Below are 46860 nucleotides of genomic sequence, written 5' to 3'. Positions count from 1 at the left end.
TCGTCTTCTTCTCCACCGGGATCACTGGTGGTCTTCCCATGTCGAACTCTCCGCTCAGGACTCAATCAATGGTCCTGCCACAAAGTCTGACGCGCGACATCACCAACCTCGCTGCATAGAACATCTAGTGGAATGTACAACGACGCGAAACGGGTAGGCCGTGTTGCGCGACGAGTCGGCCGCAGCCACAGCACAATCCTCTCGATCAAGATGTCGGCGGGACCGCCGACCGGTGGGATGTCATCTGTAATGGCGGCGCGGAGGTTCTTGGTTGACGACGTCCGCCATCGTTCGACCGTCGTCCTATCAGAGAGGACCTCGAGGATGGCGACGGTCACGGGGTACAGCAATGCGCGGCCAAGGATCTCGCGGTCGTCGGCGCTCATGCCGCGCGTCAGTGGCGAGCCGTGCGGCCTGGTCAGGACTGCATTGTCGCGCACCATTTCCCACACTCGCGCGTGAAGTTGTGCAGAGACGCGGCCGACGGTAACCAACCGCCGGAACCTATGTTCCGCGTGTGCTTGAGCGGGATCGAGCGGAAGGACCGGCTGCGACGCGGGCGGGGTGCCTGGACCGGCCCACACCATCTGACCAGGATGCCGAAGGCACCAGTTCTCGCGATCATGTGGGATTTGCTCCACGCGTTCTCCTGCGCCGCAAAGCCGGCAGAGGAATCGCTCAGGATAAGTTCCCTCGGGGTCCGGCTGCGCGTGCCCCTTCAATCTTGCGTAGTGACCAGGGGGCCGCCCCGCGCCAGCTTCAACGATTGCCGCGGCTGCGCCATCGACGGCCCAGACACGGTTCAGGTAGGGCTGCGCCCGGGTGGTCAGTCCCCGCTCGGCGATCTCCAGCGGTACCCCCGCGGCTTCGCACTGGCGCCGCAGGTACGAGCGCGGCGACTCCAGCCTGTGCCACTTGGGGCGGACTGCCCAGGCGAGCTCACCGGTCACGCGGCCTCGTCAAGGTTTTCCTCGTGGAGGTCATCGAGAGTGATCTTGTGCCGGACCGGCGTCGTGTACCGCAAGTCATCCAGCACTGCGTACAGCCGCTGGCGTGTGACCCGTTCGTTCCTGCGGGCGGTATCGTCCAGGGTCGCGGCGACCAGCCGCTCGACGATCATTGCAAGAACGGAGAGCTGGCCGGCCGCAGCCTTATGGAGGACCGCCGCGTTGCGGGTTAGGAGCCCCGGAACGTGACCGCACAACGGGAGATTGCGGTCGAAGACAGCCACCCACCGATGCCAGAGCACTCGACCCTCGTCCGCTTTGAAATCGGTCTTGCGTAGCGTCACCATGTCGCACCGCATGCGGACTTGAAGCCCTTCTCTGCTTCCGAACGCCTTTCCCCCTCCCAGGTCGATGCCGACAAGGAGGACGGTGGCGGACGACTCGTTCTGCAGCGCTTTGATGACGCTGGAGGGTTCGCTACCGCCCAGTCGGTGGGCCTCGTCGATCACCAGCAGTTTGGTGCGATGAGTCTGCAGCATGTCGACCGCCATTTTGCGGAGTCTGTCGGTGTTCGCGTGAAGCGGCACCGAGACGGTGGGTGCGAGGAACTCGATGATCTGTGCGAGCAGTGCCTTGCCGGTGGAGTGGTCGGTCATCTCCGTCCACACCACCGGGACCTCCCCGCGGTCGACGTAGTCAGGATGGCGGGCGGCGTGCGACTGCTCAGTAGAGCGGGCGAGAAGTAGCGCCAACTCGGTCTTGCCGTAGAACATGGGCGCGGAGATCATCAGACCGCGGCGTGAGTTCTTTCGGCGCGGATTTGAGGCGATGAGCTTGGCCAGGATCCGGGCGCCGATGTCCTGCTCGGGTGTTGGCACACGCAGCGTGAGATGGAGGAAGTCGTCCCGGGCCTGATCGTACGCAGCTCGCTCGCTAGTCGGCAGGGTGGAGTACTCGGCGAACGACAGCGGGGGAGGTGAGGGCGGGAGAGCGGTGAACGCCTCACGCAGTCCGAGCAGGGTGGTCTTGCGCGCGTGGTGTAGCACCAAAGGTTCGACGATCACCTTCAGAACTCCTTCACCGTGACGATGTCGTACTCGGGCGAGTCCCAGTCGATGTCATCGACATCGGCGGGGTCGGTCCATCTGTCCAGGTCGATCGGCTCCGGTTCTGTCGCGCCGGCATCGGACATGTAGGGCGCGGTTGCGGCGGCGGCCTTGTCGCGGAGGTGGCGATTGCGGGCGCGCTTGTCACTGCGCTCCCGCCTCTCCATGACATCCAGGAGCTCCGTCCTCTTCGGGGTCTCGCCCGGTTCACCGGAGCCGAACCGTTCGACTAGCTTCACTGCGGCCTCGGCGGCCATCCACGCCGCCTTGTCGTCGAGCGCGGTGTCCCAGCACTCGATCCACTCGTCGGTTTCTGGGTGGCGCACCCAGACGGCGTTCGAGTTGTAGGGGTCGTAGCTGATGGCAAACTTTCGGGCGCGAGTCGAGCCTGCCGCCGCCCCGGTGAGTGAGCGGCCACGAAGGTCGGCCAATAGCGGTGAATCGTACGTGCGGTTGTTGAACTCGATGCCCTCGTTGCTGATGACGCGCGGTTTCGAGGGGAGCAGCGCGAAAAAGTCCTCCGCACGGAATGGCAACTGAACGCCAGGCCCGACTTCGAATAGCGCGGCGTACATCTGGTTCGGCGTCCACTCCCGCCCTGGGAATAGCGGTGACTTCAAGCCGCCGTGTTGTGTGTTCAGGTAGACGGTCGTGATCCATGTCTCGAATGCGAGTCGCACCGAGTCGAGCGTGAGTGTCGGAGCATCTCGCTTTCCGCGATTTGCGACTGAGTTGCCGGTAGCACCGGCGAGCCAAGTCGCGAATCCAGACGAGGTTGTGCCGAAGTTCCGTTCAACGTGGGGCTTCACGGTTGGGCTGTTGGGCGGAGCGAGCACCAAAGTGATCCCGAACGCGCGGCATGCAGCCTCGAACGTGGCTGAACGGTAGTCGGCGCCTCCGTCGATCGTGATCGCGTGGGGGAAAATCCAGGGAACGGCTAGCGAGTCGTCGTCGAGGTAGGGATTCACTCTCTTCATCAACTCGACGGGGAGAGTCGTCGAGCCGGATAGCAGTGCTGCTGCCGAGCCCGGAATCGCACGGCGCCCAACGATGGCGCGGGCTAGCAACAGCGCGTGATCGAAACCGCTCGGAGAATCCGCGTGGATCGCCCACGCCAACGGCACCCTGCTCGCGACGCAGAACAGCACCGTCGCGGTGGGGCGGAATACGTTGCCCTTGTCATCCCAGACCTGCACATCAAGCTTGGTCGAGTCGATCTCGCAGACCACGCCGAGCCCGAAAGCGTTGCCGGAGAAGTACTGACGGTTGGGGCTGTTGGAAGCCGTTCGTCGAGTGGTCGCCTTGTCAAAGCTGTATCGGCCAGCGTCGCGTTCGTTGATGTATCCCTGCAGGGAGTTGTCCTTGACAGCACAGATGGAGTCGCCGGGATACATCGCCTCAAGCATTCGACGGACGAGCACCGCACAGTGCCGCCTCGTCGTGGTCGGCATGTCCCTTCGATCGTCGAGCGCGCGGTCAATGACGGCAACCAAGCGCGGATCGGCCTTCGATATCGCCAGCCGTTTCTTGCTCTTGCGGTGCATCCGAGCGTCCAGGCCCGCCGCACCGTGAGCCTGGTACGCGCCCCAAAGGCTGTAGAGCGTACGTCGCGACCGCGCGAGCGACGTGCCCGCCATCTCGGCGACCTTCGAAGCAATCCGTTGCTCCTGGCTTGTTGCTCCCGGATCGTACGGCGGGCGCGGGCTCGCGGCGGTCGCGTCCATCGGAATTCCCCGGAACGCCTCAAGCAGATGTTTCTCCATGTCGCGCACGTCGGTAGGCCAGTCGCCGTCGCTCGGCCGCAGCGGAAAGTCGCCGTCGCGTCGCGCGCTTCCGGCGTACGAGAGCAGCTCAGGGACCGACAGGACCAGCCAGTCGTCGGCGGTGCCATCGCGCCGCAGCTTCGCTTCGGTGCCGCGACGGACTCCTTCCCATACCCAGGTCTCGCCATCGATCTGGACGGCATCGCCAAGTCGAAGTTTGTGGTCGTCATGCATCAGCCAACGTTCCTTCCAGGACGCGCTCCGAGGACGTGTAGACGGTTTCGCTACTGAAGGTCGCGGCGAGATCGAGCTCCAGAAGGCCGCGCCACGCGAGGTTGTCAACCCACGCGCAGGCCAGAGGAGGACAGTCTGGCGACACGATCCGGCAAAGCTCGCCGCGGGTTCGGCCGCCGCGGGCGGCATCCAGTATCAGTGCCTCGACCCTCGCGGCCGGTCTGCAGCGGTCGTGACGAGACACGGAGATGCAGTCGAGGTTCCGTGTCGCTTGTGGATCGTGCCCGGTTAGCACGCGGTATTGCCATCCGAGCGCGCTGCAGACCTTCGCCGTCTCGTCGAACTGGACACGGGCCTGGTCGTCGACGAGTCGGATAGGACGGACGTCGAACAACCCGTAGCTACCATCGGTGAACTGCGCCAGTAGATCGGGTACGTGCCAATGTCCGGACAGCCGCGATCCATGTCCGAACGCGATCGCCATCGGCTGTGCCCACAGTCGATCCACCTGACCGCCATAGTCCAGCCACAGCACCTCCCAGCGCTCCTCCTGCGACTCGCACCACACGTGGCTGCGCGAACGCTGCCAGTAGTAGAGAGCGCCGGTGAAGTAGTGCCGAACGCCCTTTGACGTGCGCACCAGCATTGGATCAATCGCGGACCAGTCTCGGTCGCCGAGGTCCCGACTGACGGGCGCAAACTCCTGGTGGATTGTGGAGTCGTGTTCGCTGATGCGCGACACCCAGTGTGCCTCGGTGCCAGCCGAACGGCGTCGGGTCGTGATCCGCTTCGCGATGTCGACCGGTCGCACCTGGATGCCTCCCACCGGGCCCGCAACGCTGCGCGCCTCTTGCTGATGCTCCCGCTGAGGAAGCTCAGCGGTCGGAGCCGCTTCGGCGTTTCGCTGCATTCAGTGCAACGGGAACAGGAGCCAGTGCAACGAAAGGGCCCCAAGTGCAACGAGAACGCGTTCCCGACAACGAGGGTATTGACGCCCGGTATCCACTGCCCTAACGTACAACCAAATGGTTGCACAAACTGAGTTGAGCGACGATGACACCGACCGGCTGTTCCACGCTCTCGCGGCGGCGACGAGGCGCGACATCCTGCGGCGCACCATCGTCGACGAGCAGTCGGTGTCGGCACTCGCCGCGGACTACGACATGTCGTTCGCCGCGGTGCAGAAGCACGTGGCCGTGCTGGAAGTGGCCGGCCTCGTCATCAAGCGCGCCGAGGGACGCGAGCGTCTCGTGCGCGCCGATCCCCGCATGATCGCCCGGGCCCGAGCGCTGCTCGCCCGTTACGAAGACCTCTGGCGTTCGCGGATCGACCGCCTCGACGCCCTGCTCGCTGAACCCCACGATCCCCGTCCCACGCAAGGAGACTGACATGCCCGTCCGCGACATCACGACCGACCCCGAGAACCTCACGATGACCCTCGTCGCGGATGCCGCGGCGCCCGTGTCCCGCCTCTGGGAGGCGTTCACGAACCCGCGCCAGCTGGAGCGGTTCTGGGGTCCTCCCGGGTGGCCCGCCACCTTCACCGCGTTCGATCTGCGCCCCGGCGGTCGCGTCGACTACCGGATGACGAGCCCGCAGGGCCAGCGCTCCGCCGGATCGTGGGAGGTGCTGAACGTCGACCCCGGACGCAGCTTCGAAGTCCTCGACTCCTTCGTCGGCGACGACGGCGAGAAGCTCGACGGCTTCCCCTCGATGCGCATGGTCTTCTCGTTCGAGGCGACCGCCGACGGCTCGCGACTCACCAACACCACCTACTTCACGTCGCTCGAGGCGCTCGAGCAGGTCGTCGCGATGGGGGCGATCGAGGGTTCGCGTCTGGCGATGAGCCAGCTCGACGCCGTGCTGCAGGACCTGCGGGCGTACGCGCAGGGCAAGGGCACTCGCACCGAACTCCTCACCGACCAGCACGTGCGCATCACCCGGCTCATCGAGGGTTCGCGCGAGCTCGTCTGGCGCGCTCACCACGAGCCGGAGCTGCTGCGTCGGTGGCTGCTCGGCCCCGACGGCTGGCAGATGGTCGAGTGCGAGGTCGGCGAGACCACCCGCTTCGTCTGGCAGCAGGGCGACGACGAGTCGACCCGGTTCGGGTTCGAGAGCGAGACCGTGCTCAGTGAGCCGATCTGGCGCGAGGTCTCCACCGAGCGGATGATCGGGATGCCGGGACCGGCGACGGTCAATGACCTGCAGCTCTACGAGGAGGACGGCGCGACCCTGCTGACGTTGCTGATCGAGTATCTCGACAAGGAGACGCGCGACATGGTCCTCGCCACCGGCATGACCGACGGCATGGAGACCTCGTACGCACGCCTGGAGGCGGTCGTCGCCGCCTGAGGGGTCGGGGCGTTTCGACTCGGCCGTCCTCGAGCGATCCGCGACGCAACTGCAAGGGATGCTGCCCGACACGCCGCGGCATCCCTTGTCCCTCCCCGCGTGTCGCGGCTACGGCCTTGCAGTTCGGATGGGGGCGGGGCGGGGCGACTCGACCGCGGTCAGTCGCCGAGCACGAGTCGGTAGCCCATGCCCTGCTCGGTGAGCAGATGCTGGGGATGCGCCGGATCGCGCTCGAGCTTCTTGCGGAGCTGAGACATGTAGAGGCGCAGATAACCCGAGTCGGCCACCTGGTCGGTTCCCCAGATGTCTCTCAGCAAGTTCTGCCGGGTCACGAGCGTGCCGGGATTGCGGGCCAGGAACTCGAGCATCCGCCACTCCGTCGGCGTCAGGTGCACGACCTCGTCGCCGCGGACGACCCGGGTGGCGGCGAGGTCGACCTCCACATCGCCGAAGCGCACGACAGGCGTGTCCACGGATGCCGCGGATGCCACGCCCCGCCGACGTGCGAGGGCGCGCAGGCGTGCGAGCAGCTCGTCGATCTGGAACGGCTTCGTGACGTAGTCGTCGGCGCCGGCATCCAGAGCCTCGACCTTGTCGGCCGAGCCCGTGCGTCCGGACACGACGAGGATCGGCAGGTCGGTCCACCCGCGCAGCGCGTGGATCACCTCGATGCCGTCCAGGCGCGGCATGCCGAGATCGAGCATGACGACGTCGGGGCGCGCCTGGGCCGCCGTGGCGATCGCGGCGGCGCCGTCGGGCGCGGCGATGACGTCGTAGCCGTGCGCGGCGAGGGTGATCCGCAGCGCCCGCACGAGCTGCGGATCGTCGTCGGCGACCAGGATCTTCACGATCTCATCCTCCCGCTTCGGCGACCGAGGGCGCGGCGAGAGTGGATGCCGCGGCATCCACCGGCAGCGAGACCACCATCGTCAGCCCCCCGCCGGGCGTGGTCTCGGGCGTCAGCGTGCCGCCCATGCCCTCGGTGAAGCCCTTCGACAGGGCGAGCCCGAGCCCGAGCCCCGTGGTGTTGTCGGTGTCGCCGAGCCGCTGGAAGGGAGCGAAGATGTCGTCCTGGCGGTCGGCGCTGACGCCCGGGCCGTGGTCGACGATCCGCAGCTCGACGGTCGAGCCGAGCCGGCTGGATGCGATGCGCACGCGCGTGCCGGGCGGCGCGTAGCGGCGCGCATTGGCGAGGACGTTGACGATGACCCGCTGCAGCAGCACGGGGTCGGCGCGCACCGCAGGAACGGTCTGATCGAGCGCGAGTTCGACGACGTCGGGTCCGATGCCCAGCTCATCGAGGGCCTCGAGCACTGCTCCCGCAAGGTCGACAGGGGAAAGCGAGACGGCGAGCACGCCCGCCTGCACACGGCTGACGTCGAGCAGATCGGTGACCAGCGCCGCGAGCGCGGCGAGCGACTCGTCCGCGGTCGCGACGAGCTCGTCGTGATCGGCGGCGCTCAGCGACGGCCCCGCCGCACGCAGGCCGCCGACGGCCGCGATGGCCGCGGCGAGCGGGCGGCGCAGGTCGTGACTGACCGCCGACAGCAGCGCCGTGCGCACCTGGTCGGTGGCGGCCAGGGCGTCGGCGGTGCGGGCCGTCTGCGTGAGCTCGCTGTGTTCCAGAGCTGCGGCGAGCTGGGCGGTGATGACATCGAGGAGGCGTCTTTCCGGGGCGCCGACATCGCCGCCGTGCAGCTCGAGCGTGGCGCGAGGGCCCCCCGCGGCATCCGTGCCGACGGGCACCACGATCGCCCGGCCGTCGCGCACCGGCTCGCCGTCGGTCGCCAGCACCTGCTGGGTGGATCCGTCTCCGGCCAGCAGGCGCGCCCCGCTCACGCCGAACGCCTCGCGGGTGCGGCTGACCAGGGCCGGGACGGCGCTCTCGCCGCGCAGCACGCTGCCCGACACCGTCGCCAGCAGCTCCGACTCGGCGGCCGCGCGCCGAGCACGGCGCGTGCGACGTGCGGCTTGATCGACGATCCAGCTCACCAGGATCGCGATGACGACGTAGAGCACGAGCGCCAGCGCATGCAGCGGGTTGTCGATCGTCACCGTGAAACGCGGATGGATGAAGAGGAAATCGAGCGTCAACCCCGACAGCACCGCCGCGAACAGCGCCGGCCAGATGCCGCCGATCAATGCCACGACGACCACGAGCAGCTGGTACGAGAGCACGTCGGAGGTGATCGTCTCCTCGTTGGAGGTCGCGAACAGCAGCCACGACAGCAGCGGCCCGCCGGTGAGCGCGACGACCAGCCCCAGGATGCGCCGGCGCCAGCCGAGCGCCCCGCCCGTCACGCGCGGCAGATGCAGCGTTCCGCCCGCGGCGGCGTGGGTGACGATGTGCACGTCGATGTCGCCCGACTCGCGGATGACCGTGGCCCCGATGCCCGGGCCTGTGAACGCCGCGCCGAGGCGGCTACGGCGGCTGGCGCCCAGCACGAGCTGCGTCGCGTTGACCGACCGCGCGAACTCGACGAGGGTCCGCGGCACGTCCTCGCCGATCACCTGGTGGTAGCTGCCGCCGAGCGACTCGACGAGTGCGCGCTGGGCAGCGAGGGCTCCGGGAGCGGCGGCACGCAGCCCCTCCTGCGTCGTCACGTGCACGGCGAGCAGCTCGCCGCCGGCAGCACGCGCGGCGATGCGCGCCCCGCGCTGCAGCAGCGTGTCGCCCTCCGGGCCGCCGGTGAGGGCGACGACGACGCGCTCGCGCGCCTGCCACGCCCCGCGGATGCCGTGCTCCTCGCGGTAACTCTGCAGCGCGCTGTCGACCTCGTCGGCGAGCCACAGCAGCGCGAGTTCGCGCAGGGCCGTGAGGTTTCCGAGGCGGAAGTAGTTCGACAGGGCGGCATCGATCCGCTCCGCGGGATACACCGCGCCGGCGGCGAGGCGATCTCGCAGCGACTGGGGTGCGAGGTCGACGACCTCGATCTGGTCGGCGGCGCGCACCACGGCATCCGGTACCGTCTCGCGCTGCGTGACCCCGGTGATCTGCGCGACCACTCCGCCGAGCGAGGCGATGTGCTGGACGTTGACGGTCGTGATGACGTCGATACCGGCGGCCAGCAGCTCTTCGACGTCCTGCCACCGCTTCTCGTTGCGGGAGCCGGGTGCGTTGGTGTGGGCGAGCTCGTCGACGAGCGCGATCTCCGGATGCCGATCGAGCAGGCCGTCGAGGTCGAGTTCGTCGAGCTCGACCTCGCGGTGGCGCAGACGCCGGCGTCCGAGCGTGGGCAGGCCTTCCGCGCGCGCCGAGGTCGCCGCACGGCCGTGGGTCTCGACGATGCCCACGACGACGTCACGACCGTCGGCGAGCAGGCGATGGCCCTCGGACAGCATCTCGTACGTCTTGCCGACGCCGGGCGCGGCTCCGAGCAGCACCCGCAGACTGCCGCGCTTCATGCGTTCACCCTAGTTCTCCTGCCGCCCGCCCGAACGGCAAGGGATGCCCGGCGACGCGCCGTGGCATCCCTTCCGGGGGCGGCGTGTCGGCGCGTAGACCTTGCAGTTGGGGTGCGGTCCGCGGCCCGGACGGGGCTCCCGCCGTAGGCCCGACCCGACCTGCCCGACCTGCCCGACCTGCCCGAACCGGCCAGACCGACCCGACGAGACCGACCCGACCCGGCCACCGCCACCTGCCCGAGCTGAACCAACCGCAACCGACCCGAACTGCAAGGGATGCCGGGGGGCACGCCGTGGCATCCGTCGCACCGGCGGCGTGTCCCGGCGTCGACCTTGCAGTCCGGTTGCTCCCGCGAGTTCCGACTCGGCCCCGCTCGTTGAGCGACGCAGCGCGTCGAAGCGCCGCTTGCCGCCGTCCCGCACGCGTCAGCGTCCGAGGGCGTCGAGGGCGATGTTCAGCTCGAGCACGTCGACGCGGGGCTCGCCCAGGAAGCCGAGGTCCCGCGCCGTGGTGTGCTGATCGACGAGCGCCGTCACCACGGCCGGGTCGAGGCCGCGCGCCGCCGCTACGCGGGCCACCTGCAGCTTCGCGTACGCCGGCGAGATGTGCGGGTCGAGCCCGGAACCGGATGCCGTGACGGCATCGGCGGGGATGTCGCCCACCGGCACGCCGTCCGCCGAGGCGATCGCGGCCTGGCGCTCGCCGATCGCGGTCACGAGGTCGCGGTTCTCGGGCCCGAGGTTCGAACCGCTCGAGGCCGTGCCGTCATAGCCGCTGCCCGCGGCCGATGGCCGCGACTGGAAGTACTGCGGGAGGGCTGCGCCGTCGGCATCCGTGAAGGACTGGCCGATCAGCGCACTGCCGACGACCTGACCGCCGGCGTCGCGCACGAGCGAGCCGTTCGCCTGCGCGGGAAGGGCCAGCTGGCCGATGCCCGTGATCACGGCCGTGTACGCGATGCCGAGCACGGCCGTGGCGACGAGCATCGCACGGGCGGCGACGCCGAGGTGGCGGGCATATGTACGGGTGGAGGTACGGGTGGACATGACGATGCCTTTCGAGAACCCGGCTCAGAAGCCCGGGAGAAGGCTCACGACGAGGTCGATGAGCTTGATGCCGACGAAGGGGGCGATGACGCCGCCCAGGCCGTAGATGAGGAGGTTGCGCCCGAGGATCTGCGAGGCGCTCGCCGGCCGGTACGCGACGCCCTTCAGCGCCAGCGGGATCAGGACGACGATGATGATCGCGTTGAAGATGATGGCGCTGGTGACCGCCGACGCGGGCGAGTGCAGCTGCATGAGGTTCAGCGCCGCGAGTCCGGGGAAGACGCCCATGAACATCGCCGGGATGATCGCGAAGTACTTCGCGATGTCGTTGGCGAGAGAGAACGTCGTCAGCGCTCCACGGGTGATGAGCAGCTGCTTGCCGATCCGGACGATGTCGATGAGCTTCGTCGGGTCGGAATCGAGGTCGACCATGTTGCCGGCCTCCTTCGCGGCGGAGGTGCCCGTGTTCATCGCGACGCCGACGTCGGCCTGCGCGAGCGCGGGGGCGTCGTTGGTGCCGTCACCGGTCATCGCGACGAGCGCGCCGCCGGCCTGCTCGCGCTGGATGAGCGCCAGCTTGTCTTCGGGGGTCGCCTCGGCGAGGAAGTCGTCGACGCCCGCCTCCGCGGCGATCGCCCGCGCGGTGAGCGGGTTGTCGCCCGTGATCATCACGGTGCGGATGCCCATCGCGCGCAACTGCGTGAACCGCTCGGCGAGGCCCTCCTTGACGACGTCCTTCAGGTGCACGGCGCCGAGCGGAACTCCTCCAGTTCGGGGGTCGAGCGTGGCGACCACCAGCGGGGTTCCGCCGGACTGGGCGATGGCGTCGGTGAATTGGAGGAGTTCGGCGCGCTGCTGCGGCGCCACGGGCTGCCCCTCCGCCTCGAGCCAGGCGAGCACGGCGGATGCCGCACCCTTGCGCACCTGCGTGCCGTCGGCCAGGTCCAGACCGCTCATGCGCGTCTGTGCGGTGAACGGCACGGGAGTCGATCCCTCGGGTGCGGCGGGGGCGACCCCCTGAGTCGCGGCGAGTTCGACGATCGACACACCCTCGGGAGTCGGGTCGGCGAGCGACGACAGCACGGCCGCGCGGGCCAGCTCGTCGCCGTCGACACCGGTGAGCGCGGCGAAGGCGCTCGCGCGGCGGTTGCCGTAGGTGATCGTTCCGGTCTTGTCGAGCAGCAACGTGGTCACGTCGCCGGCGGCCTCGACGGCGCGGCCCGACATGGCGAGCACGTTGTGCTGCACGAGGCGGTCCATGCCGGCGATGCCGATCGCCGACAGCAGCGCGCCGATCGTCGTCGGGATCAGGCACACCAGCAGCGCGACGAGCACAGGGATGCTGACGGGGCTCGCCGCGTACGAGGCGATCGGGTTGAGCGTCAGCACGACGATCACGAACACGATCGACAGGCTGGCCAGCAGGATGCCGAGGGCGATCTCGTTGGGGGTGCGCTGACGGTTCGCGCCTTCGACGAGCGCGATCATGCGGTCGACGAAGGTCTGGCCCGGCTGGGAGGTGATGCGCACGACGATGCGGTCGCTGAGCACGCGGGTGCCGCCGGTGACGGCGCTACGGTCGCCGCCGGACTCCCGGACGACGGGCGCCGATTCGCCGGTGATCGCGGACTCGTCGACCGTGGCGATGCCCCAGATCACGTCGCCGTCGCCGGGGATGAGCTCGCCGGCCGACACGACCACGACGTCGTCGAGGGCGAGCTCCGAGGAGGCCACGTCGTCGGTGGCGGCAGCTGTGCCCGCGGCATCCGTGGCGGCGTCGTAGGCGCGCACCCGGTGCGCGACCGTCGCGGTGCGGGTCGTGCGCAGGGCCTGCGCCTGCGCCTTGCCGCGGCTCTCGGCCACCGACTCGGCGAGGTTGGCGAACAGCACGGTCAGCCAGAGCCAGACGGCGATGCCCCAGGTGAAACCGGCCGGCACGGGCGTGCCGCCCGAGTTCTGTGGGCCGCCGAGGAAGGGTTCGGCGATGGCGATGGCGGTGGTGAGGGCCGCGCCGACCCACACGAGGAACATGACGGGGCTGCGCCACAGCTCGGCGGGGTTGAGTTTGCGCAGGGCCCCGGGAAGGGCGCCGACCAGCTGCGTCCAGCCGAACGCGCGGCGGGTGGGAGCGGGCGACGACGCGGCGTCGTCACCGGCGGGTTGCGGACGGTCGAGGACCGGAGCGGACGTGTTCATGTCAGGAGAGACCTTCTGCCAGGGGACCCAGCGCGAGAACGGGGAAGTAGGTGAGAGCGGTGATGACGACCGTCACGACCGCGAGCAGGCCGACGAACTGCGGGCGATGCGTCGGGAGGGTGCCGGCGGTGGCGGGCACGCGCTCCTGCGCGGCGAGCGAGCCGGCCAGGGCGAGCACGAGCACGATCGGTACGAACCGCCCGAGCAGCATCACCACCCCGAGCGCCGTGTTGAACCAGGGCGTGTTGGCGGTGAGCCCGGCGAAGGCCGAGCCGTTGTTGTTCGCGGCCGACGTGAACGCGTAGAGGACCTCGGTCATGCCGTGGATGCCGGGATTGAGGATCGACGTCGCCTCGACATCGGCCCGCACGGCGGGGATGCCGAAGCTCAGTGCCGTCCCCGCCAGCACCAGGGTCGGAGTCACCAGGATGTAGAGGCTCGCGAGCTTGATCTGGGTGGGGCCGATCTTCTTGCCGAGGTACTCGGGGGTGCGACCCACGAGCAGTCCGCCGACGAACACGGCGATGATCGCGAGCACGAGCATGCCGTACAGGCCCGACCCGACACCGCCGGGGGCGACCTCGCCGAGCATCATGTTCAGCAGCGGAATCATGCCGCCGGTGGCGGTGTACGAGTCGTGCATCGAGTTCACGGCGCCGGTCGAGGTGAGGGTCGTCACGGCTGCGTACAGCGCCGAGCCGACGATGCCGAAGCGTTGCTCCTTGCCTTCCATCGCGCCGCCCGCGAGCTGCGGGGCGGTGCCGTGTCCGGCGACCTCGAGCGCGCTCACCGCGGCGATCGACGCGATCGCCAGCGTCGACATGACCGCGAGGATCGCGTAGCCCTGACGGTTGTCGCCGACCATGCGGCCGAACGTGCGGGGGAGCGAGATCGGGATCACGAGGATCAGCAGCAGCTGGAACAGGTTCGTCCACGGCGTCGGGTTCTCGAAGGGGTGCGCGGAGTTCGCGTTGAAGAACCCGCCGCCGTTGGTGCCGAGCATCTTGATCGCCTCCTGCGAGGCGACCGGTCCGCCCGGGATCGACTGCGTCGCTCCGGTGAGCGTGTGCGCGTCGACGAAACCGTTCAGGTTCTGGATCACGCCGCCGGCCAGCAGCACGACGGCGGCGATCACCGCCATCGGCAGCAGCAGTCGGCCGAGGCCACGCGTGAGATCGACCCAGAAGTTGCCGATCGTGCTCTGCCCGCGCCGCGCGAAGGCGCGCACGAGCGCGATCGCGACGGCGATGCCGACGGCGGCCGAGACGAAGTTCTGCACCGTGAGGCCGGCGAGCTGCACGAGGTAGCCCATCGTTGCCTCGGGGGAGTACGACTGCCAGTTCGTGTTGGTGACGAAGGATGCCGCGGTGTTGAACGCCAGGCCCTCGGGCACGGCCGGCAGCCCGAGCGAGGCCGGCAGCAACGCCTGCAGGCGCTGGAGCGCGTAGACGAAGAGCACGCCCATGAGTGAGAAGGCGAGGACGCCCCGGGTATAGGCCTGCCAGGTCTGTTCGCTGCGCGGATCGACCCCGATGAGGCGGTAGACGACCCGCTCTGCGACGGCATCCTTCTCACCCGTGAAGATCCGGAACATGAGATCGCCGACCGGGCGGTACAGCAGCGCGAGCAGCAGGACGAGGGTGGCGATCTGGAGCACGCCGAACCAGATGTCGGCCGAATCGACGCCCATCAGAAGCGTTCCGGTTTCACGAGGGCGACGACGAGGTAGACGACGCTGGCGATGCCCAGCGCGGCGCCGATGATCGAGAAGACGTCCATCAGAGTCGCTCCGCCCCCTTCACGACGAGGGCGACGATCGCGAACACCGCGACCGTCACGACGACGTAGATCACATCGAGCACAGCAACTCCCGGACACTGACCGCGCTCCGACGTCGGCGCGGGCGCCCACCATGGGCACGGCATCCGATCCAACTCCTGCGCGGCGGCCGCTTCCGGCGTCCTTACGGTTTCCCTACGGCCCGGCGGGCGGTCCTCACGGCACGCTCACGTCGCCGACGGCGGTGGGGCGTTTCGACTCGCTGCGGTCACGGGGGCCGGCGTGGTCGGCTGGCTCGCGGTGATCGGCATCTTGCTGCTGTTCACGGCGGCGCTGACGTGGGTGGCGGTGATCGCGGGGTTGACGGCGAAGACCGTGGATGGCGCGAGCGCCTTCAGCTATCCGCTGATCTTCCTGCCGTTAATCAGCTCCGCCTTCATGCCGACCGACTCCATGCCCGCTCCGGTCGCCTGGTTCGCACAGAACCAACCGGTGACCCCGATCGTCGAGACGATCCGTGCTCTGTTCGCGGGCACGCCGGTTTCGGGTCAGATCTGGGTGGCCCTCGCGTGGTTGCTCGGCATCCTCGTCGCCGGTGAGGTCAGGCGAGGGGCGAATCAGTCGCCATCGACTCCGGCGCTCACGCCGGCGTCGGCATCCGCGGCCGCGCGCTGCTCGGGCGTGAGCCGCCGGCGCTGCGCCTTCGACGGTCGGATCGCCGGCACGTCGCCGACGATCGGCACCGGCGTCCGGTACAGGTGCACGCCGTAGCGCGCGACCAGACCGATGAGCACCATCAGCTTGTTGCGCGGACCGAGCAGGCTCGTGATGTGGACGAAGAGCCACGTCAGCCAGCCGAACGAGCCGGTGAGGGCGACCGTCTTGCGCAGGAGCGGAATCTTCGAGAGGAAGCGCAGACGGTGCAGCCCGGGAAGGTTGGCGATGCCGGGCAGCTCGCCGATGGCGGCGCGACGGCCGATGATCGCCAGCTGTCCCTTGTCGTAGTACGAGAACGGCTGCGTCGGCTGTCCCGCGATCAGGCGGACGATCTGGCGGGCGACGTGCTCACCGCCCTGGATCGCCGGCTGTGCCAGCTGAGGCAGGTCCTGCGGCGCGATCGCGACGTCGCCGGCGGCGAAGACTCCCGGCAACCCCACGACCTGCAGATCCTCGCCGACGCGGATGCGGTCGCCCTTGTCCAGCGGCAGGCTCCAGTCCCGCACCTCCTCATGCGGTGCGACGCCCGTCGCCCACACGGTGAGATCGGACGGCAGCACCGTGCCGTCCGAGAGCACGACGGCATCCGGTCGCACCTCGTCGACGCCGGAGCCGAGGCGCAGCTCGACGTCGCGGCGGCGCAGCTGGGCGGCCGCATAGTCGCGGAGCTTCGGGATGAACGGCTTGAGGATCTCGCTGCGCTGCACGAGCGTGATGCGGAACGCATCGCCGTCGAGCTCGGGGTACGCCGGCTCGAGGCCCTGGTCGCGCAGCTCGGCGAGGGCACCCGCCATCTCGATGCCGGTCGGCCCGCCGCCGATCACGACGACCGAGAGGCCCTTGGTGCGCTCGCCCTGCACGGCGACGCGCTCCAGCCGTGTGAAGAGGGCGTCACGGATCGCGATCGCCTGCGAGCGGGAGTAGACCGCGAAGGAGTTCTCCTTCGCGCCCGGCGTGCCGTGATACGCCGTCGTCACCCCGTTGGCGACGAGCAGGTAGTCGTAGGACATCTCCTGACCGTCCAGCAGACGCACCGTGCGGGCATCCGTGTCGATCTCCATCAGGTGCTCGTGCACGACGTCGAGGTTGGGCTGGCGCACCCGCAGACTGCGGAGGAAGTGGGTGACGTCGCCCGGGTTCAGACCGCCTGTGGCGACCTGGTACAGCAGCGGCTGGAACGTGTTGTAGACGCGGCGGTCGACGAGCGTCACCCGCACGTCGGCGTGACGCAGGGCTCGCGCGGCGCTGATGCCGGCGAAGCCGCCGCCGATGATGACCACGTGCGGCCTCGCGTCGCGCGTCGGGTTCGTCGAGTCGTCGGGAGCCTGCGATGCGGATGCCGTCATAGCCGCAGATTACCGCGACCACGTGACAGACCCCTGTCCCTCGCGGCCGATGCGGGGGTGGGAGAATAAGGGGATGAGCCCTTCCGACGACCGCCGCATCGAGACCGCGCAGGTGCGCCGCAGCCCGCGGTACACGGTTTTCCTGCTGGCGGGCGCGTTTGTCGGCATCCTGGCCGCTCTCGTGCTCACGTTCGCCTTCGGCGGTGACAACGAGAGTGCGAGCACGGGGGTCTCGTACTCGACGACGCAGGTCTTCGGGTTCATCTGCCTGTTCGCGATCCCGATCGGCGTCGCCGTCGGCGGCGTGGTCGCGCTCGTTCTCGACCGCTCGCTGGCACGTCGTGCCCATGAGGTGCGCGTCGAGCGCGAGGTCATCACGATCGACGACGCAGAGTAGCCGCCCGGCGCTCGCCCCGGAGTCGCCAGCGGCAGGCAATCTGCCCAGAACAGGCCGATCAGCCGCGCAATGGCCTGCCCCCGGCAGATTGCCTCTGCTCGGTCGAGCCGGGGATGCCGCGAGCGCCGGATGCCGCCGCTCCCGGATGCCGCCGCTACGCGATGTCGGCGATGATCGGCGCGACCGCGGCGTCGAAGGCGGCGATGTCGCCGCGCAGGCCGTCGGTCACCGCGATCGTGAGCGCCCCGATCCACCAGACGCCGCGCTGCGTGAACGGCAGCACTTGGACGTTGAGTTCGAACGAGTGCGCGCGCCGTCCCACGACGCGTTCGTGTTCGGCGATCGCGCTGGCATAGGCGCGGTACGACGCACCCGTACCCAGACGCGACCGATAGCGCTGATGCTCGGCGCGGGCGTAGGCCACGGCATCCGTCCCGTGCGGGGCGATCGCATCGGCGAGCTCGTCGAAGCCCTCGACCGGGAGCGCCACCACCGTCTCGAACCCGTCGATGAGCTCGAGGGGCACGGGAGAGGGATTGGCCTGCGGCTCGACCGTCAGATCCCAGTACGCGCGCCACTGACGCTCGATCGCCGAACGGTCGTCGTACTCGCTGATCGGTGCGCTCAGGGGAGGGATTCCGCGCAGGTGCGGAAGCTCCTCCGGAAAGCGGATGCCGAGGACCTGGCGCAGATACAGCGCGACGAGCACCGGAAGCGTGGCGTCCTCGCGGACGATCCACTCCGGTGCTTCCGCGGCTGCCATGTCGCCATCCTAGGGACAGCGCTCGGCGCGGCGACAGGGTGCGATCGGCGCCTCTGCGCCGACGGTCCGCGCGTCCCGCCCCTGCCGGTAGGCTGTTCGCGTGGCAGAAGCCCCACAGAATCCCTATTCCGAAGCCGGCGTCGACACCGCGGCGGGAGATCTCGCCGTCGAACTGATGAAGTCGGCTGTTCGTCGCACCCACGGGCCCGAGGTGCTGGGCGGTGTCGGCGGGTTCGCCGGCCTGTTCGACGCCTCGGCGCTGCAGTCCTACGAGAAGCCCCTGCTGGCCACCTCGACCGACGGCGTGGGCACCAAGGTCGCGATCGCGCAGGCGATCGACAAGCACGACACGATCGGCCAGGACCTGGTCGGCATGGTGGTCGACGACATCGTGGTGGTGGGCGCGAAGCCCCTGTTCATGACGGACTACATCGCGTGCGGCAAGGTCTTCCCCGAGCGCATCGCCGACATCGTTCGCGGCATCGCCTCCGGCTGCGAGCAGACCGGCACGGCGCTCGTCGGCGGCGAGACCGCCGAGCACCCGGGCCTGCTCGGCGTCAACGACTACGACGTCGCCGGAGCGGCCACCGGCGTCGTGGATGCCGGCGACGTGCTCGGCGCCGACCGCGTGCGCGCCGGCGACGTCGTGCTGGCCCTGGCCTCCAGCGGAGCGCACTCGAACGGCTACTCGCTCATCCGCCACATCGTCGCGGGCAAGGGCATCAGCTACGGCGCCCCGGCCGCCGACTTCGGTCGCACGTGGGGTGAGGAGCTCCTCGAGCCCACGCGCCTGTACACGCTGCCGCTGCTGAACGTGCTCACCGCGCTGCCCGGCGCCGTGCACGCGCTCAGCCACGTGACCGGTGGCGGTATCGCCGCGAACCTCGCTCGCGTGCTGCCGCCGCAGGCGTGGGTCGAGGTCGACCGCTCGACGTGGTCGCCCAGCCCCGTGTTCCGCGTGCTCGCCGATCTCGGCGGGCTGCGTCTGGAAGACACCGAAGGCACGTGGAACCTCGGCGTCGGTTTCGTCGCCGTCGTCGCGCCCGAGAAGGCGGATGCCGCGGCATCCCTCCTGTCGGACGCCGGTATCGCGACGTGGCAGGTCGGCGTCGTCCAGGAGGGTGCGCGCCCGGAGGGCCACTTCGAGCAGGGCGCCAAGGGCGTGGACGGCGGCGCCGTGCGTCTCGTCGGCGCGTATTCATCAGCCGTCTAGGTTCATCGGCTGCCGAGGTTCATCAGCCACCTCGGCGCAGAAACGGATTGAGCAACACCACATGTGCGGAATCGTCGGCGTTGTCGGACAGGGCCCGGTCAATCAGGACATCTACGACTCGCTGCTGCTGCTGCAGCATCGCGGGCAGGACTCGACGGGTATCGCGACGGCCGAGACCAGCGGCGTCTTCCACCTGTTCAAGGCCAAGGGACAGGTGCGCGAGGCGTTTCGCACCCGCGACATGCGCGCCCTCTTGGGCAACATCGGCCTCGGACACGTGCGCTACGCCACGAAGGGCACCGCGTCGAGCGAGGAAGAGGCGCAACCGTTCTACGTCAACGCCCCCTACGGCATCGTCCTGGTACACAACGGCAACCTCACCAACACGCGTGAGCTGACGCAGGAGCTCTTCAGCAAAGACCGCCGTCACCTCAACACGAGCTCCGACACCGAGCTGCTCGTCAACGTGCTCGCCAACGAACTGCAGTCTTCGATCTCCGGGCTCGAGCTCGACCCAGCGCAGGTGTTCCAGGCGGTCACGCGGGTGCACGAGCGCGTCGAAGGCTCGTACGCGACCATCGCGTTGATCGCCGGGTACGGTCTGCTCGCGTTCCGCGACCCCTTCGGCATCCGTCCCCTCATCCTCGGCACGCGCCCCGCGGTGGATGCCGAGGGAGCCCCCACCGGCCGCTACGAGTGGATCGTCGCGTCCGAGTCGCTGGTGCTGGAGAACGGCGGCTTCGAGGTCGTCCGCGACGTCGAGCCCGGCGAGGCCGTGTTCATCGACGTCGAGGGCAACCTTCACACCCAGCAGTGCGCGACGAACCCGCAGCTGGTCCCGTGCTCGTTCGAGTACGTCTACCTCGCCCGTCCCGACTCGATCATGAACGGCATCTCGGTGTACGAGGCGCGGCTGCGGATGGGGGAGCGCCTGGCCGACACGATCGCGAAGTACACCCCCGCCGGCACGATCGACGTCGTCATGCCCATCCCCGACAGCTCGCGACCGGCGGCCATGCAGGTTGCGCGCAAGCTCGGCATCGAATACCGCGAGGGCTTCTACAAGAACCGCTACGTCGGTCGCACGTTCATCATGCCCGGCCAGGCGGTGCGCAAGAAGAGCGTGCGGCAGAAGCTCAACGCGATGTCGAGCGAGTTCAAGGGCAAGAACGTGCTGCTCATCGACGACTCGATCGTGCGCGGGACGACGTCCAAGGAGATCATCCAGATGGCCCGGGATGCCGGGGCCAAGACGGTCACGTTCGCCTCAGCCGCCCCGCCGGTGCGCTACCCGCACGTCTACGGCATCAACATGCCCTCGCGTCACGAACTCGTCGCGCACGGCCGCACGATCCCCGAGATCGCCGAAGAACTCGGTGCCGACTACATGGTCTATCAGGAGATCGACGACCTGAAGGCCGCGATCCTCGAGGGCTCGACCGACGTCCAGGACCTCGACATGAGCTGCTTCGACGGGCGCTACATCACCGGCACCGTCTCGGACGAGTACCTCGCCTGGGTCGAAGGCACGCAGGAGAGCTGACCCGGGACTTTCCCCCGTCCTGCCCCGGCGCCGATACGGTAGTCCAACACCTTCGCCCGTCCGCGACAGCTCGATGAGAGTGAGTGCAGCGATGAACAACCGATCCGGTGAACCCGCGACTCGTGCTCAGAGACTGGCCCGCGGCCTCACGAAGGCGCTCGGTGCCGTGGCGGACGTCGTCGGAAGGCTCGCCCGAGCCCTCTCCGGCCGGTACTGACCGTCGGCCGCGCGCGGCGTTTCGACTCGGCGCCGTGCGCCTCGCTCAACGAGCGGTGGCGCTGCCCCCGATCGTTGAGCGGCGGTGGTGCTGGCCCCGGTCGTTGAGCGAGCGGAGCGAGTCGAAACGTGCTGCGCCCCGCGCCCTAGGGTGGATCGGGTGACCGATCCCCGCCCCCGCTCCCTCCGGCGGGGCCGGCTCCTCGCGCTCGTCGGCGTCGTGCTCGTCGCGTTCTCCCTGCGTTCGGCCGTCGCCGCGCTGTCGCCGATCATCTCGGAGGTGCAGGCCGACTTCGCCGTGCCGACATGGGTGGCCGGTCTCATCGGCACCGCGCCACCGGTCTGCTTCGCCGTCTTCGGCATCGTGACCCCGATCCTCGAGCGCCGGTTCGGGCTGGAACGGCTGGCGGCGGCATCCATGCTCATCGTCACCTCCGCCCTCATCGCGCGTTCCCTCGCGGGGGATGCGGCCACGCTGCTGCTGGCGACGACGGTTCTGTTCGCCGCCGTGGGCGTGGGCAACGTCGTCCTGCCGCCGCTGATCAAGACGTACTTCCCCGATCGCGTGGGCACGATGACCGCGCTGTACTCCGCTCTTCTCGCGATGGCCGCGTTCGTGCCGCCGCTGGTGGCGGTGCCGGTCGCGGATGCCGCGGGCTGGCGGTTCTCGCTGGGCATGTGGGCGATCCTCGCGCTTCTGGCGGTCGTGCCCTGGGTGACGCTGGTGGCGCGCGCGAACGTCGCCCGCGCGCAGGCGCCCGTCACCGTGGATCTCGACGCCCCCGCGCCCGGGGTGTTGGGACGTCTGCCTCGGCTGGCGCTCGCGTGGGCGCTGGCCGGGACCTTCGGCATCTCCGCGGCGAGCGTCTACGCGTGCTTCGCCTGGCTGCCGGTCGTTCTCGTCGACATCGCCGGCGTCTCGCACGCCGAGGCCGGCGCGCTGCTGTCACTGTTCGGTGCGATGGGCTTGCCGTGGTCGATCATCGTGCCGATCCTGATCACCCGGTGGCGTCGGGTCGGCGTCGTGTACGCCGCCGCTCTGATCGCGGGGCTGACGGGGGTGGCCGGAATGCTGATCGCGCCCGCCGCGGCCACGATCCTCTGGGTCGTGCTGCTCGGTACCCCTCAGGCGTTGTTCCCGGCGGTACTGGTGCTCATCCAGCTGCGCTCGCGCACGCACGAGGGCTCCGTCGCGCTCAGCGGCTTCGCGCAGAGCGTCGGCTACGGCATCGCCGCGCTGTTCCCGCTCATGTTCGCCGTCGTCCACGAGCTGACCGGACAGTGGCAACCGGTGCTCATCGTCTTCGGCCTGCTGTTTCTCGCGACGATCCCCACCGGCCTGATCGTGACGAGACCGCGCACGATCGAGGACGAGTGGGAACACCGTCACGGAACGTGGTGAGCGCCTCTCAGCGCGCGAGCGACTCCCGACGCGTCAGGCTGTCTCCAGCTCGTCCTCGTCGTCGGCATACTGATCGGCCCACTTGTCGACGTACGGGTCTTCCTCGTGGTGTCCGAGCTCCTTTTCGAGCGCGGAGTAGTTCACGTTATAGGTGTCGTACTTCAGCTCGCGAGCGATTTTGGTGTGCTTCGCTTTCTGACGGCCACGCCCCATGCGAGACCCCCTCATTTCTGAGTCACGGACGATGCGGGTTTCCCGCATTTCGTCCGGCGCATTCACGATGCGATTGACGATCCGGCTTCCTGCCGGGAAGAGTAGCATTCAGAATAACACGGTGCCCCCGGCGCCTCGCGGTGCGGGGGAGGACGGGGAGTGTCGCATGGCCGAGACAGACGAGAGCGCGGTTCCTCAGCGAGCGGTGATCGTGGGCGCGATTCCCGATCAGCCGACGCGCGTCCTGAAGGAAGCCGCCCGCTACGCGAAGCTGTTCTCGGCACCGCTGATCGTCGCGCACGTCGACGTCACACGCTTCGTCACGTACGAGGACCCCGACGGCTACATGCACACCGCGCCGATCGACATCGACCTCGCCATCGGGGAGGCGCAACTGAGTGCGGTCACCAGCGCCGCGGCATCCGTCCTCGACGCCTCGGGCGTCGACTGGAGCGTCACCCAGCTCGTCGGCGACCCGGCTCTGGCGATCAAGCACCTCTCCGAGAAGGCGCAGGCGCGCCTGATCGTCGTCGGCACGCGCCGTCGCGGGTTCGGCGAGTCGGTGCGCGAGTTCTTCACGGGGTCGGTCGCCGCTCGTCTCGCCCACCGCCAGTCACGCTCATGCTGAACCTGGTTCAGCATCCCGCCCCCCCCCGCGAGCCGCTACGAACTCGCCGAGCCGCCATCCTTTGACGCGCCGGAACGTGGCGGCTCGGCGGAAAGATAGCGGCTCGGCGGAGAAGGCGAGAGCGGACGGGCCCGTGCGTCAGCGGAGTGCGCGGGTCAGGGCGGCCAGGGTGTCGTCCAGCGCGCGCGACAGGTCGTCGACGACGTCGGCCGCGAGTTGTCCGCCGTGGGCCAGATGCGTGCGCAGGTCGGCCCGCACGGTCGCGCGGAACTCGGCGACGATCGCCTCGGCGCGTCTCATCTGCTCTCGCGACGACTGCCGCGCCTCGTCCCCCCCCGACGCGGATGCCGAGGCGCGTGCGCCGGTGCGGTCACGGTCGGCGTTGTCTCGTTCCGACTGCGCCGAAGCGGCGAGATCGGCGCGGAGGCTCTTCATCGCCTCGCGGACGCTGCCGCGGACCTCGTCGGCGATCAGCCGCACGCTGTCGGCAAGCCCCGCCTCGATCCCCTCGAGCTCGTGGGCGCGAGCGGCCACCTCGGCGCGCCCCGCCTCGGTGATCGCGTAGACGGTCTTGCGGCCGTCCACGGTCTTGGTGACCAGGCCCTCCTCCTCGAGCTTCGACAGCCGCGGATAGATGGTGCCGGCGCTGGGCGTATAGGTTCCGCCGGTGCGATCTGACAACGCCTGCATCAAGTCGTAACCGTGGCGCGGCGACTCGTCGAGCAGGTTCAGCAGGTAGAGGCGCAGATCGCCGTGCGAGAAGACGGGAGGCATGCTCAGTTCTCCTCGGCGGTCGCGGATGCCGCGGCATCCGGAGCGGCCGGCGAGCGGCGCAGCACCGTGACGTCGCCCGAGACCGAATTGGCGCGCACGTCGGCGAAGCTGCCGCTGAGCTCCCCGACGGAGTCGACGTAGTTCGAGGGCCCAGAGCTCGAGCGCTTGACGCCGTCGACCATGAGCCGCCCGCTGACGCTGCGCAGCACGAAGTTGGCCGGGTGGCCCTCGTCGAGACGCACGGTCGCGTCGCCCGACACGGTGTTGAGGCTGACCAGGTCGACCCGATCGGTCGAGTCGACGAGCATGCCGCCCGAGACGGTGTCGATCGTCGCCTTGCGGATGCTGCCGGTGGCCGCCACATCACCGGACACCGAGTTGGCGCTGAGTGCGCCGTCGAGGCCGCGGATCTGCACGTCGCCCGAGACGGCGTTGACCGACAGGTCGCCGGTGAGGCCGTCGACGATGATGTCGCCGGAGACGGTGTTCAGGCGCGCGCCCGAGGCGAGGCCCGACACGAGCGCGCTCGCGGAGACGACGCCGAGGGTCAGCAGGATGCCGCGGGGGACCGCGACGCTGATCTCCGCCTTGGGGCCGCCGGAGCCGAAGTTGCGGAACACCTCGAGGAAGTTGTCCCAGCGCAGTTGCGGGTGATCGATCTCCACCACGTCGCCGGAGGCCTCGATGCGGAGGTCCTTGATGGTGACGGCATGCACTTCGATGCGCACGCCGGGCTCATCGTGCGCGACGACGTCGATCTGGCCGCCGACGAGGCCCACCTTCAGCTTGCGGATGTCTTCGAGGTCGATCACCCGGGTCTCGCCCGGCTTGATGAGCCACTTCTCCAGAGTCATCGTTTTCTCCTGATGTGAGGCGATTCGAGATATATCGCGTTGATGCGAGAGTAACACGATATATCTCGACTTGCCAGCGCGTTCGTCCGATCGGTTGGTTCGTCCGTCCCTTGTTGACGCTGACGGGCAGCATCACCGACAACAAGGGACGGACGACGCGAGCGACTCGTGGTCCGCAACGCAGACGCGCCAGCCCACCGTGAGGTGAGCCGGCGCGTTGTCCGGTTGTGCGACGGCGCTACGCGCGACCGCCGCGAACGAGTCGCAGCAGGAACGCGATGATCGCGATCACGGCGACGATCAGGGCGACCCACAGCAGCCAGTTCAGGGCGGCGTTCATGCCGCCGACGATGGCGAGCACGATCGCGACGACGATGATGATGATCAGAGCGAGATTCATGTGATTGCTCCATTCTCGGGGGACTCCATGACCCCCTGAAACTAGTCCCGTTCCGCGGGGGACGCACCCCCCTTGCCGCGGCCTTCGCACCTGCGGTAGGGCGGGTATATGCCACAGAACAGCACACCTCCTTCGCTGAAGGATCCCGAGCTCTACGAGGAGCTGCGAAAGGACGGCGCATCGAAGCAGAAAGCGGCGCGCATCTCCAACGCCGCCGCGCGGGACGGCCGGAAGGCCGTCGGCCGACGGGGTGGCGAGTCCGGCTCGTACGAGGACTGGACGGTGGCCGAGTTGCGCGCTCGCGCGAAGGAACTCGGCATCCGCGGGTACTCCGGTGCGCGCAAGGCGCAGCTCATCGACATGCTTCGAGACTCCTGACGTGCCGCGCCTGCGCCGCGTCCGCCCCGGACGCGACCTCGGCTACCGGCGCCTGCGCTCCGGTTCGGGATTCCGCTACGTGGATGCCGACGGCGCCGCCCTCCCTGCCGCGGAGCGCGAACGCGTGGCCGCGCTCGTCATCCCCCCGGCGTGGAACGACGTGTGGATCTGCGCCGCCGCGAACGGCCACATCCAGGCCACCGGCGTGGATGAGGCCGGACGGATGCAGTACCTCTACCACCCGGGCTGGTCGACCACCCGCGACAAGGGCAAGTACGCGCGGGCGCTGCAGCTCGCCGAGTGCCTGCCGCGCGCCCGCGGACGCATCACCGCGTCGCTGCGCCGCGACGACCTCGACCGCGAGCGAGTGCTCGCGACCGCGTTTCGCCTGCTCGACCAGGCCGCGCCGCGCGTGGGCAGCGAGCGCTACTTCACGGCGCACGGCAGCCGCGGTCTCACGACGCTGCAGCGGAGGGATGCCGCCGTCAGCGGCACCGTCACGAGCCTGCGCTTTCCGGGCAAGAGCGGCAAGCGGCAGAGTCTCGAGATCGACGACGCGGATCTCGCCACCGTCGTCGATCTGCTCGCCGCGGGTCGACCGGCCGCGCCGCTCCTGGCGTACGTGCGCGGACGGCGTCGGGTGCCGCTCACGCCGAAGGACGTGAACGTGTACGTCCGGACGATGACCGGCGGCAGCTTCACCGCGAAGGATTTCCGCACGCTGCGCGGCACCATCCTCGCGGCCGACGCTCTCGCGCGCATCGGGATCACCGCCACCAAGAGCGACCGCAAACGTGCCGAGATCCTGGCCGTCAAAGCGGCGGCCGCGGCCCTCGGCAACACGCCGACGGTGGCCAAGAGCTCGTACATCGATCCCCGCGTGTTCGCGCGGTATCGACGCGGTGAACTGCTGGACACGACGGTTTCGCCGGAATCGGCGATCCGTGCGCTGCTGGGTCCGTGAAGCGACGCTAGTCTGCGGACGTGACGCCTCCTCGCTGGTTCTCGCCGGTCGCCCTCGCGCTGGTGATCCTCGGCGGAATGATCGGCGTCGCGATCCGCGCTGTCGTGGTGGTGCCCCTGGGAGCTGCGAACCCGCATCCGCTCGTCGTGCCGGTCGTCACGCTCGTCATCAACCTCGTGGGTTCGCTGCTGCTCGGCGTCATCGTCGGCTGGCTCGCCGACCGGCACCCGCGCGCCCGCCTCTTCCTCGGCACGGGAGTCATGGGCGGCTTCACGACGTACAGCGCGTTCGCCGTGCAGACCCTCTCGACCTCGAGCGCGTCGCCCTACATCGGCATCATCCTCGTCGTGGTCTCTGTGTTCGGCGGCGTCTTCGCGGCCGTCGTCGGACTTACCCTCGGACGACGCATCGCCGGTCGGCCGGGCGGGATCGAACAGCCGGAGGATGCCGAGTGAACCTCTTCGAGATGGCAGCGCTCGTCGTCGGCGGCGGGCTCGGCGCCGGTGCGCGTTATGTGATGGATGCCGCGATCATGCGCGGGCGATCCGGCACGTTTCCGCTCGGCATCCTTCTCGTGAACGTCCTCGGGTCTTTCCTGCTGGGCCTGGTCACCGGTCTCGGACCGAACATCTCGCCGGCGTGGGTGAGCATTCTCGGAGTGGGCGTGCTGGGCGGCTTCACGACGTTCAGCACCGTGTCCACCGAGACGGCTCTGCTGGCCGAGCGCGGTCGCCGGGACTGGGCGTGGGTCAACCTCGTCGGCACGCTCGTGCTCGCCCTCATCGCCGCCGCTGCCGGCCTGGTCATCGGCGAGCTCTTCCCGCGCTGAGCGCCCGCTGAGCGGCGGCACCCGTGGTGCCGCCCGTTCGGATTGTCGGGTTATCCCCCGGCTCCCGCCGCCGCCCGCCGCCGGTCCGCGTGCGAGAATGAGGCGGATACACGCGTGTATCGAACGCTTCGTCCGTGCCCGTCCGAGAGCAAGGGTCTTCTGTGTCGCATCTCGCCGTCCTGAGCCTGAAGAACCGGGCGCTGATCGCCCTGATCACGATCGTCGCGGCGATCTTCGGCGGCCTCGCCCTCACGAGCCTCAAGCAGGAGCTCATCCCCTCGGTCGAGTTCCCGCAGCTGTCGATCCTGTCGACGTATCCCGGTGCGTCGCCCGATGTGGTCAACAACGACGTGTCGACGCCCATCGAGTCGGCGATCCAGGGCATTCCCGGCCTCGAGTCGACCACGGCGACGAGCACGACGAACGCCTCGATCATCCAGGCGTCCTTCACCTACGGCACCGACCTGGCGACCGCGGAGCAGAAGATCCTGCAGGCGATCAACCGCATCAAGTCGACGCTGCCCACCGGTGTCGAACCCAACGTGGTCTCCTTCTCGATCGACGACCTGCCCGTCATCGCGCTCGCCGTCACCGGCTACGGCGACGAGAAGACGATCCAGGCGCAGCTGCAGGCCAGCACGATCCCCGATCTCGAAGACGTCAAGGGCGTCAGCGCCGCCACGATCGTCGGCGGCCAGGGCCAGCGGGTCACGATCACCCCGGACCAGGCGAAGCTCGCCGCCGCCGGCTTCACCCAGAACGCACTCACCGACGCCCTCAAGCAGAACGGTGTGCTCTTTCCCGGCGGCACGGTCACCGAGGGTGACCAGACCCTCACGGTGCAAACCGGCAGCAAGCTCACCTCGGTCGATCAGATCTCGGCCCTGCCGCTCGTGCCCACCTCGGCGGCCCAGTTCGAAGGGGCGGCCAAGAACGGTCCCCTGAAGATCGGCGACGTGGCCACCGTGGCGCTCGCGCAGGACCCCGTGACCTCGATCTCGCGCGTGGACGGCGAGCCCGCGCTCACCGTCTCCATCACGAAGCTCCCCTCCGCCAACACCGTCGACGTCAGCCGCGCCGTCACCGCCCTCCTGCCGAAGCTGCAGAGCGACATCGGCGGCGATGCCCACTTCAGCGTCGTCTTCGACCAGGCGCCCTACATCGAGCAGTCGATCGAGTCGCTGGCACAGGAGGGTCTGCTGGGCCTCGTCTTCGCGGTGCTCGTGATCCTCGTCTTCCTGCTGTCGGTGCGCTCGACGCTCGTGACCGCGATCTCCATCCCGACGAGCGTCCTCATCACGTTCGTCGGCATCCAGGCCTTCGGCTACTCGCTGAACATCTTGACGCTGGGCGCCCTCACGATCGCGATCGGCCGCGTCGTCGACGACTCCATCGTGGTCATCGAGAACATCAAACGCCACTACGTCGAAGGCGCCGACAAGCTCTCGTCGATCCTGCTCGCCGTCCGTGAGGTCGCCGCCGCGATCACGGCCTCGACGATCACCACCGTCGCGGTGTTCCTGCCGATCGCGTTCGTGGGCGACGTGACCGGCGAGCTGTTCCGGCCGTTCGCGATGACGGTGACGATCGCGATGGCGGCGTCGCTGTTCGTGGCGCTGACGATCGTTCCCGTGCTCGCGTACTGGTTCCTGCGACCGGGCAAGCCGGTGCGCGACGCCGAGGGCAACCAGATCGACCCGGAAGACCCCGCGGCGCCGCCCTCGCGCCTGCAGCGTGCCTACCTGCCGATCCTCGGCTGGACGCTGAAGCACTCGTGGGTGACGCTGCTGGTCGCCGTCCTGGTGCTCGGCGGCACGATCGCCGCGGCGCCGTTCATGAAGACGAACTTCCTCGGCGACAGCGGACAGAACACGTTCACCATCACCCAGCAGGTCGGACAGGCCCCCAGCCTCGACGCCGAGGATGCCGCCGCGAAGAAGGTCGAGACCGCGCTGAAGGGCGTGGCCGGCATCACCACGGTGCAGACCTCGATCGGATCGAGCGGTTCGGCCGTGCGCGATGCGTTCCGCGGCGGCAGCACCGGCATCACCTACTCGGTGACCACCGACACGTCGGCCGATCAGGTGACCGTGCGCAATGACGTGGAGCAGGCGCTCGCCGATCTCACCGATGTCGGCACCGTCGCCGTCTCGTCCGGCCAGGGCGGCTTCGGCTCCAGCAACGTGGAGGTCGACGTGACGGCGCCGTCGGCCGACGCGCTGCAGACCGCGACCGACGCGGTCGTCACCGGTCTGCAGGGCAAGAACGGCATCGGCCAGGTCACCTCGAACCTCTCGGCATCCCTCCCCTTCGTCGCCGTCACGGTCGACCGCGCCAAGGCCGCGCAGCTGGGGCTGTCGGAAGTCGCCGTCGGCGGACTCGTCTCGAACACGATGCAGCCGCGCCAGATCGGATCGGTCGAGATCGACGGCACGTCGCTCACCGTCTACCTGCAGTCGTCGTCGGTGCCGAAGACGATCGACGAGCTCAAGGGACTGCAGATCGCCTCGGCGAACGGGCTCGTCCGCCTCGATCAGGTCGCGACCGTCGAGCAGAGCAAGGGCCCGACCTCCATCACGACGCAGCGCGGTCAGCGCACCGCGACGGTGACGGTGACCCCGTCGACGGACGACCTGAACACCGCCTCGGCGAGCGTGCGCACGGCATTGGCCGGGCTCGAGCTGCCGACCGGCGCGGCCGCGAAGGTCGGCGGTGTGGTCACGCAGCAGTCCGATGCGTTCGGTCAGCTGGGCCTCGCGATGCTCGCCGCCATCCTCATCGTCTACATCGTGATGGTCGCAACGTTCAAGTCGCTGCGCCAGCCGCTCTTGCTGCTGGTGTCGGTGCCGTTCGCGGCGACCGGGGCGATCCTGTTGCAGATCGCGACCGGTGTGCCGCTCGGGGTCGCCTCGCTGATCGGCGTGCTGATGCTGATCGGCATCGTCGTCACGAATGCGATCGTTCTCGTCGACCTCGTCAACCAGTACCGCGAGAAGGGGCTCAGCACCCATGACGCGACCGTCGCGGGCGGCTCGCGACGACTGCGCCCGATCCTGATGACGGCACTGGCGACGATCTTCGCCCTCACGCCGATGGCGCTCGGCATCACCGGCCACGGCGGTTTCATCTCGCAGCCCCTCGCGATCGTCGTGATCGGCGGACTCGTCTCCTCGACCGTGCTGACGCTGCTCGTGCTGCCGACGCTCTACAACCTCGTCGAGGGTGCACGCGAGCGTCGGGCTGCGCGGCGCGCGAGCGACGGCGGTGGCCGCAAGGCGGCTGCGGATGCCGATGCAGACCCCGTCGCCCGGGCATCCGGTGCCGCCGCGCTGCACCCGCGCCGCGACCTGCGAGGCAAGTAGTCAGCTGCGCGGATCGGGCTGATCGGCGACGACCATCAGCCCGAAGTAGCCCGTGGCGGACAGTGCGATCCAGATGACGAGCCCGGCGAGGAACGCCCACGACGCGAGGAAGTAGGCGCGCGGCATCCGCCGCACGATCCACGGGCCGCCGACGATCATCCGTGAGGCGGAGAGGTAGCTCAGCCAGCCCGACAGCCCCGTCGCCGTCGCGGCCAGCACCGTCGTCCAGAACGCGGTGAGCTCGACGTCGATGAAGGCCCGCGAGAGCACCGCGAACAGGGCGACCGTCCCGACCATGGCGAGGGCGCCGTGCGCGATGATGACGGATGCCGTCGACACCACGTAGCGCCAGCTCGCGATCCTGCGCCGCCACTCCTGGCCGTCGGTCGTGCGGGCGCGCCAGTATCCGAGCGCGGAGCTGACGGCCGCCGCCAGGCCTGCCCCGGCGGCGGCCCAGCCGGCGATGCTCGCATCGCCCCAGAGGCGCACACCGACGCCGAGCGGCCCGATGATGAGCCCGACGACGCCGCCGAGAACGGCGGCGATCGCCGCGGCGAGGAGGGCCTCCGCCTCGACGCGCAACGACGGCGCCGGGGCGCGATCGGCCTCGGCCTCGGCCGGAAGTCGGGCGGGTTCGGCTGCGGTCATGGCGCCAGTGCAGGGGCCCGCCGACGAGGCGTCGCGGGAGGCGACCGGCGCTCTCACAGGTGGACCGAGTACAGTGGTGCGGTCGGCTCTGGACACCGCGCTGCGGCGCGGGTGGGTTTGTGAGTCCAAGGGGCCGATGGTGAGCGTCGATCGACGCGCATGACCATCACTGTTGAATGGCCCCCGGACCACCGGGTTGCCCGCCGCCCCGATCCGTCCGACCTCCTGGTCGCCCCGGCTCTCGCTGCGCGGCGGCGCTGTTCTCGCGCGAGAAAACCCAGGAAGAACACCATGCCCAAGAGCAAGAAGCCGGCCGGCGGCCGCGCCCAGAACTTCGAGCCCCGCTACGGGTCGAAGACCAGCTACCAAGACGCCAAGCGTCGCCCCGGCCAGTCGTCCGCCGGTAAGCCCGGCAGCAAGAGCCCGAGTCACCGCGGCTACCGCGCCGCCGAGGCGACCGACGCGGCATCCGCCCCGAAGCAGCGCTGGAGCGCGCGGGAGCGCGCCGGTCGCGACGAGGCTCGCGGCATCCGCTCGCGCGCCAACGGCGAACGCCCGCGTCGCGACGACCGCGACGGCTTCCGCCCCGCGCGCGACGAGCGTCCGGCTCGTTCGTTCGATGACCGCCCGCGTCGCGATGACCGCCCGCGTCGCGATGACCGTCCGGCCCGTTCGTTCGACGGCCCCCGTCGTGATGACCGCCCGGCTCGCTCGTTCGACGGCCGCGGCCGCAACTCCTCCGCGTCGGGCGCGGAGCGCCGCGAGCGGCCTGCTTTCGGCTCTCGGGACGCGGATCGGAGGAGCTACGACCGTCCGGCCCGTGACGACCGTCCGGCTCGTTCGTTCGATGACCGCCCGCGTCGCGATGACCGCGGCGGTTACGTTCGCAACTCCGGAGAATCGGCGCGCGGCGGTCGTGATGGCGCCCGTGTGGCCCGTGAAGGCCGCGATTTCCGGAGTACTGATCGTCCGGCTCGGTCGTTCGACGGCCCCCGTCGTGATGACCGTCCGGCTCGCTCGTTCGACGGCCGCGGCCGCAACTCCTCCACGTCGGGCGCGGAGCGCCGCGAGCGGCCTGCTCTCGGCTCTCGGGACGCGGATCGGAGGAGTTACGACCGTCCGGCCCGTGACGACCGTCCGCGTCGTGACGACCGTCCCGTCCGCACTGCCGGCGGCAACCGTTCCGACTGGAACTCCGACGCGAAGGATGCCGCGGCGCGCAAGGCCTACGAGGAGCACGCCGACGTCGTGCACGAGAAGCTGCAGGCGCAGGCCGTGCAAGCCGAAGAGGTCGCGGACGTGAGCTTCTCGAGCCTCGGCCTCGGCGACAACATCGTGCGGACCCTCGCCGAGCTCGGCGCCGCGGCGCCGTTCCCGATCCAGGCCGCCACGATCGCGCCGATCCTGGGGGGCAAGGACGTGCTCGCCCGCGGCCGCACCGGCTCGGGCAAGACCATCGCGTTCGGCGCTCCACTCGTCGAGGCGGTGCTGCGCAGCCAGGCCGGCAAGCGCCGTGCGTTCGGGCGCAGCCCGAAGGCGCTGATCCTCGCCCCGACCCGCGAGCTCGCGCTGCAGATCGACCGCACCATCCAGCCGATCGCCCGTAGCGTCGGCCTCTTCACGACGCAGATCTATGGCGGCGTGCCCGCCGGGCGCCAGGTCGGGGCCCTGAAGAAGGGCGTCGACATCATCATCGGCACTCCCGGACGTATCGAAGACCTGCAGAACCAGGGCAAGCTCGACCTCTCCGAGGTCGGAATCGTCGTGCTCGACGAAGCCGATCACATGAGCGAGCTGGGCTTCCTCGAGCCGATGCAGCGGATCCTCCGGCTCGTCGACCCCGACGCGCAGAAGCTCCTGTTCTCGGCAACACTCGACCGCGAGGTCGCGGCCCTCGTCGATGAGTTCCTCGTCGACCCGGCCGTCTACGAGGTGGCCGGTGAAGACCAGGACTCCGGCACGATCGACCACCGCGTGCTCGTGATCGATCACCGTGACAAGGCGGAGATCCTCACCTCGCTCGTCGACCGCGCCGGAAAGACCCTCGTGTTCGCCCGCACCCGCGCCTACGCTGAGATGCTCGCCGAGCAGTTCGACGATGCCGGCATCCACGCCGTCGCCCTCCACGGCGACCTGAACCAGGCCAAGCGCACGCGCAACCTCGAGCGCCTCACGTCCGGTCGGGTCAGCGTGCTGGTCGCCACGGATGTCGCCGCCCGCGGCATCCACGTCGACGACATCGACCTGGTCGTCCAGGCCGATGCCCCCGACGAGTACAAGACCTACCTGCACCGCTCCGGCCGCACCGGCCGCGCGGGCCGCGTCGGCACGGTCGTGACGCTCATCCCCCGCCAGCGCCGCCGTCGCATGACGGAGATGCTCGACCGCGCCGAGATCGACGCGCCGTTCGAGGACGCCCGCCCGGGCGACGACGTGATCGAGGAGATCTCGGGCCGTCAGGCCGCGCACGTCGACCGCTGAGTCGCGCTTTCCGGAGGGCCGTGGCGTTCGCGCCGCGGCCCCTCCGCCGTCCCGGCGGACGCAACCATGCCGCGATAGGCTGACCGGGTGATCCGCTGGTCCCGGGTGATTCTTCTCGCCGCGTCCGTCGTTGTTCTGAGTGGCTGTGCGGCATCGACGATCCCTGCGCCGACGACGGCCGCGCCGACGCGCTCGGTCTCACCCCAAGCATCGTCTTCCGTTGCGACACCATCCGCGACCACTTCGCCGTCGGCGGTCGTCGTGAACATCCCGAACTCCTGCGATGCGCTCGCGACTGTCGACGCCGTATCGGCAGCGATGGGAAAGACGTGGGTTGCTGCTTCCCAGGAGCCGACGCTCGAGAGCATCATCCCGGGCCCGCAGGCGCGGTCGGCGGCTACCGAGGCGACAGCGAAGCTGCAATGCCTGTGGTGGCCGGAGCTGGCAACTGAGGCCTATGTTGCGTTGGGTGTCTATCGGCTCTCAGATTCGGCGGCGACGAGCCTGCTCTCTTCGCTGCGGTCGACTCCCGAGTACAACAGTGTCGACCCTGGGATTCCTGGGGCGGTCGCTTTCTCTTACGAGGACCGCGGAGGAGAGTTCTTGACGTCCACCGTCTACGTCTTCGTCGGAGATTCGTGGTTCGCAGGAGGCTCACTCGGACCGGCCGCGCGGATTGTGCCGCTGGTTTTGGACGCCGCGAAGCGCAGTATCGGCTGATCGTCCGGTCAGAACAGCATCGCGGGGGCGGATGCCGATGATGCCGATGATGCCGCCGCCCGGGCGGTCGTCCGTACCGGGCCCGGCCGTGCGGGCCGCGTCTCGACCTCGTCTTCGGGACCACCGGTGAGCCGGTGCCGTCGCAGCAGCGGGCGCACGCGAGCCGCGAGCCACTTCCGGTATCCGGCGGGCGCGTAGACCGTGGCGCCGGGGTAGAGCCCGCGATACGCGGGCACGAGTCCCGGGTGCTCGCGCTCCAGCCACTGCCAGAACCACTCCCGGGCACCGGGACGCAGGTGCAGTGCTCCGAAGACGACACGAACCGCTCCGGATGCCGCGATGCGCGCGAGCGCATCGTCGAGCACCGTCACGGAGTCGGTCAGGTGCGGCACGATCGGCATGAGGAACACGGTCACGGCGAACCCCGCCTCGGTCGCCGCCCGCACGGTGTCCAGCCGTGCCTGGAACGTCGGTGCTCCGGCTTCGAGGGTCTGCCGCAACTGCTCGTCGGGCATGGCGATCGACATCGCGAGGTGGACGGGCACTCGACGTCGCGCCTCCGCGAGCAGCGGAAGATCGCGCCGCAGCAGCGTGCCCTTGGTGAGCACCGAGAACGGCGTGCCGCTGGCCGCGAGGGCGTCGATGATCTCGGGCATGAGCCGGTAGCGCCCCTCCGCCCGCTGATACGGGTCGGTGTTGGTGCCGAGCGCGACCGGCTCGTGCTGCCACGACGGCGCGGCCAGTTCGCGTCGCAGCACTTCGGCCACGTTGACCTTCACGACGATCTGCTCGTCGAAGTCGCGACCGGCGTCGAGATCGAGGTAGGTGTGGGTGCCCCGCGCGAAGCAGTACGAGCAGGCGTGGCTGCAGCCGCGGTACGGATTCACCGTCCAGTCGAACGGCATCGCGGATGCCGAGGGCACATGGTTCAGCGCCGACTTCGCCGCCACCTCGTGGAAGGTCATGCCCGCGAACTCCGGGGTCGTGACGGTGCGGACCAGACCGTCGAGGCGCTCCATGCCGGGCAGGGCAGCGGCATCCGTCGCATCGATACTCTGTCCGCGCCACCGCATGTCGTACAGTCGAACATAGATACGACAAATGCGCAATGTGCAGGCGCCGCACGGGCTCGGCGGGCAGAATGGGCGGGTGCCGCACCCCGAGCAGCCGATCAGTCGCCGCGCCGCACGCGCCGCCGTTGCGACCCCGCGCGCCCGCGGAGCGTGGATGTCGAAGGTGTCGCTGCGGATGCGGTGGACGGCATTCGCGATCGCCTTCTGTGCTGTGGCGGCGATCTTCGCCGTCTCGGCGTTCTCCCTCAGCGGCGCCCGCGGTCCGGGCGGCGCCGCTTCCGTGGACACATCGAACGCAGCGGCGGCCGCGGTCGCGCTGCCCGGCGGAGCGGATGCGACGGCGGCACCCGCCACGGGGCTGCCGGTTCCCGCTCAGACCGGCGCGGCGGCGCGGTGCGACGATCCCGCCGTGGTCACCGCGCTCGCCGCCGGCAAGGATGAGGACGTCGTCGCCGCCTTCGGGGGCGGCGCGGCCTTCCGCGGCGCTGTCGTCAACGGCGCCGCACCCTGCGTCGATCTCGGCGACCCGCACCGGCTCTGGATCGTCGTCGACAAGAGGCGTCCCCTCAACCCGCTGGATGTCGAGCCCACCGAGCTGGTCGCCCCCGCCGACATGCAGCGCACGGTCGACGGCCGGCTGCAGCCGGCGGCCGCCGAGGCACTGACGGCTCTCGTGGCCGCCGCCGCTCAGGAGGGTGTCGGTGCGATCGGTCTGAACAGCGCGTACCGGTCGTTCGCATCTCAGACGCGCACGTACAACGGTTACGTGAACTCGCTCGGCCGCGACGCGGCGGACCAGCAGAGCGCCCGCCCCGGTTTCAGTGAGCACCAGACGGGGCTGGCCACCGATGTCGCCGCCTGCGACAGCGGATGCGGCGCCATCGAATCGTTCGGCGGCACGCGTCAGGGTGCCTGGGCCTCCGCGAATGCGTGGCGGTTCGGCTACATCGTGCGCTACGAGAGCGGCTACACCGACATCACGGGCTACGAGGCCGAGCCCTGGCATCTGCGTTACATCGGCCCCGAGCTCGCCAAGGCGTACCACGACGGCGGGTTCCACACGCTCGAGGATTTCTTCGGTCTTCCCGCCGCGCCCGGCTACTGAATCCCGCTCGTCGCACTCGCGGTGAAACCCAGTACCATGGATGCTGAGATGCGATGCCATCGGCATTCGGGGTCCTTCCCGCGGCATCCGGCAGATTCCACACTCGAGGACGAGAGGACGGGCGCACCATGGAGCGCGAGATCTACGACGAGGACCACGAGGCGTTCCGCGACGTCGTGAAGGAGTTCCTCAAGCGCTTCGCCACCGAAGAGAAGCGCAAGCAGTGGGAGGCGGACGGCGAGATCGACCGCGCCACCATGCTCGCCGCCGGCGAGGCCGGCATCATCGGTTTGAGCGTTCCCGAGGAGTTCGGTGGCGCCGGCATGCTGCAGGACTATCGATTCCGCTCGATCGTCCTGGAGGAGACCATCGGCGCCGGGCAGGGGTCCCTGGCCGGTGCCTTCGGCATCCAGGACGACCTCGCCGTGCCGTACATCGTGCACATGGGGACGCAGGAGCAGAAGGAGAAGTGGCTGCCCGGCATGGCGACGGGCGAGATCCTCGGCGCGCTCGCGATGACGGAGCCCGGCGCCGGAAGCGACCTGCGCGGCATCAAGACGACCGCGAAGAAGGTCGACGGCGGCTATCTCGTCAACGGCGCGAAGACGTTCATCTCGTCGGGGAAGACCGCCGACATGGTGGTCACGTTCGTGAAGACCGGCGAGGGCAACCGCCCGGATGCCTTCAGCCTGCTCATCCTCGAAGACGGCATGGAGGGTTTCGACCACAGCAAGAAGCTCGAGAAGATGGGCTTCCACGGGTGGGACACCGCCGAACTCAGCTTCACCGACGTGTTCGTCCCCGAGGCGAACCTCATCGGCGGCAAGGAGGGATTGGGCTTCATCCAGCTGATGATGAACCTGCCGCTCGAGCGGCTGTCCATCGGTGTCGCGGCCGCCGCGGCGGGCGAGGCCGCGTTCGCGTGGACGCGCGACTACGTGCTCAGCCGGGAGGCGTTCGGTGAGCGGATCGCCGACTTCCAGAACACGCGGTTCCTTCTCGCCGACATGGCCACGACGGTCGACGTCATGTGGACCTACAACGACCGCGCGATGATGCTCTACAAGGACAAGAAGCTCACCGCCGAGGAAGCGGCGAAGGTCAAGTTCTGGTCGACCGATCGCGAGGCGGAGCTGCTCGACATCGGCGTGCAGCTGCACGGAGGCTACGGGTACATCACCGAGTACCCCATCGCCCGCGCCTACCTCGACGCTCGCGTCCACCGCATCTACGGCGGCACGAACGAGATCATGCGCGACATCGTGTCGCGGCAGATCGTCGGCAAGCGCTGATCCGCCCGCGCCCGCTGATCCGCCCGCCCGCGCTCCCGCGGCATCCCTCCTCGTCCGCGAGACACCGGTTCTGCACCGAGACACCTGGCCACAACCGGTGTTTCGGTGCGCAGACGGTGTCTCGCGGGCCGCGGGTGTCGGCGGGGGGCGATAGCGTGCGGGGGTATCGCGGCGGGAGGAGTGCGTGCTGTGCGGGCTCGCACGGCCAGAGGCGGATGCCGGCGGCATCCTGACCTGCCCGGTGTGCGGGTGGCGCCTCGGCGACAGCCCCGATCCCGACCTGCCGCGCCCGCGCGTCGACGTCGTCTACTACGTGCGGTGGGGCGAGCGCATCAAGATCGGCACCAGTCGCGAACCGCGCCAGCGCCTCGCCGCGATCTGGCATCAGGAGCTGCTCGCATTCGAGCCCGGCGGGCGCGCGGTCGAGCGCGCGCGTCATGTGCAGTTCGCGCACCTCCGCGAGGGCGGCGAGTGGTTCCGTGCCGCGCCGGAACTCCGCGCGCACGCGGTGGCGCTCGCCGACGGCATCCCGCCCTGGCATCGCTATGCGCGCTGGGTCGCCGATGCTCTCCGCGGTGCGGTCAGCTGACAGACGGCGGAGCCCCGGGGAAGAGGGCGATCAGGATGGCGCCGCTCACCAGCCAGAACGTGACGACGAACACGGTGTCGCGCGCCCGCCACGGCACCCCGTGGCGCTCGGTGCGGTCGGGGTGGGCGCCGAAGGCGCGGGCATCCATCGACAGCGCGACGCGCTCCGCGTGGCGGATCGCGCCCGCGAGGAGCGGCACGAGATAGCCCCACCAGCGCGCGATCGCGGCGAACGGTCCGCGACCGCCGTGCGACCCGCGCACGCGATGCGCCTGTCTGATCACGTCGAGCTCGTGCCCGAACCGCGGCACGAAGCGGAAGGCCGCCAACGCCGTGTAGCCGACCCGGTACGGCACGCGCAGCTGCTGCACGCTCGCCCGCACGAGGTCGGGGCCCGTGGTCGTCAGCCCCGCGATCAGCGCGAGCGCGACGATCGCGGCCAGGCGCAGCCCCGTCGCGAACCCGACCGCCAGGGCTCCGCTGGTCAAGGTCCACGAGCCGACGTGCGCGAGCACCGTGCCGCCGACGCGAGCGGGGTCGGTCCAGAGGCTCATCGACGCTCCGATGACGACGGCCGCCGCGGGGAGTGCGACGAACAAGAGCAGCATGACCCGAGCGGTCAGTCGCGCACCGAGGAGCACGATGACGTAGGCGATCACGATGAAGGCCAGCGGGGTGGCGAGATCGCGGGTGAACACCAGCAGCACCATCGCGGGCAGCGGCGCCGCAAGCTTCGCCAGGGGATTGATGCGCTCCAGCGCACGCGCGTTCTCGCGGTCGGCGGTCGCCCACGGATCGGTGATCGCCGCGCTCACGGTGCCGTCTCCAGAGCTGGCAGGTCGGCGAGGCGCGTGACGCCGGCGAGAGAGGGATGCCGTGTCATCCCCGCGAATGCGCGTCGCAGCGGCGGCTGACGCAGACCCGCCGCGCGCACCAGGGCGTCGTCCGCGAAGACCGCGGCGGTCGCGGCATCCGCGACCACGCATCCGTCGCCGATGATGATCGTGCGATGCGCATGTTCGGTGACCAGCTGCATGTCGTGGGTGACGACGAGGATCGTCGTGCCGTCGGCGCTCAGGCCCTCCAGCAGATCCATGAGCTCGTCGGCCCGCGCCCGATCCTGACCGAACGTGGGTTCGTCGAGGGCGAGCACGGGCGCACCGGCGACGAGAGCGGTGCCCACCGACAAGCGCCGCTTCTGCCCGCCGGAGAGCAGGAAGGGGTGCACGTCGGCTTTGCCGTCGAGGTCGAACCGGCGAAGCACATCGAAGGCCCGCTCGCGCACCTCGTTCTCGGCGAGCCGCTGCCGCCGCAGGCCGTGCGCCAGTTCGTCGAACACCGTGTGTGCGATGAACTGGTGCTCCGGATTCTGGAAGACGAAGCCGATCCGCCGCGACAGCTCGCGCGGGTCGCTGCGCGCGACATCGATCCCGTCCAGAAGAACCTGCCCCCGCGCCACCGGGACGACCCCGGCGATCGACTGCAGCAGCGTCGTCTTTCCTGCGCCGTTCGCGCCGACGATCGCGACGAACTCGCCCGCCGCCACATTCAGGTCGATGCCGTGCAGGATCTCGCGACGACCCCGCAGAGTGCGCAGCCCGCGGACACGTATCAACGGCTCTGCGGAGGCGACCGGCGCCACATCGGCTGCGGAAGGGACGGATGCCGCGGGCGAGCCGGCCGGTGCGTCCGCCGCGTCGAGGGCGGTGCGCAGTTCGGTCGGGTCGAGCGGCAGAGGATCGAGCGTCCATCCCGCGGCGCGCAGACGCAGTGCGGCGAGGGTCGAGACGGGCAGCCAGACACCCATCTCATGCAGCTCGGCGGCGCGGGCGCGCAGCACCTCGTCGACCGTGCCGTCGGCCACGGTGCGCCCGGTGCGGTCGAGCACGACGACCCGGTCGACGATGCCGACGACGGCGTCGAGGTTGTGCTCCACGAGCACGATCGCGCGATCACCGGCGGCGACCAGCGCGCCGAGCGTCGCGTAGACCTCTTCGACGCCCTGCGGGTCGAGGTTCGCCGTCGGCTCGTCGAGCACCAGAAGCGGTGAGCCCATCGCGAGCGCGCACGCGATCGCGAGGCGCTGGCGGCCGCCTCCGCTCAGACGGTCGGGGTTCTCGTGCCGCCGGTCCCACAGGCCGACCCGGCGCAGGGCTTCCTCCGCGCGCTCCAGCACGCCCGCCACGGGAAGACGCAGGTTCTCGGGGCCGAAGGCCACTTCGTCGAGGAGGGTTCCGGTCACCAGCTGCGCGTCGGGATCCTGGAACACCATGCCCACTCGCGTGCTCAGCACCGACACCGGGGTCTCGGCGGTGTCGAGACCGTCGACCTCCACCCGTCCGCGCACGGTCGCCGGCACCGCGTGGGGGACGAGCCCGTTGAGCGCGAGTGCCAGCGTCGACTTCCCGGCCCCGCTCGGACCGAGAAGCAGCACCACTTCGCCGCGGTTGACGACGAACGAGGCGCCGGCGGGAGCCTCGGCATCCGCGCCGTCGTGACGGATGCCGAGATCGCGCACGCTCAGCAGAGCACCGGACGCGCGGGTATCGGGCACCGCGGCATCCGCTCCAGGCTCAGCAGTGGTCACGGTTCGTCCCAGGATCGGTCGGGGGTCTCCCCTCAGGTTAGTCGAACCTAACTTCTCCCACCTAGCTCCTGTCCGGAACCCCGTATCAGCGCCGAACGATCTGCCGTGCGACTCCGGCTCGACGCAGCGACGCGCCGACGCTGAGTCCGATCGCCGTCCAGGCCACCGGTCCGCACACCGACAGGGCGAGATAGGCGATCTGGGCCCAGAGCGGGTAGGCGCTCAGGTGCGCGGCGAAGAAGACCACGACCGCCACGAGCACACCGATCACGGCCGCGGAGATGAAGAACCGCCACGCACCCCACGCGCGGTAGCGGGTGAGGGCGGCCACACCCTCCTGGATCGCGCCGAACAGCAGCGCCGTGCCGAGGAAACGCGTGGTCCAGATCGGCGCGAAGGCACTGGCGACGAGTGCGGCCAGGACGTGCGTGAGCACAGCCACCAGGGGCAGGCGCAGCACCTCCTGCGCGATGATGCCGGGGAGCACGTGTGCGCCGAGCACGAGGCCGTAGACGATGGCCAGACCGGGCACGGAGAGGACGATCGGCGTCACGAGTCCGGCGATGCCGCCCAGGATGCCGGTGGCCACGCCGATCGCCGCGCACACCAGCAGGACGCGCGTCGACAGGACGGTGTTTCGGGCCACGCCTCCAGCGTAGCTGCGCGCTCGCGGAGCCCGGGCTGGGAAAAACCCTCAGACCGTGCGGCGTCGAGGAGTCAGTCGCACCGCCGGAAGCGGAGGCGCCGGCACCCGCTCACGGTCGTGTCCGATGACGTGCCCGAACCGCGCGTCGGCGCGCTCGGTGTCGTCCGCTTCGCTCTCCCAAGCCTCGCGCGCGGCGACGATCTCATCGTGTGAGCGGCCCACGAAGTTCCACCACATGACGATGTCCGACTCGAACGGCTCGCCGCCGAGCAGGAACAGTGTCGTCTCGCGCTGCGCGCTGACCTCGACACCGTCTCGATGGATGCCGAGGTACAGCAGTCCCTGGTCGGGGAGAGCGGTCGCGGCATCCGGCGCCGTGTGCACCTCGGGCACTCCGGCGACGCCGACGAGGGCGTACTCCCTGACCGGATCGAGCGGGAGGCGCACGCGCGATCCTGCGGGCACGTGGATCTCGGCGCCGACGATCGGCGTGTGCATCGTCGCGGGCGAGCGTGCGCCCGCGAAGTCGCCGACGACGACCGTCGCCGTGGCGCCGCCGGCGTCCGGCCCGCCGTCGAGGGGGCGCACCTCGCCCACGAGCGGCCAGGGCACCGTGTGCAGGCCGATGTGGGGGTGCGGTTCCACGCGCATGCGCGCCGTCTGCGGACCGAACCGATCGAGGAAGCACCAGGCGCCGACCATCGGCAGGGCGCGCTGGGGCAGACTGCGGTGCACCTCCATTGCACGCACGCCTCCGAGAGGGACCTCGCGGGCTTCGAGCAGCAGTGCGCGAGGGCCGTCGCATTCGGCAGGTCAGGCCAGGCCGGGGGCGGCGTCGTCGAGCCTGGTCATGCTCGGGACGACCCGACTCCTTCGTCGCCCGGGGTCGGCTCTGCCGTCGACGCGTGGGCCGCCGCCTCGACGTCACCCTCGCGCCACGCGACAGCGAGGCCGGGCACCTCGTTCTTCTGCAGGTATCGCACGACGAAGGGGCAAACCGGCACCACGCTCATCCCGCGTGCGGCCTCACCCTCCATCGCCGCCGCGACGAGCTTCGTGCCGAGCCCGCGTCCGCCGTAGGCGGGGTCGATCTCCGTGTGCGGGAAGACGTGGCGGCCCTCGGCATCCGCTTCGTACTCGGTGAAACCGGCGACCCGGCCGTCGACGAGGATCTCGTAGCGGTCGGCGTCGTCGTTGCGGGCGATGCGGATGTCGTCGCTCATGACGTCCCTTTCGTGTGCAGGTGTTCTCCCACCGTAGGCCGGGTCTAGGCCGCGACACCAGGCCTGTCGTTGCGAGGCGCGAATCGGGAGGATGGCGGGGTGACATCCCTCACCCGCCGCCGTTCGCGACCCCTCGCGCGCGCCCTGCGCGCTGCCGCGGCAGCCGCCGCCATCGCCGTCGCGCTGACCGGTTGCGGCGCCTACGGCCCGTCTCCGTCGCCGTCGACGTCGACGTCGGCGCCGAGCCCGTCCCCGACTCCCACCCCGACGCCCACCGTCGACCCGCTCGCCGGGCTCGACCTGCGCCAGCGCGTCGGACAGCTCTTCATCGTCGGTGCGCAGATCGATGCGGCGACGCCCGCGACCATGTCGGCCGTCACGGACCGGCACGCGGGCGGCATCTTCCTGCACGGGCGCTCGCAGGCGGGGGCCGCGGCGGTGGCCGATCCCGCGTTCGCGCAGCGTGTGGACGACGCCGCGCGGCACGTGCTCGCCGCCAAGGCTGCGAGCCCCTGACCGCACCGCCGCGGCGCCGCGCGACCGCGGGCGCCGCCGCGCCTGGCAGACTCGGGGAATGACCTCGCCCGCGGCACTGACCGACCTCGTGCCCGTCGGAGCGACGGCGGATGCCGCGTACGAGGGCTTCGTCGCCTGGGCCGCCGGCCGCGGGCTGGCACTGTACCCCGCGCAGGACGAGGCCGTCATCGAGCTGGTCTCGGGTGCCAACGTCATCCTGTCGACACCGACGGGCACCGGCAAGTCGCTCGTCGCGATCGCCGCGCACGCGGCCTGCCTCGCCGCGGGCGGCCGCTCGTACTACACCGCGCCGATCAAAGCGCTGGTCAGTGAGAAGTTCTTCGCGCTGGTCGAGGTGTTCGGCGCCGAGAACGTCGGCATGGTCACCGGCGACTCGTCGGTGAACCCGGATGCCGCGATCGTCTGCTGCACCGCGGAGATCCTCGCCAACATCGCCCTCCGCCACGGCGCGGATGCGCAGGTCGATCAGGTCGTCATGGACGAGTTCCACTACTACGGCGACCCCGACCGGGGATGGGCGTGGCAGGTGCCGCTGCTGCTGCTGCCGCAGGCGCAGTTCCTGCTGATGTCGGCCACCCTCGGTGACGTGACGCCGATCGCCGAAGACCTCGAGCGCCGCACCGGGCGCCCCGTGGCGCTCGTCACCGGCGTCGAGCGGCCGGTGCCGCTGCACTTCTCGTACGAGCGCCGGCCCGTGCACGAGGTGCTGACGATGCTCGTCGACGAGCGTGAGGTGCCGGTCTACATCGTGCACTTCGCACAGGCGGCGGCCCTCGAGCGTGCGCAGGCCCTGGCATCCGTCACCCTCACCACACGCGCCCAGCGCGACGAGATCGCCGACGCCATCGGCGGATTCCGCTTCACGACGGGTTTCGGCAAGACACTGTCGCGGCTCGTTCGGGCCGGCATCGGCGTGCACCACGCGGGCATGCTGCCGCGCTACCGGCGACTCGTCGAGACTCTCGCCCAACGCGGGCTGCTGCGGGTCATCTGCGGCACCGACACCCTCGGAGTCGGCATCAACGTGCCCATCCGCACCGTCATGATCACGGCGCTGAGCAAGTACGACGGCACGAAGATGCGCCAGCTCAGCGCGCGCGAGTTCCACCAGGTCGCCGGCCGTGCCGGGCGCGCCGGCTACGACACCTACGGCAATGTCGTGGTCATGGCGCCCGAGTGGGAGATCGAGAACGCGGTCGCGCTCGCGAAGGCCGGCGACGACGCGGCCAAGCGCAAGAAGATCGTCCGCAAGAAGGCCCCCACCGGCGTCGTCAACTGGGGAGAGGGATCGTACGAGCGGCTCATCTCTGCCGCTCCCGAGCCGCTCGTGCCGCAGCTGAAGCTCACCGCCGCGATGCTGATCAACGTCATCGGCCGCGGGGGAGACGTCTTCGGCCACGTGCGCGCACTCGTGTTCGACAACCACGAGCCGGCCGCGCGTCGGTTCGCCCTCGCCCGACGCGCCATCGCGATCTTCCGCACGCTCGTGGATGCCGGGATCGTCGAGATCGACCGCTCCGCGCCATCGCGCCCTCGCATCGCGCTCACCGTCGACCTGCAGCCGAACTTCGCCCTCAATCAGCCGCTGTCGCCCTTCGCGCTCGCCGCCATCGAACTGCTGTCGCCGGACGACGACGTGGCTCCGGGCGCCGGGGCGCGTGTTCACAACTCCGGAGATCTCGCCGCCGAGGAGCCCACAGCGCCCGGTTCCAACGAAAATGCGTCGTCCTTCCGGAGCTATGAACAGCCCGCCCCCGCGACCGCCCCCGCCCCCGTCGCCCCGGCGGGCGGCATCGGAACCGGTCACTACGCCCTCGACGTCCTGAGCGTCATCGAGGCCACCCTCGACGATCCGCGCGCCATTCTCGCGCAGCAGGAGTACCGCGCCCGGGGCGAGGCGGTTGCCGCGATGAAACGCGACGGCATCGAGTACGACGAGCGCATGGCGCTGCTCGAGGAGATCACCTATCCGAAGCCGCTCGCCGAGTTGCTCACCCAGTCGTTCGAGGTGTTCGCGTCCTCGCAGCCGTGGGTGCGCGATTTCGAGCTGAGTCCGAAGTCGGTGGTCCGCGACATGTTCGAGCGTGCCATGTCGTTCGCGGAATATGTTTCCTTCTACCAACTCTCGCGCAGTGAAGGACTGGTGCTGCGCTACCTCTCCGACGCCGACCGGGCGATCCGCCAGACCGTTCCCGCCGATGCGCGCACCGACGAGCTGCGCGACATCATCGAGTGGCTCGGCGAGCTCGTGCGCCAGGTCGACTCGAGTCTCGTCGACGAGTGGTCGGCGCTCATCGACCCCACGGCGGTGCTGCCCGAGGACGGCGCTCCGGTCGTGCCGCCGGCGCCGCCCTCCATCCTCACGAACGAGCGCGCGTTCACGGTCCTCGTGCGCAACGAGCTGTTTCGGCGGGTGCAGCTCGCGGCTCTGCAGGACGACGACGCGCTGGTGGCCCTCGACCCCGAGGCCGGTTGGCCCGAAGCCCTCGACCGCTACTACGACGAGCACGACGAGATCCTCACCGGCGGCTCCGCGCGCTCGCCGCGGCTCTGCGTGATCGACACGGCGGATGCCGCGGCATCCGGCCTCTGGCGCGTCGAGCAGACGATCGACGATCCGGCCGGCGACCACGACTGGCGCATCCGGGCCGAGGTCGATCTCGCGGCATCCGTCGAGGAGGGCGCCGCCGTCGTCCACGTGACCGAACTCACGCGCCTGTAAGCCCCCCACCTCTACCACTCGCGAGCCGCTATGTTCCGCGCGAGCCGCCATCATCTGTCGTGGCGGCTCGGTGCGATCGTGACGGCTCGGCGGGGCGGGTGGGGAGGACGGCGTCGCGTGTCGGATGCCGCGGCTAGCCTGGACGGGTGAGTGCAGCCACCGATCGGTACGACGACCCCTACGCGGACGTGCCGTGGGATGTGGATGAGCTGACGCCGCCCGACGAGTTCGACATGGCGCCCCCGCCGGAGTACGACGGGTATGCCGGTGCGCTCGCTCGGGCGACGCGCGACACGGCTCCGGACGCCGCGGCCCCGGCTGCGGCATCCGGCGATGCCCCGGCGCGACGCGCCGCCGCGGTCGCCCGCCCGCCTCGCTCGACCGATCCGAGGGCGGTGCTGAAGGAGGTC

At 69.8% G+C, this 46860-nt stretch carries 45 protein-coding genes and 1 pseudogene (1 of these 46 cut by a window edge); 21 read left to right on the top strand and 25 right to left on the bottom strand.

Going from position 1 to position 46860, the window contains the following annotated elements:
• Positions 1-65: 65 nt before the first annotated feature.
• The 4 genes from ABS64_RS08840 to ABS64_RS08825 are packed head-to-tail and all read right to left on the bottom strand — an operon-like array spanning position 66 to position 4960.
• Complete coding sequence (locus ABS64_RS08840; protein ID WP_292682889.1) at positions 66-950, bottom strand: hypothetical protein; 885 nt, start codon at positions 948-950, stop codon at positions 66-68.
• Positions 947-2011, bottom strand: a complete 1065-nt coding sequence (locus tag ABS64_RS08835) for a TniB family NTP-binding protein (RefSeq protein ID WP_292682886.1) — start codon at positions 2009-2011, stop codon at positions 947-949. Before ABS64_RS08835 ends, ABS64_RS08840 begins: the two co-directional genes overlap by 4 nt.
• Before the next feature lie 2 nt (positions 2012-2013).
• Positions 2014-4050, bottom strand: coding sequence for a Mu transposase C-terminal domain-containing protein (locus ABS64_RS08830; protein WP_292682883.1), 2037 nt, complete (start codon positions 4048-4050; stop codon positions 2014-2016).
• Positions 4043-4960: a hypothetical protein gene (locus tag ABS64_RS08825; protein ID WP_292682879.1), complete on the bottom strand. Its 918-nt coding sequence runs from the start codon at positions 4958-4960 to the stop codon at positions 4043-4045. Before ABS64_RS08825 ends, ABS64_RS08830 begins: the two co-directional genes overlap by 8 nt.
• A gap of 115 nt (positions 4961-5075) precedes the next feature.
• Between ABS64_RS08825 and ABS64_RS08820 the strand changes: the two genes are divergently transcribed.
• Together ABS64_RS08820 and ABS64_RS08815 are read left to right on the top strand one after the other, a co-directional pair.
• Entirely contained in the window at positions 5076-5438 is a 363-nt protein-coding gene (locus ABS64_RS08820) for a helix-turn-helix domain-containing protein (RefSeq protein WP_292682876.1), read from the top strand.
• Between the two features lies 1 nt (position 5439).
• Positions 5440-6402, top strand: coding sequence for an SRPBCC family protein (locus ABS64_RS08815; protein ID WP_036291246.1), 963 nt, complete (start codon positions 5440-5442; stop codon positions 6400-6402).
• A 158-nt stretch (positions 6403-6560) separates the two neighbouring features.
• Here ABS64_RS08815 and ABS64_RS08810 read toward each other — a convergent pair whose 3' ends face one another.
• The 7 genes from ABS64_RS08810 to ABS64_RS08780 form a co-directional block, all read right to left on the bottom strand.
• A complete protein-coding gene (locus tag ABS64_RS08810; protein WP_288121181.1) occupies positions 6561-7250 on the bottom strand; it encodes a response regulator in 690 nt (229 codons plus the stop codon).
• A 4-nt stretch (positions 7251-7254) separates the two neighbouring features.
• Positions 7255-9807: a DUF4118 domain-containing protein gene (locus tag ABS64_RS08805; RefSeq protein WP_292682871.1), complete on the bottom strand. Its 2553-nt coding sequence runs from the start codon at positions 9805-9807 to the stop codon at positions 7255-7257.
• Positions 9808-10233: 426 nt separating this feature from the next.
• A complete protein-coding gene (gene kdpC, locus ABS64_RS08800; protein ID WP_292682869.1) occupies positions 10234-10854 on the bottom strand; it encodes a potassium-transporting ATPase subunit KdpC in 621 nt (206 codons plus the stop codon).
• A 24-nt stretch (positions 10855-10878) separates the two neighbouring features.
• Positions 10879-13050, bottom strand: a complete 2172-nt coding sequence (kdpB, locus tag ABS64_RS08795; protein WP_292682866.1) for a potassium-transporting ATPase subunit KdpB — start codon at positions 13048-13050, stop codon at positions 10879-10881.
• 1 nt (position 13051) lies between these two features.
• Complete coding sequence (kdpA, locus tag ABS64_RS08790; RefSeq protein ID WP_292682863.1) at positions 13052-14740, bottom strand: potassium-transporting ATPase subunit KdpA; 1689 nt, start codon at positions 14738-14740, stop codon at positions 13052-13054.
• Complete coding sequence (gene kdpF / locus ABS64_RS08785; RefSeq protein WP_036290811.1) at positions 14740-14829, bottom strand: K(+)-transporting ATPase subunit F; 90 nt, start codon at positions 14827-14829, stop codon at positions 14740-14742. Before kdpF ends, kdpA begins: the two co-directional genes overlap by 1 nt.
• Positions 14829-14975: a hypothetical protein gene (locus tag ABS64_RS08780; protein ID WP_155947595.1), complete on the bottom strand. Its 147-nt coding sequence runs from the start codon at positions 14973-14975 to the stop codon at positions 14829-14831. Before ABS64_RS08780 ends, kdpF begins: the two co-directional genes overlap by 1 nt.
• Positions 14976-15099: 124 nt before the next feature.
• On the opposite strand from ABS64_RS08780, the pseudogene ABS64_RS08775 reads away from it, so the two are divergent.
• A pseudogene (locus ABS64_RS08775) lies at positions 15100-15420 on the top strand (ABC transporter permease); the annotation flags it as partial.
• Between the two features lie 26 nt (positions 15421-15446).
• Here ABS64_RS08775 and ABS64_RS08770 read toward each other — a convergent pair.
• A complete protein-coding gene (locus ABS64_RS08770) occupies positions 15447-16826 on the bottom strand; it encodes an NAD(P)/FAD-dependent oxidoreductase (RefSeq protein WP_292682892.1) in 1380 nt (459 codons plus the stop codon).
• Positions 16827-16965: 139 nt separating this feature from the next.
• Between ABS64_RS08770 and ABS64_RS08765 the strand changes: the two genes are divergently transcribed.
• Positions 16966-17289 carry a hypothetical protein gene (locus ABS64_RS08765; RefSeq protein WP_016463758.1) on the top strand — a complete coding sequence of 108 codons (324 nt, stop codon included), beginning with the start codon at positions 16966-16968 and terminating at the stop codon, positions 17287-17289.
• Between the two features lie 154 nt (positions 17290-17443).
• Here the strand turns inward: ABS64_RS08765 and ABS64_RS08760 are convergent, their stop codons facing one another.
• The gene (locus ABS64_RS08760) at positions 17444-18052 is read right to left on the bottom strand and encodes a hypothetical protein (RefSeq protein WP_036319224.1); all 609 of its coding nucleotides are present in this window, start codon (positions 18050-18052) and stop codon (positions 17444-17446) included.
• Positions 18053-18152: 100 nt separating this feature from the next.
• Between ABS64_RS08760 and purM the strand changes: the two genes are divergently transcribed.
• From purM to ABS64_RS08745, 3 genes are all read left to right on the top strand, one after another.
• Complete coding sequence (gene purM / locus ABS64_RS08755; RefSeq protein WP_292682856.1) at positions 18153-19265, top strand: phosphoribosylformylglycinamidine cyclo-ligase; 1113 nt, start codon at positions 18153-18155, stop codon at positions 19263-19265.
• Between the two features lie 61 nt (positions 19266-19326).
• A complete protein-coding gene (gene purF, locus ABS64_RS08750; protein WP_061681110.1) occupies positions 19327-20808 on the top strand; it encodes an amidophosphoribosyltransferase in 1482 nt (493 codons plus the stop codon).
• 376 nt (positions 20809-21184) lie between these two features.
• Positions 21185-22426 carry an MFS transporter gene (locus tag ABS64_RS08745; protein WP_292682853.1) on the top strand — a complete coding sequence of 414 codons (1242 nt, stop codon included), beginning with the start codon at positions 21185-21187 and terminating at the stop codon, positions 22424-22426.
• Between the two features lie 33 nt (positions 22427-22459).
• Here the strand turns inward: ABS64_RS08745 and ABS64_RS08740 are convergent, their stop codons facing one another.
• The gene (locus ABS64_RS08740) at positions 22460-22639 is read right to left on the bottom strand and encodes a DUF3073 domain-containing protein (protein WP_005054410.1); all 180 of its coding nucleotides are present in this window, start codon (positions 22637-22639) and stop codon (positions 22460-22462) included.
• A 166-nt stretch (positions 22640-22805) separates the two neighbouring features.
• On the opposite strand from ABS64_RS08740, the gene ABS64_RS08735 reads away from it, so the two are divergent.
• A complete protein-coding gene (locus tag ABS64_RS08735; protein WP_292682848.1) occupies positions 22806-23267 on the top strand; it encodes a universal stress protein in 462 nt (153 codons plus the stop codon).
• 138 nt (positions 23268-23405) lie between these two features.
• Here ABS64_RS08735 and ABS64_RS08730 read toward each other — a convergent pair whose 3' ends face one another.
• The 3 genes from ABS64_RS08730 to ABS64_RS08720 all read right to left on the bottom strand — a co-directional run bounded on the left by ABS64_RS08730 (position 23406) and on the right by ABS64_RS08720 (position 25295).
• Entirely contained in the window at positions 23406-24041 is a 636-nt protein-coding gene (locus ABS64_RS08730; RefSeq protein ID WP_288121205.1) for a PadR family transcriptional regulator, read from the bottom strand.
• Positions 24042-24043: 2 nt separating this feature from the next.
• Positions 24044-24895, bottom strand: a complete 852-nt coding sequence (locus ABS64_RS08725; RefSeq protein ID WP_061681104.1) for a DUF4097 family beta strand repeat-containing protein — start codon at positions 24893-24895, stop codon at positions 24044-24046.
• Positions 24896-25133: 238 nt separating this feature from the next.
• Positions 25134-25295, bottom strand: a complete 162-nt coding sequence (locus ABS64_RS08720) for a hypothetical protein (protein WP_005054418.1) — start codon at positions 25293-25295, stop codon at positions 25134-25136.
• 108 nt (positions 25296-25403) lie between these two features.
• On the opposite strand from ABS64_RS08720, the gene ABS64_RS08715 reads away from it, so the two are divergent.
• From ABS64_RS08715 to ABS64_RS08695, 5 genes are all read left to right on the top strand, one after another.
• A complete protein-coding gene (locus tag ABS64_RS08715) occupies positions 25404-25673 on the top strand; it encodes a Rho termination factor N-terminal domain-containing protein (RefSeq protein WP_036319185.1) in 270 nt (89 codons plus the stop codon).
• 1 nt (position 25674) lies between these two features.
• Complete coding sequence (locus tag ABS64_RS08710) at positions 25675-26637, top strand: DNA topoisomerase IB (protein ID WP_061681102.1); 963 nt, start codon at positions 25675-25677, stop codon at positions 26635-26637.
• Between the two features lie 20 nt (positions 26638-26657).
• A complete protein-coding gene (locus ABS64_RS08705) occupies positions 26658-27092 on the top strand; it encodes a CrcB family protein (protein ID WP_292682836.1) in 435 nt (144 codons plus the stop codon).
• Complete coding sequence (gene crcB, locus ABS64_RS08700; protein ID WP_292682833.1) at positions 27089-27466, top strand: fluoride efflux transporter CrcB; 378 nt, start codon at positions 27089-27091, stop codon at positions 27464-27466. The genes ABS64_RS08705 and crcB overlap by 4 nt, the downstream gene beginning before the upstream one ends.
• A gap of 161 nt (positions 27467-27627) precedes the next feature.
• The gene (locus ABS64_RS08695; protein ID WP_292682830.1) at positions 27628-30828 is read left to right on the top strand and encodes an efflux RND transporter permease subunit; all 3201 of its coding nucleotides are present in this window, start codon (positions 27628-27630) and stop codon (positions 30826-30828) included.
• Here ABS64_RS08695 and ABS64_RS08690 read toward each other — a convergent pair whose 3' ends face one another.
• Positions 30829-31476: a hypothetical protein gene (locus ABS64_RS08690; protein ID WP_292682828.1), complete on the bottom strand. Its 648-nt coding sequence runs from the start codon at positions 31474-31476 to the stop codon at positions 30829-30831.
• Positions 31477-31767: 291 nt separating this feature from the next.
• Here ABS64_RS08690 and ABS64_RS08685 point away from each other — a divergent pair, with 291 nt between their 5' ends.
• The gene (locus ABS64_RS08685) at positions 31768-33957 is read left to right on the top strand and encodes a DEAD/DEAH box helicase (protein ID WP_292682826.1); all 2190 of its coding nucleotides are present in this window, start codon (positions 31768-31770) and stop codon (positions 33955-33957) included.
• Here the strand turns inward: ABS64_RS08685 and ABS64_RS08680 are convergent.
• Positions 33933-34226 (bottom strand): hypothetical protein, encoded by a 294-nt coding sequence (locus tag ABS64_RS08680; RefSeq protein ID WP_292682824.1) that lies wholly within the window; start codon positions 34224-34226, stop codon positions 33933-33935. The genes ABS64_RS08685 and ABS64_RS08680 overlap by 25 nt on opposite strands.
• Here ABS64_RS08680 and ABS64_RS08675 point away from each other — a divergent pair.
• On the top strand, positions 34219-34677 hold the full coding sequence (locus ABS64_RS08675) for a hypothetical protein (protein ID WP_292682821.1): 459 nt from the start codon (positions 34219-34221) through the stop codon (positions 34675-34677). The genes ABS64_RS08680 and ABS64_RS08675 overlap by 8 nt on opposite strands.
• A gap of 8 nt (positions 34678-34685) precedes the next feature.
• Here the strand turns inward: ABS64_RS08675 and ABS64_RS08670 are convergent, their stop codons facing one another.
• A complete protein-coding gene (locus tag ABS64_RS08670) occupies positions 34686-35750 on the bottom strand; it encodes an Rv2578c family radical SAM protein (protein ID WP_292682819.1) in 1065 nt (354 codons plus the stop codon).
• A gap of 28 nt (positions 35751-35778) precedes the next feature.
• Here ABS64_RS08670 and ABS64_RS08665 point away from each other — a divergent pair, with 28 nt between their 5' ends.
• From ABS64_RS08665 to ABS64_RS08655, 3 genes are all read left to right on the top strand, one after another.
• Positions 35779-36855 (top strand): M15 family metallopeptidase, encoded by a 1077-nt coding sequence (locus ABS64_RS08665; RefSeq protein WP_292682817.1) that lies wholly within the window; start codon positions 35779-35781, stop codon positions 36853-36855.
• A 128-nt stretch (positions 36856-36983) separates the two neighbouring features.
• The gene (locus ABS64_RS08660; protein WP_204948143.1) at positions 36984-38147 is read left to right on the top strand and encodes an acyl-CoA dehydrogenase family protein; all 1164 of its coding nucleotides are present in this window, start codon (positions 36984-36986) and stop codon (positions 38145-38147) included.
• Positions 38148-38331: 184 nt separating this feature from the next.
• The gene (locus ABS64_RS08655) at positions 38332-38736 is read left to right on the top strand and encodes a GIY-YIG nuclease family protein (RefSeq protein WP_292682814.1); all 405 of its coding nucleotides are present in this window, start codon (positions 38332-38334) and stop codon (positions 38734-38736) included.
• Here ABS64_RS08655 and ABS64_RS08650 read toward each other — a convergent pair.
• The 5 genes from ABS64_RS08650 to ABS64_RS08630 form a co-directional block, all read right to left on the bottom strand.
• Positions 38729-39550 (bottom strand): energy-coupling factor transporter transmembrane component T, encoded by an 822-nt coding sequence (locus ABS64_RS08650; protein ID WP_292682812.1) that lies wholly within the window; start codon positions 39548-39550, stop codon positions 38729-38731. The two genes, ABS64_RS08655 and ABS64_RS08650, sit on opposite strands and share 8 nt — an antisense overlap.
• Positions 39547-41322 carry an ABC transporter ATP-binding protein gene (locus tag ABS64_RS08645; protein WP_292682810.1) on the bottom strand — a complete coding sequence of 592 codons (1776 nt, stop codon included), beginning with the start codon at positions 41320-41322 and terminating at the stop codon, positions 39547-39549. The genes ABS64_RS08650 and ABS64_RS08645 overlap by 4 nt, the downstream gene beginning before the upstream one ends.
• An 85-nt stretch (positions 41323-41407) precedes the next feature.
• A complete protein-coding gene (locus ABS64_RS08640; RefSeq protein ID WP_061681079.1) occupies positions 41408-41968 on the bottom strand; it encodes an ECF transporter S component in 561 nt (186 codons plus the stop codon).
• 48 nt (positions 41969-42016) lie between these two features.
• Positions 42017-42754 carry a pirin-like C-terminal cupin domain-containing protein gene (locus tag ABS64_RS08635; RefSeq protein WP_331280313.1) on the bottom strand — a complete coding sequence of 246 codons (738 nt, stop codon included), beginning with the start codon at positions 42752-42754 and terminating at the stop codon, positions 42017-42019.
• A 62-nt stretch (positions 42755-42816) separates the two neighbouring features.
• Positions 42817-43191, bottom strand: coding sequence for a GNAT family N-acetyltransferase (locus tag ABS64_RS08630; protein ID WP_036289690.1), 375 nt, complete (start codon positions 43189-43191; stop codon positions 42817-42819).
• 99 nt (positions 43192-43290) lie between these two features.
• On the opposite strand from ABS64_RS08630, the gene ABS64_RS08625 reads away from it, so the two are divergent.
• The 3 genes from ABS64_RS08625 to recQ all read left to right on the top strand — a co-directional run.
• Positions 43291-43707, top strand: coding sequence for a hypothetical protein (locus tag ABS64_RS08625; protein ID WP_292682804.1), 417 nt, complete (start codon positions 43291-43293; stop codon positions 43705-43707).
• Positions 43708-43765: 58 nt separating this feature from the next.
• Positions 43766-46450, top strand: a complete 2685-nt coding sequence (locus ABS64_RS08620) for a DEAD/DEAH box helicase (protein ID WP_292682801.1) — start codon at positions 43766-43768, stop codon at positions 46448-46450.
• A 146-nt stretch (positions 46451-46596) separates the two neighbouring features.
• A protein-coding gene (gene recQ / locus ABS64_RS08615) for a DNA helicase RecQ (RefSeq protein ID WP_292682799.1) crosses the window boundary here: on the top strand, positions 46597-46860 show its beginning. 1776 nt of this gene lie beyond the right edge of the window; only the first 264 of its 2040 coding nucleotides appear in the window; its start codon is at positions 46597-46599; the stop codon falls past the right edge of the window.

The organism is Microbacterium sp. SCN 69-37 (assembly GCF_001724435.1).
In the GTDB taxonomy this organism is placed as follows: domain Bacteria; phylum Actinomycetota; class Actinomycetes; order Actinomycetales; family Microbacteriaceae; genus Microbacterium; species Microbacterium laevaniformans.
The sequence above is the reverse complement of the archived record's forward strand: the minus strand, read 5'-3'. Positions and strand labels throughout refer to the sequence as shown.

Coding starts and splice junctions, on each gene's coding strand:
- ABS64_RS08740 (WP_005054410.1), bottom strand. CDS start 22,639: ATGGGGCGTGGCCGTCAGAAAGCGAAGCACACCAAAATCGCTCGCGAG.
- ABS64_RS08815 (WP_036291246.1), top strand. CDS start 5,440: ATGCCCGTCCGCGACATCACGACCGACCCCGAGAACCTCACGATGACC.
- ABS64_RS08715 (WP_036319185.1), top strand. CDS start 25,404: ATGCCACAGAACAGCACACCTCCTTCGCTGAAGGATCCCGAGCTCTAC.
- ABS64_RS08765 (WP_016463758.1), top strand. CDS start 16,966: ATGAGCCCTTCCGACGACCGCCGCATCGAGACCGCGCAGGTGCGCCGC.
- ABS64_RS08665 (WP_292682817.1), top strand. CDS start 35,779: ATGCGCAATGTGCAGGCGCCGCACGGGCTCGGCGGGCAGAATGGGCGG.
- ABS64_RS08620 (WP_292682801.1), top strand. CDS start 43,766: ATGACCTCGCCCGCGGCACTGACCGACCTCGTGCCCGTCGGAGCGACG.
- ABS64_RS08830 (WP_292682883.1), bottom strand. CDS start 4,050: ATGCATGACGACCACAAACTTCGACTTGGCGATGCCGTCCAGATCGAT.
- ABS64_RS08805 (WP_292682871.1), bottom strand. CDS start 9,807: ATGAAGCGCGGCAGTCTGCGGGTGCTGCTCGGAGCCGCGCCCGGCGTC.
- ABS64_RS08690 (WP_292682828.1), bottom strand. CDS start 31,476: ATGACCGCAGCCGAACCCGCCCGACTTCCGGCCGAGGCCGAGGCCGAT.
- ABS64_RS08720 (WP_005054418.1), bottom strand. CDS start 25,295: ATGAATCTCGCTCTGATCATCATCATCGTCGTCGCGATCGTGCTCGCC.
- ABS64_RS08685 (WP_292682826.1), top strand. CDS start 31,768: ATGCCCAAGAGCAAGAAGCCGGCCGGCGGCCGCGCCCAGAACTTCGAG.
- kdpA (WP_292682863.1), bottom strand. CDS start 14,740: ATGGGCGTCGATTCGGCCGACATCTGGTTCGGCGTGCTCCAGATCGCC.
- ABS64_RS08760 (WP_036319224.1), bottom strand. CDS start 18,052: ATGGCAGCCGCGGAAGCACCGGAGTGGATCGTCCGCGAGGACGCCACG.
- ABS64_RS08670 (WP_292682819.1), bottom strand. CDS start 35,750: ATGCGGTGGCGCGGACAGAGTATCGATGCGACGGATGCCGCTGCCCTG.
- ABS64_RS08730 (WP_288121205.1), bottom strand. CDS start 24,041: ATGCCTCCCGTCTTCTCGCACGGCGATCTGCGCCTCTACCTGCTGAAC.
- purF (WP_061681110.1), top strand. CDS start 19,327: ATGTGCGGAATCGTCGGCGTTGTCGGACAGGGCCCGGTCAATCAGGAC.
- kdpB (WP_292682866.1), bottom strand. CDS start 13,050: ATGAACACGTCCGCTCCGGTCCTCGACCGTCCGCAACCCGCCGGTGAC.
- ABS64_RS08735 (WP_292682848.1), top strand. CDS start 22,806: ATGGCCGAGACAGACGAGAGCGCGGTTCCTCAGCGAGCGGTGATCGTG.
- ABS64_RS08780 (WP_155947595.1), bottom strand. CDS start 14,975: ATGCCGTGCCCATGGTGGGCGCCCGCGCCGACGTCGGAGCGCGGTCAG.
- kdpC (WP_292682869.1), bottom strand. CDS start 10,854: ATGTCCACCCGTACCTCCACCCGTACATATGCCCGCCACCTCGGCGTC.
- ABS64_RS08725 (WP_061681104.1), bottom strand. CDS start 24,895: ATGACTCTGGAGAAGTGGCTCATCAAGCCGGGCGAGACCCGGGTGATC.
- ABS64_RS08825 (WP_292682879.1), bottom strand. CDS start 4,960: ATGCAGCGAAACGCCGAAGCGGCTCCGACCGCTGAGCTTCCTCAGCGG.
- kdpF (WP_036290811.1), bottom strand. CDS start 14,829: ATGGACGTCTTCTCGATCATCGGCGCCGCGCTGGGCATCGCCAGCGTC.
- ABS64_RS08630 (WP_036289690.1), bottom strand. CDS start 43,191: ATGAGCGACGACATCCGCATCGCCCGCAACGACGACGCCGACCGCTAC.
- ABS64_RS08660 (WP_204948143.1), top strand. CDS start 36,984: ATGGAGCGCGAGATCTACGACGAGGACCACGAGGCGTTCCGCGACGTC.
- ABS64_RS08820 (WP_292682876.1), top strand. CDS start 5,076: ATGGTTGCACAAACTGAGTTGAGCGACGATGACACCGACCGGCTGTTC.
- ABS64_RS08680 (WP_292682824.1), bottom strand. CDS start 34,226: ATGTTCACGACGACCGCCGACGGCGAAGTGGTCGCGGATGGTGTCGCA.